Source organism: Lysinibacillus sp. NPDC056232 (genome assembly GCF_042267565.1).
Classification (GTDB): domain Bacteria; phylum Bacillota; class Bacilli; order Bacillales_A; family Planococcaceae; genus Lysinibacillus.
In genome coordinates, this window is the sequence record NZ_JBHJTF010000003.1 from 1 (window position 1) to 55,427 (window position 55,427).

Sequence of the window (55,427 nt, forward strand, 5' to 3'; positions counted from 1 at the left end):
ATATAAAAGCTATTGAAGAAGTGCTTAATATTAAGCTGCCAATCATTTTAGATTCTCCAAGTGGTAGAGAATTAGATCCTATTAACATAGAAGAAACATTTAAGATTTTGTCTGACGATTTTAAGGATAATCAGATTATTATTGCTTCTATATTTAACAAGGATTTAATTGATGAAACAAGAATAATCCAAATCGATAATAATTTGATGGAAGATGCAGATTTAATATTTAATAAAATGACTTCGAATAATAAATAGTTTTCAGTATAAATGGAGGAAGTAAATTGAAGAGAGTTTGTGAAAGTTTACATATTGACCATCAAGTACTAGAATATAATACTTAATGCTTTATAAGCACTTTTAATAAAAAGTTGCCACGCGCTTTTTTCATAAAATAAAGGCGTCGCAAGCTTTGATATGGTGGGCTTTCTTAAAATACCTTCCTATGTCCCTTCATATCCTTATAATTTGTTATCAACCAAAGTCAAAACCCTTGTTTATCAGTTTTTTCTTTTGAACTGGAACAAATACTTGATTGAGGAAGTGAGTATAGCTCTAGACATAATAATTTAGCAGTTACAAAGCAATATTTAGATTCGGCTGTTGGGGAAGTAAGTATTGCAAAGTCCAATTATATCCAGTTGTAAGAGGTACAATACTGCATTTGATTTTCGTAGGCATCTATCCATTTATATAAGGAAATAGTCGTATATAAAGAATGTAATTGAACTTAGAACTGATGAAGAATTGCTATCCACCGATAGTTATTAAAGTAGAAAATCGGCTAAAACTATTATGATTTTATTCGGTTATAAGTAGCAGAAGTAAATGATTAATTTGTGCTTTATTAAAGTGTGAGGAATAAATAGGGATTTTACTTGGAACATTGTTGTAGTAAATTGTAATTTATAAGAGCTTGTGATTCAATTAGGCAGCATGTATAAAAGTAGTATAAGTATTCATGTATATTTGCTCTACACATTTTCTACACAACATAATTAAAAAACCAGTGGTGCCAATGCTTCGGAAGGATATCAAATTCCCTCCTGGGACGTCAAAAAACAGGGTTTGAGGCCAAGGGGTATATGCCGATGTCTATATTGGGAGGGGAATATGAGAAAAATATAGAGGTTATCATTAGTTAGATAACCTCTTCAATGCTTCTCCATTTTTCTTTACAGCTTTATCAAAGCTTGCTTTAATTTTAGTGGATTTATCAGTGTTTGTTTTTGGTTGAAGGTCTTGATTTAGTTTTTTGTCTTTTGTCATAACTGTATCACCTCGTTTTTATTTTGTAATTACTGTAATAAAATAACATTGGAAAAGCAAGCAGAATCATCTACTTGCCCATGTAAATCATTTTTCTTTTAAAGCTTTAATTGCAACAGATAACGTCACTTCTTTTTGTTCAGACGTGAGCTGTAGGCCGTTATAATGAAGCACCTGAATTAAGAAAAAGTGCCTAAACTTTTCTTGCAAATCTTCATCTAAAAATAGTATTGGATAGAGCGTTCCTGTGAGTGAGGTTTAATCATTCTTTAGATTAAGATAAGAGAGTCATTAGGGAGCTTTTGTAGAATAGTATTAGAAGGTGTAGGTAGGGAGTGGTTCCCGAAATTGAGGAAGGCTATCTTCCTAATTAATATGTGACCTCTAACAGCTACACGAATTGGAGTAGCTAACGATACGACCTGTTCATTATTGGTAATAATAGCGTTGCATAACAGGAGGCAGCTGTTATATTAAGAGGAAAAAATTAAAGCTTAGAATCTTATAGTGAAGATTCTAAGCTTTTTCACTGTGTAATAAGCAACGGCAAAAAGATTATAATTGGTTATTTAATTAAGACATTTACAAATTTTGCTCTATCATCTTCATTTTCAGTATATGGGATAGCAACAAAAACAATATTATTTGCCTGTTTTAAAATTGTTTCATATTCACGGTATGGACTAACTATATTATTAGATGATTGACCAAACATCATACTTGAAATCATTGCAATTTGTCCACCAGTATCAATATTATGTTTACTTAAAGATAAGTATTTTTCAACATTAATTATTTCTGGAGCTTTTGGTTGGTTTGGTTCAGACTGTTGGTAAAAGTATAAAAGATAATCAATTTTAGTTAACTCATTATCTTCTTCTTCTATGTAACCTGGATAGCCAAAAAGTTCATTGTCCTTAATTGTAAGTCTAACCATGTCATCTACAATATAATTACCAGTAATAATAGAATTTTTAGCAATCAACCCTTTTCCATGACCTGTGACTAATACTCCTTTTTCATTAATTTTATCCAAATCAGCGTAAAAAACATTTTTAGACATAATTTCCTCCTTTATTTTTTAATAATATAAAGTTAAACTCTTTATTCTTTATTGTCAAATTATTCCTATGTTGATAATAAAGAATTAGAAATAGTTTATATATTAGTTTTTACTCAATTTTTCAAGTGCAAAAAGCTTGCCTCCGTAAAGTTTTTTAGAACCTTGGTCAAAACCTTGGTCAAAGATTTTCGTAGTGGCTTATAACCATTAAAAACACTACTATTAAAGTACTTTTAGAAGATGACGGTTCGACTCCCGCCGTCTCCATACAGTGATTTTCTAGAGTTATCTAGAGTGGTCAAAACCCTTGTATATCAAGGGTTTTTTCTTTTTTAGTTGTACTGAGTTTTCTGGGATTTTTATAGGAAACTGGCTAAAAATCTGGCTACTTTTAGGTCAAATTTATGAGTTTAAGTAAGCCACAAATTTATTAATTGTTTCGTTTTTTGCACTCTTTGATAGGTGCGTATAAATATTGAGTGTTGTTTGCACATCTGTGTGACCTAATCGTTCTTGTACTTCTTTGACACTTGCGTCCGCTTCGAAAAGCAAAGAGCAGTGGACATGTCGAAAAGAGTGGACATGTGTGTAAGGTAAGTTGTATTTATCGATAATTTTCATAAGCCATCTTCTAGGGATTGTTTGCTGCAATAAACCATTTTGTTCGTTTGTAAACATTAATTGGCTTTTGTCATTCACATTTGGAAATTTGTCTTGCTGAATCGTTTTCCATTCGGATAAAATGCGGCATGTTTCATCATCGATTAAAAGCTGGCGTGAAGTATCGGTTTTATAGAGCTTGTTATTTTTACCTCTTGAAAGAGCTTTTGTAATGAGCAGTTCCTTCGTTTCGAAATTTAAATCTGCCCAAGTTAGTGCAAGTGCCTCACCTTTACGGATACCTGAAAAAGCAAGCAGGTAGAAAAATGCGGTAATTTGAGCATTACCAAATTGCTTTAAACATTGTAGGAAGTAAATTAGCTGCTCCTTTGAATAGTAGTTAACCTCAGTATCTAATACAGTAGACGCTTTGATTTTTGGGAGATCCACTAGCTTAAAAGGATTTGAACTGATGTAATCACGCTTAATAGCAAAATCAATTACCTTAGATGCATACGTTTTAACGGTACGGAATTTTTTAAATTTTAATGAGCATTCATCAACAAAGTTTTGGCAAATCGGTACGTTTAATTTTTCGATTCGATAATGCCCAATTGCGGGTAGAATATGATTTCTGAAAATGCCAAGGGTTTTGACAAAGGTGCTTTCTTCGACAGTTCTTTCGTAGTGCTGAATCCAGACATTATATATATCCTCGTATGTTTCAGTTTTAGGCTTCTTATATTCCCCTTTACTAACTTCGACTCTTAATTGAGCTAAGGCAAGATTAGCCTCTTTTTTTGTTAGAAAGCCCCGTCTAGTAACGTGAATTTGTTTGCCTATTTCGCTATCCATTCCTAAATAAAGCTTAAACATATAGTAGGTCTTTCCATCTTTTTTTGTATATGATTTAATATTGTCTTTCATTGAAATGCCTCCTAGAACCATACAGGGAAACTAGGGATACAGTTAATTTTTCTAGTAACTGTATTGTTAGTATAGCTTATAAAAAACATTTTCCCAATAAATAAACTTCCTTTATTTTGGTAGCATTTTATATTGAAATAATGGTGATAGTAAAAAAGTTTATTCGTAATTAGTAGTTGAATATTGCAAGTTATTTTATTACACTACACAATTGAAACAAACGGTGCATTAAGGATGTGATTAATTTGAGAACACAAAAAATAAATCTCTATGTGGATGATTTAAGAGATTGTCCTATTGGTTTTGTCGTGGCAAGAACGTTTCAAGAAGCAATTCGCTTACTTGAAAATCACGAAGTAGACACACTTTCTCTTGACCATGATTTAGGAGAAGATCTACAAGGTAATCTATTGCCAACAGGTTATGACTTAGTAAAATATATTTGTGAAAAAGGGTTACGGGCAAACAAAATATATATTCATACGGACAACCCTGTTGGTAGAAAGAATATGTATCAAACACTGCATGGAGCAAAGCGAAGAGGTTTCATTGATTCAGATATTGAAATTTATCACAATCCTATTACTGAAAATAAATATACGAAATGAAGTAATACTAAACAATTCATCAAAAATATTGCGTGCTCAATAGCAATCAAAAAAGGTATTCCACTACTTATTGCGAATACCTAAAAAAAAATAAACCGCCCTCGCCCCCAAAGCTGAGTAGTGGTTTACTTTTTGCTCTCTAATCGCCTTTGAAACGATTCTGCTTGTTGCTAAGATTGTTTGGTGTACCATCACTAAACAGTCTTATTTATATTCTCTTTAAGTCGAATTATAGCATGATTTTTGAATATTCTCAATCCACTTTGTTTTGAATTAAATTATTAATTATTTTATTCTCAATAATGTGTGATTTAGCCCTAGTAAAATGTATGTTAAGAAACAATGATTTGCACAGGAAGGGTGAATTAGAATTCTAGTCACTGTAGTAATTTGATGGCTAACATAGCGAAATATTTATCTAATCATGAATGATGGATACGATGATTGGGAAGGGAATTATTTAGATGTTGGATGGGCATTTATAGAAAGTGTTAATTACTTCACAATACGTCAAAATTATTGAGTGCTCAATAGCAATCAAAAAAGGTATTCTACTAGTTATTGCGAATACCTGTTAAAAAAGAGAAAGAAAAAGTGCCAAAATACGGATGTACTTTGGCACGGGTTGAGACTCAACTAACGACATTTATGCTGTATGAGTAAATCGCTCATCTAATAGATTGTATAATTCAGGAATGCAATGAATATACGTATCTATCGTTGTTGCTATTTTTGTGTGACCTAAGAAACTTTGAATGAATTTTATATCTTTCGTTTGATAATAGATACGAGAAGCACAACTGTGGCGTAAGCCGTGAACTGAAACAAGCTTTAAACCATGTTGGGTTTGGAATTTTTTTAACCAGGCGTTTAACTTGCAGTTATTATAAAAAGTATTTTTATTGTTTGGGAAGATAAACTGCTTTTCGCCTTGATGCTCAAGATTAGAGAAATCTACACAAGTTCATTACTTATTATTAGAAGAAGGAAGAGGAATTAATGAATATCTTGACAAAATAATAGAAAGTAAAATTGATAATTTGTTTCGAGTTCAATAATCTTTAAATTAAAAATCTAGTTTCCTACCAAAACCCCACCAATAAGAAATTTTGGTAGGGAATTTTGTCATCTACTTTTTAGCTTGATTAAGCTAAATATGATTAAATAAGAACCATATTGTAGACGAGTAGAAGATGTCTGAATTTATAGATATCTTTTTTCTTATCCCGCTCTATGAGTACTTAGTATATATCTATAAAATATTTTTTTTATTGCAAAACAAGACTTTTTAAGAACGTATGTAATATAAAATCTTGAATCATTATATACTTAGTATATAATGATATAAAAGATATTAGGGGGATTTGATAAAGTGATTCAGGTTGAAAATCTTAAAAAGGAATTTTTACAAGGACAAGAGAGAATTAAAGTATTAAAAAATGTTAGTTTACAAATTCAAAAAGGTGAATTTGTAGCTATTATGGGTCCAAGTGGCTCTGGAAAAAGTACTTTACTTCAATTATTAGGTGGTCTTGATATACCTACAGAAGGGGACATTATAATTAATCAACATTATTTAAATAGGATGACAGAAAAGAAAAGGACAATATTTCGCAGACAGAATATTGGCTTTGTTTTCCAAAATTATCAATTACTTAGTAATCTAAATGTCGAAGAAAATATAGCTTTCCCACTTCATGCAGATGGAACTTTAACAAAAGATAAAAAGCAACCAGTTTTACAATTACTTAATTCCGTCGGTTTAAAGGGACTTGGGCAGAAGAAGGCTAATTTGCTTAGTGGTGGGCAACAGCAACGTGTAGCTATAGCTAGAGCACTAGTTAGCAACCCCGCCGTATTATTGGCAGATGAGCCAACAGGTAATTTAGATAGAAATACAGCCGAGGACATTCTTGGGTTAATGACTAGATTTAATCGAGATTACAATCAAACAATAATCATGGTTACACATGATATTTTCGCAGCTGGATTTGCAGATCGAATTATTCTTTTTAAAGATGGAATTGTCGATCAGGTGATTTCTAGAAAGGATGAAGATTATGCTAAATATGTGGCGAATTTCATGGCGTAATATAATAGAAAGCAAAAAAAGATTTTTCTTTTCATTACTTGGGATCATTATTGGCATTTCCTTTATAACTTCCATGTTAATTGCTGATAAAACAACAAATGATGTTTTTAATTATTATGAACAAATGTATGTAGCAAATGCTGATTATTGGTTTTTAAGTGATGAACATACCTTTTCAGAAGAGGCTGTTTCCTCTCATTTAGACAATCCAATCATTACTGACTCGTTGCTTGCACTTGATAAACATGTATTCTTTGATCTTGATGATAAATCGGAAAATCAACGTTCTGTACGAATTACGGGTGTGAATGATCAGAATAGTTCTTTACTAAAACTACCAGTTATAAAAGGAGAGTTAGATAATGAAGGGCTAATTATAACCGAGCCTGTTGCAAATTTATTAAATAAAAGTGTTGGAGATACTATTCGGTTTAGCAATTTAGGAGAGGCTAAGGTTTCGGCAATAGTCGGGTATACACAGTTGCTTGCGAGTCCTAGTGATTGGGAAAGTGCTGAATCAACTAGTTTTAGAATTATGGCTCCCCTTGATTTGTTAAGAGAATGGACAGGTATGGATAATGAGCTTTCATATGTACGATTTCAAACAAATGAAGATGGTGAAAAACTTTTTCAAGATTTACAGAATGAATTTACTAATTCAAATATATATATCCAACCAGTTGTCGCAGATGATCTACAAAGTAACGATATTGGGGGTCTCTACACATTTTTTTACTTAATTGCTGTTTTATCTATGCTTATTAGTGGATTCATTGTCTTTAATATGATTTATACAAGTGTTATGGAAAGAAAAAAGGAATTTGCAATAATGAAAAGTTTTGGTTATTTGCAAAGCTCTATTTCTAAACTTGTATTCATTGAAGTAATCATTTTATCATTAATTGGTACGGCTATTGGGGTTCCAATTGGGATTTGGCTTGGCGATATGTTTATGCAAACTTTGCTTAGTGTATTTGAATTTGATACGGTGTACACTTTGAATTGGAAAATGCCTACAATAACAGCCATTGTAATAGGAATTGTATTTCCTATTATCTTCTCCTTATTTCCTATTTACAATGCTGGGAAAACTTCGGTGCTCTTGACATTAAAAGAGGCGACTCAAACATTATCGTCGAAAAGACAATATCTATTTAGAGGTATTGTAGGAGTTGGCTTACTTTCCTTTATATTTATTGATCATTTTATTTCCTATTTAGCTATTTTAGCAAGTATTATTTTGCTGTTTCCATTCTTGTTAATAGGAATAAGTAAGATCTTTAAACCAATTTTCAAAATGTTTTTAGGCTATTCAGGAATTTTAGCTACGCATAGCCTTACACAGCAATTAAATAGAAATGCCAATACTTCTGCTATACTTGCCATTGGAATAGCAGTCATCTTATTGTTAAGCTCTGTTATAGAAACTGCTCCTGAAGGGTATGAACGTGATATTAGAAATACATTTGGGGGTGATCTAAGGGTTACATCGGAAGCCCCTTGGTCTAGTGAAGATATAGAAACTCTATTTTCTTATGATTCTGTAGCAAATGTTACTCCACTAACAGAAGCTACACCTATTACATGGGAAACAATGAATGATGAGAGTAGACAATTTTCTATTTTTGCCGTAAGTAAAAAGGGACCTATATTATTTGAGGATATTGAAAAAGAATCGTTATATGAGGAATTACAAAAGAAACCATCTATCCTGCTCGGTAAGCGAGCTTTTGATGAATGGGGTGGTAAAGTAGGGGAATACATTCACATAAATACACCTTCTGGTAATCAAAAATTTGAAGTCATTGATGTTGTAGATACTTCACATTATTCAGGATATGTTGGTTTTATGGATGAAGATCATTTAAATAATGAATTTGGTTGGGCTAATAGTTTTGATATGCTACTAGCATTAAATGATAAATATAGCGGAGAGGAATTACAAGATCAGTTATGGACAGATTTCAATGAACACCTTTCAAAAGTTAAAACTATTGAAGATGAAATTAAATCAACTACTTCTGCGTTATCTGGTATGAACGAAATAATATTAATTATGCTATTCCTAATTATTGGCTTAGCTAGTATTGGCACAGCTAATACTCTTTTAATGAATACATTTGAACGAACATCTGAGATTGGAACAATGCGAGCACTTGGATTTACTAGACAACAAGTAAGAAAGATGGTAGTTGGTGAGGGGTTACTCATAGGTTTAGTAGGAGTCATCGGGGGTGTAGTATTAGGTGTGATTTTACTTTACGTTACTAGTCAATCCAAGCTTTTAGGAGATTTCATACCTTTCCATATACCTCTTGCTAATATTGGAGTAGCATTGATTGCTGGTCTATTACTAAGTTTTCTTGCCTCTTGGATATCCAGTATGACTGCTAGTAAAATAAATATTTTATCTTCAATTAAAGAAGGTTGATCAATTATGTCAGTAAAGTATGGACTATTAACATTGTTATACCAACAGGATAATCATGGATACGAATTAAAAGTAGAATTGGAGTCTCTTCTAAGTATCAAAGGAAAAATTAATCCTGGTCAAATTTATACTACTCTTGACCGTCTCATTCGTGATCAACTCGTGTCATCTGCAGAGATAGATGACCAAGAAAGAAAGCTATATAAGCTAGAAAAGTCAGGAGAAAATGAATTAAAAAAATGGTTATTAGAACCTGTACCTTATCATTCTACTAAGGACGACTTTCATTTTAAATGGAGCTGTGCTCGAAAAATCCATTTTGAGCAAGAAAAAATTATGCTAGAACAACAAAAAGCAATGATAATGAAAGATGTTATAGAATTGACTAAATTAAAAACGGAATTTCTTATTCAAAATGAAGAACATAAATATTTATTAATCAATGGCACACTTTTACATTTAGAGGCAGATTTAAACTGGATAAGTCAGATTGAAAATAGAATTCGTTCATAAATCTATATAAAGGTTTCCTTTTCATATTGCTGTAATTATCTTATACTGTTTTTTCTCAACAAAGGAGGTGTTTGATTGGGAGTTATTCTTGAATATAGTTGGGAATTGTTTATACTTATTGAGTTATTATCTATAGGGGTACTACTCCTATTTGGTATATTTCGTTATTTCTTTAATAAACCTACACTTAGCATTATGTTCATTTTTCTATTTTTATTTATGTTAATACTTGAAGGGTTACTCGGATTGTATGTGTATCAGCAAACAGGAGAGATTTCAACATTTCAAATTGTTATTACTATATTTATTATTTATGCATTTACATTTGGTATATTTGATTTTATAAAGCTAGATCGTTGGATGCGTAGAAAAATTGGGACGTTTCGTGGTGTTGAATTATTATCTGATAAAGACTATAAAATTATTAAAAGAAATAATAACCCTAAATATATTGCAAAGAAGTATCGTAAGTCATCTTATATACATTTGGTTATTTTTGTTACAGTGCAAGCGTTTTTTTGGATTATGGGAACGGAAAACCTTACAGAGATGAAAATGTATTTAACTGATTTGTCATGGATAGAAAAAGGGATAGCAAAGGAATCACCCTATGCTAATGAGATTACTTTTGGAATTGGAGCAATTTGGAGCATTGTTTTTATCATTGATTTTATCTACTCATGGTCTTATACATTGTTTCCTAAAAAATAAAAACTTTTATTTGAGAAAGTAAACCATTTGGCTTTAAGTTGCGATAGCTTTAATCATTTCAATTATGTATTTCATACAACAAAAAATACTACCAGATAGCAATAAAAAAACCGTTATCTGGTAGTAGCATTTTTCATGCACTAAATTTATATCCCATTTCTCAGACGACGGTTTAAATAGCCGTCGTTTCTCTTTTATAAAGAAATTTACGGATAAGATATTAAGCTCGACTTTTTAGGAAATGGCGGCTCTCAGGAGGTAGCCGTCATGCAATATGTTGTTAGACAACAATATTTCATTTTTGAAAGGTAGGGCAACAGATGAAGATGTGAATTTACTACTATCTGTTCTAGACTATACAAAGTTCATAGATTTAAGAAATTCAGCTGCGGTTTTATTGATGTATCGTTGTGGTTTAAGAATAGGAACGATAGCACGAATGAAGGAACGGCATGTTGATTTTGTTAATAAAAGATTACATCTTGACGGGGAAGTTATGAAGAATCATAAAGGTTTAATTTTACCTTTAGATGAACAAATGACTTACACTTGTTGGGCGACCTTCTTTAAATTCAGGATTCTGTTTTCAATGGCTTTTCCTTCCTGTGTCCTTTCAACAATCATATCCCTTTCAAATTCTGCAAATGAACTCATGATGGTAAATATCAGCCGACAAGTGGGTGAATCTCCAACAATGCCCATGTTCAGCACATGCACCTTTACACCTCTGTAAAACTATTCCCTAACAGTTTCAATAGCCCCAGAAGCAGAACGTGTATACCTATCAAGTTTAGTGACAACAAGGGTATCTCCTTTATCTAGATACTTCAATAGTTGCTGAAATTGAGGGCTATCTGTTTTCGTACCAGTGTATTTTTCAGAATAGATTTCTTCGCATCCTTTAGCTCTTAATGCCTTGTAATTGTACTTCTAAATCTTGTGTAGCAGTTGATACCCTTGCGTAACCGTATTTCATTATGTAAAAACCTCTTTTTGGTATTTTATTTATGAATCTACATTATGACACCTTGATAATACTAGAGGTGTCAATTCTTTTAAGTTATGGGTATAATTATATAGAGGAGGAGAATATATAATGAAACAAAAATACTGTTTTGTAGCAACTGCATATGCTCTAAAGCCTAGTAAAGTAACTAATAAGGAAACTAGACTAGGCTTTTAAAAGATTTGAGACTATCAAAGGAGAGTTACATGAAGAAAAAGTTATTATTACTAATGGTTGTTTTAACTATTGCGATTAATAATATTTACTTTGCATCGAATGTTTATGCAACTGAAATAATTTTTAAAGATGTGGATCAAAAGCATTGGGCAGCAAAGGAAATCCAATACTTATCTGAACAAAACGTTATTCAAGGAAATCCAGATGGGAATTTTGCACCTAATGACAAATTAACTCGTTTACAAATTGCGTTAATGGTTACGAGAGCGAAGGGATACAGTGTGATCGATCGACCGGACCCACAGTTGGTTGACGTAAAAAATGAAGATGTTTATTTTGATATCATATCTGCAGCCATGGCTGAAGGGGTTTTTGATGATGTTGTAAAGGGGCATGAATTTAAACCGAACGCATTTGTGACAAGGGCGGAAATGTCATCGATTCTGTCAAGAGCTTTTGAATTAAGTGATATTTCTTCAGTTGAATTTAAGGATGTCACAACGAACAGTTGGGCATATTCGTCTATTCAGGCATTAGTGAAAAATGAAATTGTTTTTGGTTTTGCGGATGGGACGTTTAAACCAGAACGCTTTTTATCGAGAGCAGAATTTGCAGTGATGATGGCGAGGTTATTAGATGAAACGTATCGTGTAGCACCAGAGCCAAAAGCACAAGTCCCTGTAGAAGAACCAGAAAAGAAGCCTCAGCTAAATAAAATGTACATAACGGTTCCAATTGTTAAGCAAAAACCAGAATTGCCAAATGGCTGTGAAATAACCTCTTTAACAGCTGTCTTAAACTATTATGGATTTTCAACAAGCAAAATGGAAATGGCAAATAATTATTTACCGAAGGAATCATTTACCTATCAGAATAATAAAAGATACGGTCCGAATCCTTATAAAGCATATGCAGGAGACCCTCGTTTAGGGACAGGCTTCTTTTCTTATGCACCTCCAATTGTCGCGGCTGCTGAAAACCTTTTCGTCGGAAGAACGACAAAATACACAGCAACTGATGTAAGTGGAAAGGGAAAAGAGTTTTTCTATGAGAAAATTAATAATAACGTTCCAGTAGTCATTTGGGTAACCTTGGATTTAAGTACTCCGAAAGTATCGTATTCTTGGTACTTCAGTGATACAAAGGAATATTTTAAAGCACCGATTAATTTACATGCTGTTGTGCTAGTTGGCTATAATGAGTTCAATAATACCGTTCATTTGATGGACCCGCTAAAAGGAAGAGTCTCACAAAATGCCGATAAGTTTTTTCAGAGCTATAAAGAACTTGGAAGTCACGCGATGATTGTTGAGAGAAATAAATAGAGCGGAACAAGGGTTACCATTAAGCTTGCGAAAGTAACGGATGGTAAGGTTGCCAAAGCTGAAATCGCAGGAGCGTTATTTACAGAAGCTGCGAAGAAAAACAAAAATACAATCAAATACTTGAAAAAGATTGAGTATAACTCTAGGGCATAGTGATTTAGCGGTTACAACGCAATATTTAGATTTGGTTGTTGAGGAAGTGAGTAGATGCATCCGATTTTCGTTAACATCTCTCCATTTATCGACGGAAATAGTCGTACATAAAGAATGTTATTGAACTTAGAACTAATGAAGGATGGCTTTTTATTAATAAGTTATTAAAGTAGAAAATTGGCTAAGACTACTAGGATTTTATTCAGTAGTTAGTAGCAGAATGATTCGTTAGATCTTTATTTAAGTGTGGTGTATTAAAGAATTATTCTTAACATTGATTTTGAATAATTGAAATTATAAGAGTTGCTGATCAGTAAGGTAGCGGTAGCATGTATAAGAATAAATATACATTCATTTTTACTCTACACATTTTCTACACAATCAAAATAAAAACCCAGCAATACCAAGGTTCATTCCCTCCTGGGACGTACAGTTTTATGACGTTATATTTAGAGAAATAAGCACTTTCGCTTATGATTCAGTTTTACAGTACTTGGTTAGCGAGTTTCTGTACTAACGGATTGTATGATGAGGTGCTTTTTTCTTTGTCCAAAAAGAAGGGAATATTTGAAATAAAGCTTTACTATTCCGTTTTAAAATTGATACAACCCTTTTCAAACTTTGCACGGAAACATTATTCCAGGGCTTCTTGTTCCATGTATTGATCTGGCCATATCTTATTAAGTAACGCAAAGTGACCTAATCCTCCATGTACGTACACTGAGCACCTTGTCCTTTTGTGTATATTCATTACACTAGAACTTCCTTGATGATGGTACATCGATAGAATAGTAGAGGAATGTAGTTTATGAAATAGAGGAACTCAGTCTAAGAACGCCACGTCCTGTGGCAACGACTGAGTGACCAACATCATGTTGTTGCTGTCGCTTCGCTTTCGCACAGACAAAACAAGTGCTGCCGCTACGCTTTCGCGCAAAAAACATCTGTTGGCCAAAAGCCTCCGGCGGATGTCAAGGAATCGGAAAGGAGTTCATAAAGGATGTTTTAGCCTAAATTCATCGCATCCTGACCTGCATGGGAAAAAACGACACGTCCTGTGGCATTACCGAAATGACCGACATCGTGTCGGCCTTCATGCAGGCCTAAGCACAAAGCCGATTCCGGACGCAATTATGCTGAGGCATAATTGATTTCACGCTCATTGTAACATTGGTTATAAAATAGAAAATGAGGATTGGTTTTTTAAGTGGATGGTTAAATACAATTGATATAATATTAATATATAATCTTTTACCATGAATAACATTGCTAAAAGAAGAAGGCAAGATTTTTAGCAAGTTTGAAGGAAATAATGAGGAGAGTATATATGGATTGGAAACCTGATAGAAAAGCGAAAAAAGCTATCTATAAACAACTCGCAGAATATATTGAAAAGGGAATTGCAGATGGTACATTTCCACCTGATAAACCTTTGCCGTCAGAGAGATATTTAGCGAGTGCTCTAAATTTAAACAGAAGTACTGTTGTTCATGCATATGACGAATTAGAATCGATTGGGCTTATTGAAAGAAATAGAGGAAGTGGTACTACCATTAGTAAAGATATATGGGGTATAACAAAAAAGCGGATTCCTAGCTGGAATAGGTATATTGAGGCGGGTTCTTTTTTGCCTAGTCAACCTGTAACGCAAAAAATAAGAAAAGAAGCTGTTGAACATAAATTAATAAATTTAGCTTCCGGTGAATTGTCAGAAGAACTTTTCCCAAAAAGATTTTTAAGCGAGATAACGTCAACACGTTCTTTTATTGGAAGCCTAGGATACGATCATCCACAAGGGAATGAAATCCTTAGAAATACGATTTCAAAACACGTAAAAAAAAGTAGGGGAATCGAAACTAATCCTTCTTCAATACTGATAACATCAGGAGCGCAACAAGCATTGCATTTAATTGTACAATGTTTGTTAAAGCCTGGAGATGCAATAGCAATAGAAGATCCTTCTTATAATTATAATCTTCCAATTTTCAGATCGGTAGGTATTCAAATACATTATCTACCTGTCGATAAGGATGGAATAAACCCAGAAGATTTGGAGTCATTATATAAAAAACACCGAATAAAAATGATTTTTTTAAATCCATATTTTCAAAATCCAACGGGCTCTTTATTGAATAAAAAGAAAAAGGAAGCGATTTTAGACATATCCTCAAAGCTTGGAATTCCAGTAGTAGAAGATGATCCTTATAGTTTAACAGCTTTTTCAGGTGATAAAATCTCTACCCTTAAATCAATGGATAGGAATGGCAACGTATTGTACATTAGTTCTTTATCTAAAATTGTTGCCTCAGGATTAAGAATAGGGTGGATTATTGGCCCAACATCGGTGATTGAAAGGTTATCCGATGCGAAACAACAAATCGACTTCGGTCATTCTAGTTATACACAATGGGTAGCGAATGATTTTTTAGAATCAGAAAATTTCCATATTCATATAAAAAGTTTAATGAAGGAATTAGAAAAAAGGAGAGATAAAATTATAAAAAGCCTTGATACTTATTTAAAAGATCTAGTGGAATATTCTATTCCTCAAGGTGGTATTCATATATGGTGTAAAATACTTAAAAATTATAATGAAACTCAATTGCTTGAAGAATCCATTAAAAGAGGCGTCATTTATGTTCCTGGTTCTACACTGGGATCCAAAGATGGTTTTGTTCGTTTTACTTTCGCAAAGGAAGATGAAGATTCAATCGATGAAGGAATCAAAAGGTTTGCAGAAGCCCTTAATAGTATATAGACAATTGGATGGTTAAATGGATGGTCAAAAAAGCATCGAATTGGATGGTTATAAAAAATATAAATCCCTTATCATTGAGAGGTAGATGATAAAACATCGATATAGCCTAATTACTAATTATTTTTTTATTATATAGTAATTGCTATTAAAATGATTAAATTATTGAAAGAGTTGATATGATATGACATCGGGTTTGATTATTACGCTAGTGATTGGATCTATTATTAAATTGTTAATGAGCCCTCCCAGTATAGCTGTGGCATGGGGAGTAAGTAAATTTGAACTTCATAAAAAACTTGATTCAAAAGATGTTACGGTAACATTTAATGGAAAGAATTTAGAAGAGGAAGAAAAAAATAGATTTACAGACTATTTTAATAAAGCTTCCTTTTTGAAAAAACACTATATATTTCCAGGTAATGAAAAATTATTTTTACAGCCAGAGACTAATGTTACTCCATTTGTCATGAACGTAAAAAGAGGCAAAAAAGATGTTAATTTCTTTGTTTTTAGTTACGACAATCATGTTGATGTAGTCAAGAAGTGCGAGGAGAAGGTTGTTTCATATAGTATTAGTTCTGAATATCTACAAAATTTTACCGTTTTAACTACAAATGCAAACCATTGAAAAAAGTTTTCGAAAATTGGGGATTCGGTCACTGACGTAGAATCCCTTTTTATTACGCTAAAAGCATCGAAATTATCTTCCAATTCAATTGAATGGAGGATTTTTTTTATGACCAAAAAGTCGGGATTATATTGCTACTCACCCCAGCAACTCAATACTTGATGAACGACTTCCTTTAACTTCTTTCAGCCGTTTAATGAAACGGCAGTTACAAGTGTTTTATGTAACGAAAGTGAAACGGCAGTTACAAGTGTTTTATGTAACGAAAGTGAAACGGCAGTTACAAATGTCTTTTTGTCTGTTTCTACTATTATTATAAAACCCGAAGCTTTATCGCTTCGGGCTTTATGTTAATCTCTCTCAATGGCTTTTTCAAAAAATAAACATGATTTTATTCCAGTTATAAATTTCTATGTTTTAGAGAAACTCAGAAGTTGTTTTTGCTTGCATGTGTAATTGCAAGTAGTCTGGACCGCCTGCTTTTGAGTCTGTTCCCGACATGTTGAAGCCTCCGAATGGTTGGTAGCCAACAATTGCACCTGTACAGCCACGGTTGAAGTAAAGGTTTCCAACGTGGAATTCTTCACGTGCTTTTTCTAAGTTTAAGCGGTTGTTTGTGATCACCGCACCTGTTAAACCGTATTCTGTATCGTTTGCAATATCAATTGCTTGATCGAAATCTTTAGCCTTTGTGATAGCTACAACTGGCCCAAAGATTTCTTCTTTCATAATACGCGCAGAAGGATCTACGTCTGCAAATACTGTTGGTTGGATGAAGTAACCAACTGAATCATCAGCTGTACCACCTGCAACTAGGCGACCTTCTCCTTTACCAATTTCAATGTAATCTGTCACTTTATTAAATGCTGCTTGGTCAATAACTGTTGCCATGAAGTTTTTGAAGTCTGTTGGATCACCGACTGTTAACGTGTTAGTAAGCTCCATTACACGATTAACAACTGTGTCATAGACATCTTCAACGATAATAGCACGAGAACATGCTGAACATTTTTGACCTGAGAAGCCGAATGCTGATTTTACGATAGATTGTGCTGCAAGCTCTAAATCTGCTTCTTTATCAACAACGATTGTATCTTTACCGCCCATTTCAGCGATAACACGTTTAATCCAAATTTGACCATCATTTAATACAGATGCACGTTGGTTAATACGTAAGCCTACATCACGAGATCCAGTGAAGCTGATGAAGCGTGTTTTTGGATGATCAACTAAGTAGTCACCTACTTCTGAACCAGAACCTGGTACAAAGTTCACAGCACCCGCTGGAAGACCAGCTTGCTCTAATACTTCAATAAATTTATAAGCAACTACAGGTGTTGTTGAAGCTGGTTTTAACAATACAGTGTTACCTGTTACTAAAGCTGCAACCGTTGTCCCGGCCATAATTGCGAATGGGAAGTTCCATGGTGAAATGACAATACCAATACCTAATGGAATATAGTCATAACGGTTGTATTCACCAGGACGGCTTTCTACAGGTTGACCTTCTTTAACACGTAGCATTTGACGACCATAGTATTCTAAGAAATCAATTGCTTCTGCAGTATCTGCATCAGCTTCAGCCCATGGTTTACCCGCTTCTTTTGTTAAAAGTGCAGAGAATTCGTGTTTACGACGACGAATAATTGCCGCTGCTTTGAATAGTACGTCTGCACGAATAGCTGGATCTACTTTTTTCCAAGTTTTAAATGTTTCGTCTGCAGCTTGCATCGCTTTTTCAGCTAGTTCTTTGTTTGCTTTTGATACGCGACCAATTACTTCTGTTTTCTTTGCAGGATTATATGAAACGATTTTATCTTCTGTCGTAATACGTTCGCCACCGATAATAAGTGGGTAGTCTTGACCTAAATAACTCTCTACTTTATTTAACGCTTCTAAATATGCGTTGTAATTTGCCTCTTGAGTAAAATCTGTGAATGGTTCGTGTTTGTATGTAATCATATTAATTTCCTCCTGTGAACAAAAGTGCCAAATGATTATGCACTATTTGGAATATTATTAATTCTATAATGCAATATAGTTTGGCATTAATCAACAATAATTTTCGGAATTTTTTAATTTTCATGTCTGCCCTTCATACATAATGCTAAAATATAGAGAGGGATAGGAGTATACAGGAGGACAAGATGGAAGATCATATTTTATTAACTATTTATAAATACGTTATTGAAAAAGGGGACATGGGCATTTGTGTTGTGGATACAGAGGGCAAATTGCTAATCTATAATAAAAAAATGCGAGAATTAGAAGGTGTAAATGAAGATGAGTTCGAGAAGAGACGAGCACACGAAATTATTGATTTTGAAGCGGAGAAAAGTGATATTTATAAAGTTTTAAGCTCTGAATCGCCAATTCCCAATGTGAAAAAAACGTATTGGAATAAAAAAAATCAAGAAGTCACCTACATTAGTAATATTTATCCATTGCACTATGAGGGAGCTTTAATAGGTGCTGTGGAATTTGCACGAGATATTACACAGCTTGAATATATGATGTACCAGCCATTAAGAAGATATGGTGCTCCGCTGACCTTTGATATTATTACTGCAGTATCAGAAGTGATGCGAGATGTTATTGAAAAAGCAAAAATTGTGGCGTTGAGTCGGATGCCCGCTGTGTTAATAGGGGAATCGGGTACAGGAATTGATATGATTGCCGAGGGAATTCATCATGACTTAAGGGTGCAAAACGATCTGTTTATTACATTGATTTGCCGCAGAGATGAAAACACCATTTTAAAGCAATTTGAAAAAAACATTGCTGGAAAAGAAAATATTACGTTCTTCGCAGAGCGGATTGAGTATTTATCCTTAGCGGCGCAACAAAAAATTGTAGAATTGTTTAACAATCATTCGAATCATCAGCATATGTTGATTGCTAGTGTGGGCAAAGACCCGATTGATTTAATTCAAGAACAAAAGTTATCTAAGGAGTTATATCGATTGTTTTCAGGGATTACGATTTATGTACCCCCATTACGAGAAAGAAAAGAAGATATCATGCCGTTTATTGATGATTACTTCCAGCGCCATCGTGATAGCTTTGGCTCATCCATTCAGGGGTTATCGGAAGAAGTCAAAGAGATCTTTTTGAAATATGATTGGCCTGGAAATTTAAAGGAGTTAGAAGTGTTACTTGATGAAATTTCCTCCCTTTTGACTAATGAAACCGTCATAGATTTACATATACTACCAGCTTATTTTAGATGGAAAATCCAGCAGATTTATGATGATGGAATGGAAGAGAATGCGGATTTATTTATTATTAAAGATCCAAATGATATTCGACCACTTGATGTCTACATGAAAGAGGTGGAAGAGTATTATATTTCCAAAGCATTAGATTTTCACCAAGGGAATATCTCGAAAACTGCGGCTACATTAGGCATACGGCGACAAAGTTTACAGTATCGTGTGAAAAACTATAAACTCAATAAAAAGAGCGAAAACATTGATTCATGATGTTTTCGCTTTTTTATTGAGTTTGTGTGTTGAATTATTTGCCCTTTTTAGATAGACGACCAAGAGCAAAGGCTGTAACACCTAGACCAATGGCTGTATTTGTTTTTTTAGTAAACACTTGTTTTGTGACAAGTGTTAGATTTTGAGGGCGCTCTGCTAGACGACGCATGAAATAACCATACCAATCACTACCGAATGGTAAATATGTACAGAAGTTATAGCCTTCTTTCGCTAATTCATATTGCATATCTTTGCGGAAGCCATACAACATTTGGAATTCAAATTTATCATTCGGAATATTATGACTTTTGACAAATTGCTTCACATGATTAATTACATTGTGGTCATGTGTTGCAATCGATGTGAACTTACCGTTTAGCAAATGTTGCTCGATTAGTTTTAAATAATTGCGGTCAATATCACCTTTTGATTGATAAGCCACTCTATCATCTTCTTTGTAGGCCCCTTTTACGATACGGAGGCGGAAGTTTTTGAATTTCTCAATATTTTCCTCTGACTCAAAGAAGTAAGCTTGAATAACCGTACCCACATTATCGTACTCTTGGTGTAGCTTTTCTAGTAAGTCAAATGAGCTGTGGAGGCGTGCGTAGTTTTCCATATCGAAATTTACAAAAATATCGTATTTATGTGCAAGTGCCAAGATTTCTCTTAAATTTTCATAGCAAAAGTCGATATCAATATCTTGACCTAGCTGTGAAGGCTTAAGTGAAATATGTGCATCCAATTGTTCATCATGAATAGCTTGTATCACGGCTAAAATATTTTGTTTCGCTGCTGTTGCCGCGGATTTCTCAAAGACGAATTCTCCAAGATTATCTACTGTACAAGAAATGTTTGCTTTGTTTAATTCTTTAATCGTTTGAACGACCTCTGGAATTGTTGTGCCTGCTACAACGCTTTGTGCGCCCATTCGTAAACCATATCTTTGAGCTGCACCATTAAGCATTTGGTTCTCTGATAAGTAAATAAAAAAGTCACGTAATGCCATATAAAATCCCCCTAAAATAATGAATTTAAATTTCTTGGCGATTATAACACTAAAAAAAGAAAACTGTAAAATTTCAAAAAATTATTTTACAAAGCGTTTTCGGGTCATGGATTATTGTGTTTATTGCATTTCTACAGACTTAAAAATAAGTAAAAATATTTTTTGACGAAAAAAAACTTTTCAAACGAGTGATTATGCTTTATGTTGTGATGTATAGATTTATTAGAAAATTCTAAAAGGAGGGAATAGTTTTAAAAATAGAATTTTTGTTAAATTCACTATTTTGCATATTTTATTATTATTTTAATAGTATTTTAGATTTTTGGGGAGGGAATTATATGAGTCGTTATAAGTATGAAATCAAAACAATTGATACACATACTGTAGGGGAAGCAACACGTATTGTAGTGGATGGATTTCCAAAAATTTTTGGCGAAACAATGATGGAAAAGAAAAACTTCGTAAAGGAAAATTATGACCATTTACGAATGTTACTAATGAATGAACCTCGTGGGCACAAAGATATGTTTGGATCTATTCTAGTTGAGCCTATTAATCAACAGTGTGATATTGGCGTTATTTTCATGGATAGTGGCGCTTATTTGAACATGTGTGGACATGGAACCATTGGTACAGTCACTATGTGTATTAATACAGGACTTATTGAAAAGAAAGATAAAGTATTAGTGGATACACCATCAGGTATTGTGGAATGCTCTATTTATTATAACGGAGATGAAGTTGAAGCAGTTGAATTTAAAAATGTACCAGCCTTTGTGCTACATAAGGATTTAAAAATTGAATTGAATGAGCTAGGTACAGTTCAGCTTGATATTGCTTTCGGAGGAAGTTTTTTCGCTATAGTAAATGCAAGTGAGTTAAAGATAGTCGTTGATTTGCAAAATAAACAAGAAATATTAAAATACGCCAAAAATATAAGAGATTATATCAATGCGAACATTGATATTCAACATCCGTCAATTGACGCGATCAAGTCCGTGGACTTAGTAGAGATTTCAGAAAAAATTACAAATAGCCACTATAAAAATGTAGTTGTCTTTGGGAATGAACAAATTGACCGCTCTCCTTGTGGAACAGGCACATGCGCAAAAATGGCAACGCTTTCATTGGAAGAAGGAGAGGCCATTATTCAAGAAAGTATTATTGGTTCACAGTTTACAGGCAGAATTTTAGGCAAAACGAATGTGGGAGATTATGAGGCAATCATTCCAGCTATTCGCGGTGCAGCTTGGATTACTGGGGAGCATAAATTCATACTTCAAAATAAAGATATTTATCCAGAAGGCTTTGTTGTTTAAATAATTTAACAGGAAAAGGGGCGGTTATATGGGTAATAAGATATCCTTTGTTCAAATTCTAGTCATTGGATTCATGTTGTTTGCCATGTTTTTAGGTGCAGGAAATGTTATCTTTGCACCGATTGTAGGACAGCAGGCAGGAAACCATACACCAATTGCAATGGCGGGCTTCTTAATTACAGGGGTAGGCTTAGTTCTTTTAGCAATCGTTGCATTAAATAAAGGTGGCGGTACAGTAGAAAGTTTAGCGAATCGCGTTTCGCCAAAGTTTGCAGTCGTTTTTTCTATTTTATTATTCCTTGCATTAGGACCGTTCTATGTGATTCCACGTACAACATCGGTTGTATATGAAATTGCATTAAAACAATTGTTCCCAAGTGATGCGAACCATACATTATTTTTACTCATTTTTTCAGTTGCCTTTATCGCAATGACAATCTATTTATCTTGGGAAACATCTAAGCTTGTTGAACGTTTAGGGAAAATTGCGACACCTATTTTTACAGTGCTTTTAGTTATTATTGTTACAAAATCAATTATTACACCAATGGGTTCTGCACAAGCGCCTGTAGAGTCTGCTGGCTATGAAACAACGATGGCTGCTTTTTTAAAGGGCTTTACACAAGGCTATTACACAATGGATGTACTTGCAGCCTTCGTTTTTGGTGGAATTTTTATTAAATCAATTGAATCGTTGAATTTGAAGTCACAAAAAGACGTTTCCAAAGTATTTTTTCAAGCAGGGATTATTACGGTTGTTGGTTTAGTTGCTTTACAGGTATCTATGGCTTGGATTGGTGTATCGAGTGTGGATTCGGTTGGTTATGTATCAAATGGGGGAGAGCTTATTGCCTTAGCAGCGAAAACTTTATTTGGCCAAATCGGAATTTATTTAATTGGAATCGTGATTTTCTTAACAGGAATTACAACAAACGTCGCTTGTTTAGCTGCAACTGCTGAATATTTTGGCCGCATTATGCCAAATATTACATATAAAAAGTGGTTAATTGTTTTCTCATTACTAGGTGTGGTATTTACAAACTTTGGTTTAACAAAGATCTTATCGATGGCTTCACCAGTATTAATGCTTTTATATCCAATTGCCATTACTTTAATCATCCTTATTTTTACAGAAAAATGGTTTGGAGGTGCACAAAGTGTATATGTGGGCACGATGATCGGTACTGCACTTATAGCAATATTAGATGCATTAAAGGATGCTAATATTATGGTAGAGCAAATTAACTCTACATTTGCCTTTATTCCATTATTCACATCAGGTGCAGGTTGGCTAATTACAGGTCTGTTAGGTGCTATTATTGGCTATCTTTTTAGCAATAAAAATGTTGTGCAGAGTAGCAATAGTGTATCAAATTAAGTAACACGATAGTATGATAACTATTGCATTTAAAATGTTGTTGAATGTGCCTTTTTACTTAAAAAGGCACATTTTTAATCTAAGATTCTTTAGCTTTTGTTTCGAATCATAGGAGATGTTTTTGCGATGAAGTGTATTTCATCGCTGATGGAGATCTAAAGCATTTAACAGAAGAATTGAAATCGGTTTATTTTAAACGGTCGTAATATAGTAGGCTTAATAATAGAACAAACTAATAAAAGTATATTTTTCATTCAAAGGCGTTTTCCAAAATAAAGGAAAGCGTCTTTCATCATGAAAAGGGCTAGATAGAAGTCCAAAGTCGTGAAGGTAAAAGCAACGGGACAAGAGTTTAAGCAGCTGGACTGTAAGAAGTAATGGTTTTGGTTTAAAACGGTAAATTTATTTATAATTGGAACAAACATTGGTCTTGAACTTATTAAAGTAAAGGGAGGCTTTCCAAAATGACATTAATCATTTTTATCATAGTAGCACTTGCAATTGTTACGTATTCTTTAAGCCTAACTACAAAAAATAAGAAAAATAGAATAATGACGGGAATCGTTTTGATGTTATCGGTTCTGACGTATCTGCTTACTTTACCTTTGTTACACGAAACGAAGGTGATTCATGATTTAGAAGGAACAGGTTTTTTAATTGTTTTTCATCTTCTTAAATCGTTAGTTGGAATGATCATAATCATTGCATGTATTTTCACTAAAACGAATCTAATTAAAAGTAATGAGTAATACTTCTATTCAACTACCTAGGGATTTACTTCTATGTCAAGAGCTGAAGATGAATGCGGATTTAAGCTCCTTTTCAGCGGGTGTCTAAACACTCGCTGAAATAGAGGAACTCAGGCTAAGAACATAACATCGTGCTGTTGTTGCTGTCGCTTCGCTTTCGCACAGACAAAACACGTTGCTAACGCTGTGTTAGCACCACGCGTTCGTGCAAAAAACATTATTTGTTGTCCTAAAGCCAAGGGATTGTTAGAAAAAGACCCGGAAATCGAAAGAGTTTATTCTCTCGAAATCAGGGTCAAAATTGGTGATGTTTATAATTGTATTACAATCCAACTCCAGCCAAGCTACACTCGCCACATGTGTTGAGTGTATGTGGCAACACATGAGATGTTGGGAGGATTCAATGTTATATAATTTGTTCAGTGGTTAAATAGCAACTTCTGTACCTAAAAAATTTTGAAACGCGAGTAGGGAAGATTCTAATTGTTTTATGTCTATTCCTCTAACTATAAAGACGATGTGAGAGTACTTTATTTGATCTGGCCATTCATTTAGGTGCTGTGGTGGATGAATAATATGTTGTACCCCATTTAAAATTATTGGACCAGTTTCTCCGACGTCAAGTATGCCTTTCACACGTAAAATAGATTCCCCTTCAGCATATAAAAGCATACTTAACCATATGCCAAAAGCAGTCCAATTTAATGGTTTTGTGAAGGAAAACGAAATAGATTGTATTTCAGCACTGTAATGATTTTGTGGAGTGCTCAATTTGATTTCCTCTATAGCATAATTAGAAAAATTTTCACCAATAAATAATGTCTCATCTATGTCTGAAAATAATGAGATTGTGCTCGCAGGATTTAGTGTTTGGATTTTTTTTATTAGCACATCCACTTTAGGGTTCATTTCGTGTTTTGTAATGACTACTTTATCGGCGACTGCTAATTGTTTATAAATTTCAGGGTTATTTTTAAATTGAAGTTCACCGTTAATAGCATCTATCGTCATAATGACACAGTCGATATTGAATCTATTTTGAAGAATAGGGTTATTAACGAGTGTAAATAACATTGGTGAAGGGTCAGCTAAACCAGTTGTCTCAATCAAAAGTCGGTCGATAAAAAGAGTGTCTCTTTCATAAGCATTTAAAATTTCAATCAACTCTTGTTCTAAATCTTCACGAGAATTACAACAAATACATCCGCCATTTAAAAGTTTCGTTTTTTCTTCTACTAATTTAAGAAGATGGTGATCTAAGCCAACTTCTCCAAACTCATTAACAATAATAGCTACATCCTCATTGAAATTTTTATGATTTAATACCTCTTGTATTAAGGTTGTTTTTCCACTCCCTAAGCACCCTGTAATGATTGAAATTGGAATTTTAGAGCCTTTTCCCACGATACGTCCACTCCTTAAAAGTTAAATTTTTTGATGAAATAATCGTCTAATGGATTGATAGATTTGCCGATTAAAGAATGGACTTCATACCATAGTGTATTTAAATCGTGTATAATTCGAGAATTGCCCTTTGCGTCTTCTAAAATGAATTTAGTATTATTCCAATCTCGTAGTTTTAATTGATAGTGTTGTAAAATTTGATTACATAGATTAGCTCGTACGAGTCGCTCTCTTTGGCGATCTCTTTGTAATTCTCCAACAATTACTTTAGTTTTATCTGAGTTCTTTGTTCTATCGGTCCAGTGTATCGATGAAATGAAATCACCACAAAAAATACACATTACATTCACCACCATTTGTTTTTAATTAATTAACTACAAAAAGCGTGATTTAGAAAGAAATTCTAAACACGCCTTTTAGGATGTTATTAACGAGGGAAACGTTTTGCGTAATCGTCTGCAATTTCATCAAACGTAACCCAACGGATATTTTCATGTTTATTAATATATTCAATCATACGTTCATGCATTTTTAAAACTTGCGGGCGTCCACTTACGTCAGGATGGATTGTCATAGCAAAGACAGCATAGTCCATATTTTCATATACCCAGTCAAACTGATCTTTCCACATTTGCTCGATATCTCTAGGATTAACGAAACCGTGGCTGTTAGGCGATTTTTTAATGAACATCATCGGAGGTAAATCATCTAAGTACCAGTTTGCAGGAATCTCAATTAAATCTGTTTCTTCCCCGCGTACTAAAGGTTTCATCCATTCTTCGGCTGATCTAGCGTAATCAATTTTTGTCCAATTATCGCCAACACGTACACGGTACGGCGAAAAGTCATTGTGCATTAAACTATGATCATATTTCAAACCATGCTTTAATAACAGTTCATTAGTTACATTAGAGAATTCCCACCATGGGGCCACATAACCAGTTGGACGTTTCCCATCTGCTAATTCAGTTAATAATTCAATGGATTTAAGTAACACGTCTTCTTCTTGTTTTTCAGTCATAGCAATTGGGTTTTCATGTGAATAACCATGCGCACCAACCTCATGACCACGAAGAACAACCTCTTTCATTTGCTCTGGAAAAGTTTCAATAGAATGACCAGGAATGAACCAAGTTGTTTTAATATTATATTTATCAAATAAATTTAATAGACGAAGTGAACCAATTTCACCTGCAAATAGGCCGCGTGAAATATCATCAGGAGAATCTTCCCCACCATAAGAACCTAGCCAGCCTGCTACTGCATCAACATCTACTCCGTAAGCAACTAAAATTTCTTTTTTACTCATCGAAACTACCCCTTTATAGAATATTTTTAATGTTAAAAATCCATTATGTATTTATTCATAATATACATAAATTTTTATTAAAAGTATTAAAAAATTTTAATTTATGCATTTTTGCATATAATAATTTTAATTGTGCATATTTTCTATTTTTTTATTTATAATACTTGTATTAGGGAGTGATCATTATGCTAGAAACATTAGAATTAAAGCAACTAGAGTGTTTTTTGAATATGTTACCTATTGCCGCGGTGGTTTACGATGAGGATCACAAAATTATACATACAAATCTTTTAGCTCAGAAAGCGTTTAATAAAAATACAAAATTCTTATTAACAAGACAAATTGATAAGTTATTAACAAATGCTTCTATTCAACAGCAATCAATCCAATCTCAAATTATGATTGATAATCAATACTATCAATTTTATGTTTCCCCATCTATAAAAGAAGAAAAAAGTTATAAAGCAATCGTTTATTTTGACTGGCAAATTAGCATTCAAAAGGATTATGAAAAATATAAAGAGAAGTCAGAAGATTTAGAAGCGTTATTTGAAAGCGCCTACGATGTTATGTATGTTTCAGATAATAAAGGAAATACATTAAGGGTAAGTTCAGCATGCAAGGAATTTTGGGGAGAAAGACGAGAAGATCTCATCGGTAAAAATGTTATTGAACTTGAGAAACAAGGTGTGTTTAAGCCATCTATAACACGTCTTGTACTTGAAGCAGGTGAGAAAGTATCGACTATTCAAACGACAAAAAATAATAAACGTTTATTAGTAGTAGGAACACCTATTAAAGATGACAATGGTGAAATTATTCGAGTTGTGAATGCGTCTAGAGATATAACGGAAACAGAAAGATTACAACAAGAAATTGAAAGTATGAAAGATCAAATAGAAGCCTATCAATTAGAAATTGCACAATTGCAACATTCTATTCAAGATGAGCAAGAGCTTGTCTATAATAGTGAAAAAATGAAAGATGTTGTAGTATTAGCGAAGAAATTTGCTAATGTGAATTCTACACTACTTGTTCAAGGAGAATCCGGCGTTGGTAAAGAGGTATTAGTGAACTATATTCATAAAATAAGTAATCGTAATGATAAACCGATTGTAAAAATAAATTGTTCTGCTATACCTGATAATTTGTTAGAGTACGAATTATTTGGTTATGAAAAGGAAGCATTTCCAGGTGCAAATATAGAAGGAAAAAAGGGGCTATTTGAATTAGCTGATGAAGGTACATTATTTTTAGATGAGATTTCTGATATATCAATGTCACTACAGGCAAAGCTTTTACGGGTTATTCAAGAAGGGGAAATACATTGCTTAGGTAGTGCAGGCCCTACAAAGATTAATGTTAGAATAATCGTATCATCAAATAAAAATCTGTTAGAAATGGTAGAAAAAGGACTGCTTAGAGAGGATTTATATTATAGATTAAATGTACTCCCTATTAAAATTCCATCATTGAGAGAAAGAAAAGAGGATATACAAGTCCTATCGCAGCACTTTTTATCGCAATTTAATCGAGAATTTAATAGAAGAAAAAAATTGACTAGTGAACAGCTTCAGATGCTTGAGAAATATCATTGGCCAGGGAATGTAAGGGAGCTACGCAATATTATAGAGAGAATTGTTGTAATGAGTAATGCACAATTTGTTTTAGAAGATGTTATTGCGTTACCAACAGAGACGGTTGAAGATGCTGTTTTAGTGCAACAAATAATGCCATTAAAAGAATGTATAGAGCTGGCTGAGAAAAAGTTATTATTTTTGGCGCTACAACAATATCATTCTACAACAGATATTGCTAAAGCTTTAAAGGTAAACCAATCTACTATTAGTAGAAAATTAACGAAATTAAGTATGGAAATTAGATGATTTTGCAGAAATGCATAAATCATCTTTTTTTTATGTTTGTTTGCATAAAATATATTTTCGGGATTTTAAAACTTTATATAAATGATATGTAATTTAATAATTATATTGATGATGTATTAGAAGCTTGTAAAGTATATGAACACGCAGCAGACAATACAAAAACGTTTAGGTAGGTGATATTATGAATTTATTGAATAGAGAGATAAAAGTTGCAGCTATTCAAATGGACTGCAATTTAGTTGAGATTAATGAAAATCTTGTAAAGTCAGAAAAACTAATCGAAAAAGCGGTGTCTAAAGGTGCACAACTTATTGTGTTGCCAGAGTTTTTTAATACGGGATATAGAGTAGAAGAAAAAGATGAGACTGTAGGAGAGGAAATTCCAGGGGATTTAACGGAACAGCTTACAGCTATTTCAAAAAAACACAATGTAATAATTGTTGCAGCAATTATTGAAAAAAGTAAGCTTGACGGTGTTCACTATGACACGGCCTTTATAGTTTCTAGCAAAGGCTTAGAAGCTAAATATCGAAAGAATTACTTATGGGATCAAGAAAATATTCGCTTCAGAAAAGGACAAGAATATGTTGTTTCAAAAATAGGAGAAGCAACCATCGGACTTCAAATTTGTTATGAAATTGGTTTTCCAGAAGGGGCTAGAATATTAACACTAAGTGGGGCAAATATTTTAATATATCCTTCCGCATTTGGTAAAGCTCGATTACATGTTTGGGATATTGCCTCGAGGGCCAGAGCAATAGAAAATGGTTGCTTCGTTATTGCAGCAAACCGCATTGGCACTGAAAAAGAAGAAACACATTTTGGAGGTCATAGTAGGATTATTAGCCCTGATGGTGAAATTTTAGCTTCATTACAAGATGAGGAAGGTGTAATTGTAGCAACTATCAATTTAGATGAGGTTACGCAACAGCGTAAAAAAGTACCATATCTAAAGGACTTAAATATTCCGAATACAATAGAGCATTTAAAAAAATTTAATAACTTATGAAAAACATTCATTAATGATAAAGGATATCGTTCCTACATTGCGACAACATTATTCCGAAAGAGATATGAGGGGCTCCAGTAAAAGAGAAGCAGGTGCAAGCGTAATAAAAACCGTTGGATTCCTCATATCCACGGAGCAAACATTTATGGGTGTAATTGGTGTAGTGGGCTTTTTAACATTATTCTAACCGAGAAGAAGCCCCCACTTCAAATAAGTTACTTAGAGATACTAAGTGGGGGTAGTTCACAATAATGTGGATACAAATCTTTATGCTGCCATATCCAGTTTTTCATCTCAAGGATCATGTCTTCATAGCTAGGAACAATAAATGAAAAATCTTTTCGTGTGTTGACTAGTGTTTTATCAATGTTTACGAGGGGATATGGCTGGATCGTACCTTTATTTTCCTTGAAATGCGTATTGAATAATTGCAGTAGCTCAAATTTTGAAATACTGCTATTGTTGACGAGGTGGTAGAGGCCAGTTGTACCTTCAATTGCTGCACGTTCAATTGCTTTTGCTAACGTTAGGGTAGTAACTCCGGTCCATATTGCACCAGTATAGCCCTGAATAGTATCATGTTGCTTCATAAACCAATTAAAGAGACCAATGCCATCCTTCTTCAGATCAGGACCGATGATAGAGTTACGAAATGTTAGGTGTTGAGTGCTTTCAATTTCTCCTAGTCCCTTCGTACGATCGTAAAAGGTTTTCCCGTCGCGAAGGCTTTTTTCATGATAGGGAGCTGCTTTTCCTGAGAATACACAATCTGTACTTAAATGAATAAGCTTAGTGTTACTGTTTTTTAATAAAGATTCAATGGCATGAGGCAAATAACTATTGAGATATATGCTTTTCTCGCGGTCTGTTTCACAGGCGTCATTTAAAACACCGATACAATTGACCACGATATCATAGTCGCAATCTAGTAATAGTGACCTTAAAAAATTTGTCTCTGTAATATCTCCGGTAATATTATTTCCACATGAAAAGGCTGTTCGTGAATAGGTTGTTACATTATGTCCTTGGGCGTACAAGTAGAGTGAAATTGTGTGGCCAGCCATTCCAGTAGCTCCAAGTATTAAAAATTTCAAGATTTTCCTCCCATCCAATTTTGTAATTCCTCTTGAATGAGAGGAAGTTTTAATAATTTTTCTTTTATTTCAGCGACAGACAGTATTTTCGTGTTAGTAGAATTGTATTCATCCGTTAACGTAATTTTAGGAGAGCCCTCATCAAGATATTTTCCGTAATTTAAATCTCGATTATCTGCAGGGATTCTATAAAAATTCCCCATATCAATGGCCTTTGCAGCTTCTTCTTTTGTTAATAACACTTCGTAAATCTTTTCACCATGCCGTGTTCCGATAATTTGTATTTTATTTTGAGCTTGAAAAATTTCTAGTAATGCCTGGGCTAAATCTTCAATATAAGCAGCTGGGGATTTTTGTACCATAATGTCCCCGTTATCAGCGTGTGAGAAGGCGTATAAAACTAGTTCAACTGCCTCGTCAAGACTCATCATAAAGCGTGTCATTTTTGGATCTGTAATCGTTAAAGGCTTACCAGCTTTAATTTGTTCGATAAATAAAGGAATAACAGAGCCCCTTGAAGCCATGACATTTCCGTATCGTGTCCCGCAAATCAATGTTTTATCGGGATGAACCATTCTTGATTTAGCAATAAACGTTTTTTCCATCATGGCCTTTGAAATTCCCATTGCATTTACTGGGTAAGCAGCCTTATCAGTGGAAAGGCAAATAACTTTTTTCACACCTGCTTGAATAGCAGCCGTTAAAACATGATCAGTGCCAAGGATGTTCGTCTTAACTGCTTCCAGTGGGAAAAATTCACAAGAAGGGACTTGCTTAAGAGCGGCAGCATGAAAAACAAAATCGACATCATACATCGCATTATGAATGCTTTGGATGTCGCGTACATCGCCTATAAAAAATTTAATTTTTGGATGTTGATAGAGTTTACGCATATCATCCTGCTTTTTTTCATCTCTTGAAAAGATGCGTATTTCCTTAATGTCGGTATTCAAAAATTTCTTTAATACTGCATTACCAAAAGAGCCAGTGCCGCCTGTAATGAGAAGAACTTTATCTTTAAACATGTATTGTCAATTACACCTCCTGCATGCATGGAAATAATGGCGTTATTTTAATCCTCTACGATGTAAATCATATTCAGAATTTTCCCTTGGGAAGTTATACCAGTATGCCAATTCATTTGTATATTTACTTGTCGGGTTTTTATCCATTAAGGCACAATTAAAATCCCAATCCCCAGCAATATCTTTTCTTATAGTAAAGGTTGCATCACCTATAAAACTTCTTCGAATAATTTTAAATTGTCCCGGTAATGTGTATAGGTTCGATTCATCTTTTAAAAATGCATAGCCAGCCTTTGTTAGCATGTTGTAGTAGTAAATATCAAACTGACCATCTACTTGGGCTAAGACGTTTCGAATAGCGGGTAAGTAGTGATCATCACTATCAATGATTGCTACATAATCACCAGTAGCTTCTGCGATACATCGATTATAGGCTACACTAGCACCCAAATTAGTTGGATGATTAATTATTTTTAAAGCGGGGCAGTTTTTTTGATAGTCCTTTAATAGGGCTACAGTATTGTCGGTTGAGCCATCATCGCAAACGATAATTTCATAGGCGTATTCTTTCGGGATACTATCTAACATTGTCAATATCCATTCTTCACTATTGTAGGCAGGTGATAAAAAGCTAATTTTCATGTAAAACCTCGATTCTTTTATAGTTATTAGAAATAGGCGTAAGTAGGAATTTTATAAAGACTAATGCTGTTAGCTTTGATTGACATAATGGATTCTTTATTACAATATGCGTTGCAAGAGTTGTTCTGTAGGCAATTGCTTACAATCGTTAGTTATTTAAAAGAGAGTACACTTTATAAATAAAGTAATTTTACTAGTGTATTCATGGTATTTATACTATTCTTTTCACGTTATTCAACGAGAAAACATAATTTAATGAAAGTACAGACTTTAAAAAGGGGGATGTTATGTCAAAAAAGATAGCCTTCATATGTAGTGTGGAATCGTATAAGCTCTCCGACTCACATATTTTCAAAGATTTGTGCCTTGTTCCTGTTTTGTTAGGTGAATATTTAGGCTACGATGTTAGTATTTTAACGACGGAAATGAATGAAGCATTATTGAAACAAACCTTTCCTTCTGTCACTTTTCAACATATTCCGTTTGAGGATGACTATGTTGCTAATATGAATAGTTATTTAATAGAGCATGCGAAGGACATCGATATTGCATTTGCGATAGGGCCGTATCCATCGTATTTGTCGATCTTAAAAACCTATAAAAAATATAATCCGAACGGGAAAATTTATATGAAGCTAGATGTTAATCGGTTTTGGTTAAATCGATTGAAAACTTATCCTTATTTTTTGGAGTTACTCCAGCTTTGTGATGTACTTTCATCTGAATGTGAATCCGTTCAAAACTCTATTCATGAATTTTCGAATTTAGATATTAGACGTATTCCTAACGGTTTTTATGAGCAGTTTCACACAGAGCCAGTTTCATTTAACGAGAAAGAAAATAGAATACTAACAGTTGGCCGTTTAGATGCTCCTGAAAAACAAATTCTTTTAGCAGTAAAAGCATTTTTAGCTGCACAGCTTTCAGATTGGGAGTTTCGGTTAGTAGGTCCAATGTCAGAGGCGTTTAGACAGGAGCTGTTGAACGTACTTGATGGAAATCCGTTCGCAGTACAGGTCGTTATTTTAGGACCGATTTATGATAAGGTACGATTGGAGGAGGAGTATAGAAAGGCTAAAATTTTTTGCCTAACCTCTTTAGTAGAGTGCTATGCTCATGTATTTGCTGAGGCCGCAAAGAATGGTTGTTATATCGTTACGACTGATGTCGATGGGGCTGCAGATATTACCCATAATCAGCGCTTCGGGACAATTCATCCGACACATGATTGGCAAAGTGTTGGACGGACATTACAGCAAGTAACGAAACAGGAAGCTTTATTGGCTAATACATGCGAACACCTCCAAGCTTTTGCAAAAACGGAATTAAATTGGAGATATATTGTGCAAAAAGTGGCCGAATATTTAGGGGAAAAGCCGAACGAATAAGAGGAGTATCATTTGCCATTCTATAACTTGATTGGAATGAAGGCAGGGCGAATACTTTTATATCAGTGTCATTAGTAGGGGAATAAAAGTTAAAAGTATCACGCGCCATCATGACTAGTATTGGCCTGAGAGTTTAATAAAAACCATTGAAAAAGTGCTTAGTTGGAACGGAAATAAACGCCGCGTTATAGTGAATAAAACACGAATACTTCAATAAAAAATCCCCTAGATTTTTCATCATCTAGGGGATAATTCTTTTACACCTTCAACCGAAAATTCTATCTTTCTACTACGTTTATTTTTCAGTCCAAGGGGTTGATATTTTATTTTATTTCTAGTGTATATGGTTGAGTACTAGCTTTGCCGTAGTATTCACTTACTTCAATAAAGTAAGTTCCTTTATCCAATGTGACTGTACCTACTTCAGCATCTCCAGCTCCGTAATAATCTAAAGTTTGTACTGTTTTTCCTTTTGCATCAATAATACGGATGACGCCATCTAGTGCTTTTTCTGTTTTAAGAGAGAAGGACACATCACGTTTGCTGTCGTTTTTAAACTCAAAATAGTCTTTATCACCAAACGGAATACCTGCATTTAGATATTGCTGAGCTACCCATTTACCGTCTTTTTTCGTAAGTACAGTTGGTTTTGTCGGCACACCGTTAACTAACTTGGAATCGGCATCTTCATCTGCATTTTTATGATCAAACAAAGTTAAAGTATACGGTTGGATTGATAATTGCCCAACATTGCTTCCGTTAAGGACAATAAAATATCCATGACCCTGTTTGGCTTTAAAAGAAGTATTCACATCTGTTGTCCCACCAAGACCCATTAGTATTTGAAGGAGATCTTCACCTTGTCCAAATTGTATTTCTGTTGCCATTTCTTTTGGATCAATTTTTCTATTGCCATTTGTATCTTCTATAATGGAGCCTGAAAACTTCAAGTCATTTTGAAGTTCTTTTGGTAATTGATCTAGCTGTTCTTTTGTATATGGTACAGAAGAAATAAGAAGGCTCATGACTGCATCTTTGTCATATTGTTTAAAATAGTAGAAATCTGTATCATCTTGATAAATGAGATGATCTTTGTAAGTAGTACCTGGTTGAATCTTCATAGCAGTTTTTGGTGTATTATGATTTGTTTTATCCTCTTGTGGAATAGCTGCCATTTTACTTGTTTTAAGTGTATACGGTTCAGAAGAACGGTCACCAAGATTCATTACTTTTACAACATAGGTTTTATCCTTTTTCAATGCAACTGTCTTAGCTTCGTTTTCATCAATTTTTGAACCAAGAAGTAGACTAAGTAACCCCATATCGTTAGTTAATGAAGAAACTGGTATTAGTTCCTTTGTTTCCTCATCGTATTCGAATATATTACCAGCTGGTGATTGATTTATACCTTTTTGAATGTTGAAACCATAAACGGCATTTTCTTTAGCTGTAAATGTGAAGTAATCTTCATCATCTTCAGTTTGGAAGTATGCTTTTTGATCTTGACCAATATTAAAACGAATCGCTTGCTTCATAATTTGCTCAACGTTTTCCGGTTGTTCCATAGCACCTGGATTCATGAACATATTCATAAAATCATTCATTTGATTACGTTTTTTTGTTTTATATTCATTAAAAGATGAAAGATCCTCTTGTACGTTGTTTTCTAGCATTCCTACTGATGTAAGGCCGTCTTCATCTTCAGGAAGGGTAACGACTTCACCTTTTAATGTGTAAGGAATGATGGATTCACTAACAGTTGCTTCAGTATCAATACCGCCGTTAAAGAACATTTCAAGTGTAGAATTATTACTGTTTTCATTAGAGACGCCGATGACATACTTTTCATTAGGCAGTGCATCGACAACCAAACTTACTCCTTCGCCTTTATCTGTACCGTAAGATGCTCGGATTGGATATGCCTCATCTAATCCTTCATCATTGACTATCTCTGTTGGTAGGTCTTCTTTTAAATAAAGCTCCATGGATGCAGTAACACCTGGAATCCCAGTTAAATCAAATTTCAGTGTCGTTGGTTCATTTACTGAAAATGTGAAATAATCTTTGTCACCTAGATGATCTTCAGAAAGTAGGGTATAGTTTTTCCCTTCTGTACTGAATGGGAATTTTTCAATATTCTCCATATGCTCCATATCTAATGAATCAATTGGTAATTCTTTAGTCGTTTGAGCTGTGAAGATATAGTTAGAATCGCCCTTTGAGCTATAGTTGCCATTATGATCTTTAACTCCAATAAGAAGGGTTCCTTTTTGATCTGCACTATATAGGTATCCTTCTTGCTTGCCTACGCGAACATCATTGACGTTAATTGGTTCTACTTTTTTATTAGAACCTTCAGGGTAGAAGTACAAATCAAATGCATAATCATATTTGTCTGCACCTTTTAATGTCATTTGAGCATATTCATTTGCATCTAGATCAACCTTGTACCATTTCTTTTCGTCCGGTTGGTTGAATACACCTTTTTCAGTATTTAATGTATCCTTTTTAAGGACTTTAGCGTTTTTCAAGCGCTCTTCTTTTGTTTCTGAATACTGTTTTGGTAAATCTTTTATATTAAACTGTAATGCTTTCACAGGATCTACAAGTCCATGTCCATATGTAAGGTCATAGCCTTCATCACCTAAATCCTTTGCGGTCATTTCAAGAATAGCCTCTATTTCATATGGCTTTAAATCTGGATATTTTGATTTTAAAAGGGAAGCCACACCTGCAACAACAGGAGATGCCATCGATGTTCCACTAAATTTTACAAAGGATGATCCTTTTTTCTCATCATGAACGGTACTGTAAATTTCTTCACCTGGCGCTACTAGGTCAACTGATGGACCATAATTTGAATAGCTTGATAGTTTGTTTCGATCATTCGTAGAACCAACACTTATAACGCCTTCGTAAGAAGCAGGGAAGGAGTAATTATCTGTCGATTCATTTCCAGCAGCAGCTACAACGGTAACTCCTTTTTCAATCGCTTTCTGAACGGCTTCCTCCATTAATGGGTTATCACCATAGCCGCCAAGACTCATATTGATAACATCAGCGCCTTGCTCGATAGCGTAAAGGATTCCTTGTGCAATGATGAAATCATTAGCACCATCTTTTCCGTTGAATACATCAATTGGAAGAATCTTGGCATTTGGATTAATCCCATGTCCTCCAATCCCATTATCTTTTGCAGCGCCAATAATTCCTGCAACATGTGTTCCATGATCACCAGGATAAGAAGTATTGGCAGGTGCTACAGCATTATATGGAGGTAGCACTTGAGATTTTAAATCTGGATGTTTAAAGTCCACACCAGAATCGATAACTGCCACTTTTACATCATTGTTACCTGCTAATTGTAGAGCTTTATCAATTTCAAGTAGGTTTAAATGATACATATCCTGTTTCTTTGGATCTGTTTTCGTGCCAAAGGAATGATACAAATAGCTTGGGGATACATTTTTAACCCCTTTTTGTTTAGCATAAAAGGAAACTGCTTTTTCTAAATCTGTTCCTTTGTTCAGTTGGATAACATCGTAACCTAATGAAGGAATAGAGCGGATCACTTTTGCGCCAATTTTGTTATGTACATTCTTATCAAGACCTGAATGTTTGACGATAATCGTATCCTTACTAATCCATTCTTTTTGATTTTTGACTGTTTGGTCCTTATTGCTAGCAACTTTCACTAAATCTTGGTTCTTTGCTGTTTTTTGTGGAGCTTCCGCAAATGCAGAAGTTGTAGGAACCATTAGTGCTGCAGATGCTACTAAAGCGATTGATTTCTTCTTCCAGTTCTTCAACTGTTTTCCCTCCTCGGGTAGGTTATTATTTGTGACATCTATACTATTACGAATGAGTGATAGAAAAGTTTCATAAATGAGGATATATTTTTCAAAGATACCATTCTATATTTTACCATCATAGTTTACCCATCGTAAAGATTTGTAGAAAGGAGAAGTAAAATCCACATCTTTCTAAATAATGGCTGCCATTCACAATTAAAAATTCCAACTACGGATAAATTGTCTTATAGCTGCTCAATAAGTCTGTGTAAATCTTCCTTAGAACGAGGCATTTTGATGTTTTTCTCAAATAGCTTTTTGTTTTGTAAAGCAATGGCCGTTTCGAAGACCCATGGGCGTTCAAGATGGGCTCTTTCAAGCAAATCCTCTTGAAAGAACAGTTCAACGGGATCGCCATTATAAATAATTCTTCCGGCTTCCATTACGATTATTTGATCTGCCCATTCATAGGCTAACGGGATATCATGCGTCGCTAATAAAATGGTTCGTTCACCGTTTTCTAACGTAGCTAAATACTGTAAAATTTGTGCACTATAATAATTATCTAGTCCAGCTGTCGGTTCATCTAGTAATAAAACGGAAGGTTCCATTGCAAGTACTCCTGCCATTGCGACACGTTTTTTCTGTCCAACACTTAAGAAATGTATCGGTTTATTAAGCAATGCTTCAACTTCGGTTTGAGCGATCGCCCACGCAATTTTTTCTTCAATTTTTTCAGTTGTCCAGCCAAGGTTCAAAGGTCCAAATGCAATATCTTGCTTAACAGTGCCAGAAAAAAGCTGGTTGTCTGCATCCTGAAATACAATTCCAACCTGTTGACGTAATTCCTTTAATGCTTTTCTACTATAGTTAAGTGCTTTGCCTTGAAAGGTTATACTTCCTGCTGTAGGCTTCAAAATACCATTTAAATGCTGAAATAATGTTGATTTTCCAGCCCCATTATGACCAAGTAAAGCGATTTTTTTCCCTTTTGGAATCTCAAGTGTAATGTCTGTTAAGGCATGAGTTCCATCTGCATAAGCGTAAGATAAATGTGTTAATTCAAAGTATAAGTCTGTCATTAGAAAAAACCTCCATAAATGATGAGGAGTATAAAAATTGCAGCAATGCCTAGCCAATTTTTTGTGTTATAAGTAACATTCTCCTGCCAATAGACCGTTTCGCCACCACGTGCTTCTATCGCATTGTTTAGCTCACGGCTTCGTTGGAACATCTCGACAAATAAAGCAACAATCAGCAGTGAAACCGAGCGAAGCCACTGCATAGGGGAGCTGTAACCTAGTCGAGCCTGTTGAGCAAGATGAATTTTTTGCATACTGTCTAAAAAGATAAAAATAAAACGATACGTTAGCTCTACTAGCTCTACAAATAGAGTAGGCAGTCTCCATTGTCGTAGGACGTAACAAATAGATTGGACTGATGTTGTGAGAATTAAAAAATACAAACAGCTTATACTGCCAAGGACGATGAAAAAAAGCTGTTGCGCTGTAAATAAGCTCGTACTGCCGATAAAAATTGTCCAATGATGAAGAGAAAATGACCAAATGTTTGTAGGCAGCGTGCTTGTTGCCGGCACTATAGAAATTAAAATGGATACTAGACTTGATAGTAAAAAAAACCCGGGTAGCAATAGTAATTTTGCATAATATGTAGCAGGGATTTTTGCACCTAAAATGATAAAAGCACTCATCACAATAAATGTAATGAGTGAAATTCGTTCATCTCTCATGATAAGTGACAATAGAAGCAGTCCAAGGGAAAACGTCATTTTTTCTAGCGGATGAACAGACGCTAGTTTATTCATATAAGCATACTTATCAATGAGTAACATCGCTTAACCCTCTTTATGTTTGCCGCGCATTAAGCCGATGAAATAGCCGATAAATGCAGCGCCAATAGCAGCTTGTAGTGCGAATAATAAGCTTTCTATTTCACCACTTGGTGGCTCCCAAAAACTTTCAAACCATGGCTCGTAGTTAGCATCTATTTCACCAATTGCTGCCTCCGCTTCGCCATCAGCACCCTCGAATTCGGCGCCTTTTTGAATAAAAAGTGGGAAGATTGCTAGCAACACAACAATTGCTAAGAGCAGTAAATTTTTTTTCATGTTAGTGAGCCTCCTTTGCTGAGAAAACACGTAAAGCTTTTAATTCACTCACATTGTATTTCTTCAAGAAGTTCATAACGATCACTGTTAAAATGCCTTCACTAACAGCAAGAGGAATTTGCGTTAACGCGAAAATACCAGCAAACTTTGTGAAAGAAGCCATAAAGCCTCCGATTTCAGAAGGGAAGGCAAGAGCTAATTGTACAGAAGTGACAACATATGTACCTAAGTCACCAAGCATTGCTGCTAAAAAGACGGCTACTGAAAATGATAACCCCATTTTTTGTGAGCCCTTAAAAACATAATAAGCAATAATAGGCCCAGCAATTGCCATAGAAAAGGCATTAGCACCTAAAGTTGTAAGTCCGCCATGGGCTAAAAGTAAAGATTGGAATAATAATACGATTGTTCCGATAACACTCATCGCTAATGGTCCAAAAAGAACTGTCCCAAGCCCAACTCCTGTAGGATGCGAGCAACTTCCCGTTACAGAAGGGATTTTTAAAGCTGATAGCACAAAGGCGAAAGCACCCGATAGCCCTAATATCATTTTTGTTTCAGGATTTTCATCAATAGTTTTACGAATAGAACGTAATCCTAAAATAATAAATGGAATCGATAAGACCCACCAAAAAATCGCCCATTCGATTGGCAAAAAGCCCTCCATAATATGCATCGCAAATGCACGATTTGGCACGAATAAAAATGCCAATAAGAAATAACTAAGCTTCCAACCTGAGAATTTCAAATATCTCTCCTCCTCACATTAAAATTTTTCGAATTAGTATGCGAACTAAACAATTTCGCCTTGGCGTAATTGCGTCAGGATTTTGAATTGTGCCAGCACATTTCATTCCTTTGAAAATCCGTGACATCCGCCGGAGGCTTTATTTTCATTCAGTAGATGTTTTGACCAAGCCGGAACCATATCTGTACTCATCTGCCACCTTGAGATGGGGTCTCTTTTGAATGAAAATAAAAAACACTTCTCCGTTTGTGGAAAAGTGCATAGCTAAAAATGCAAATAAAATTCTAATCTGCTCAGCCGCACACCTATCCTCGTAGGTTGAAACGATCACATATTTTTCGGCAGGTCTCCTGGCTTTAGTTCAACGTTTTATAGGCCTTCCCATCCTTTGGACAGTGACGTTCTCTATAAAACTCCCTAGTACAGTGGCGGGACCGCGCCGGACTTGAACCGGCTTCCCTTTTAAGCGAAATGATGAACAATTCGCACCGAAAAAAGATGAAGTTGTGAGATTTCACGACAAAGTGTAACATGATTTTCCATATATATGCTATACTTTTTATGAAAAAATTTTAAATTGAGATTCTATGTCGAAAATTCTGATAAATAGATAAAGATTTCACATATTGCTATGAAATATTAAAAAAATTGTCACAAATTAAAAAAGAAATATTGAATTTTTTAAATAATAAGATATGATAGAAACAGTTTTCTATTACATTAAACTTCTTTCAGCAGAAGTCTCCCACCTCTATAGGTAGTGAGATGAATGCAGATTTAAGTTACTTTTCAGCGGGTTCCAAACACCTGCTGAAAGAAGTTAAAGCCTCCGGCGGATGTCACGGAATCGGAAATAAGTTCTTTGTGCAAGCACAAAGCCGATTCCGGACGCAATTATGCCGAGGCATAATTGATATAATATAAATTCATATAAAACATCCATAAGTGCTTGAATATTTTCAAGATAATAGGGAAATCGGTGAGAATCCGATACAGCCCCCGCTACTGTAATAGCTGATGAAATCGCGGATGCCACTAGTGAAAACTAGGAAGGCGCGAAAGTAAAAGGAAGCTTAAGTCAGGAAACCTGCTTATGTGATAATGCATGCAAACTTTTCGGAGGGAGAAGTTGAAGCGAGAGCGAGTACCCGTATATTCGTTTTTATTTGGCTTCTACTAAACCTTTACTCTTCGACTAGAGTAAAGGTTTTTCTTTTTCCTAAAAGCAAATGAGGGGAGAACAACTATGACAACTTGGAATTTAGAGGGGATGAAAACACATCTTTTTATATGCAATGGTAGTAGTTGTATGAAAAAAGATGCTGAAGATATTACACAGGCAATTCGTGATGAAATACGGTTGCTAGCGCTTGATCAGGAAATACATACAACAAGGACCCGCTGTAATGGTAGGTGTAAGGATGCTTGTGTTGTCATCGCTTATCCTCAGGGGAATTGGTACCGTGTGTCGACAACGGAGCATGCGAAGGCACTCGTACAAGATTTAAATCATGAATCGTTACATAATGAGCATGTTTTTACATTGCGTGAAGGTTTGTTGCAGCGTACAGCGCAAACAACAGCCATTAAAGGTATTGAAAAGGAGAAAGAGGGGTAACAAAATGGCTCAAAAAGGTAAGATTTTCGTAGTTGGCTTTGGCCCTGGAGACTTTAAACATATTACGACTCGTGCTGTGGAAGCACTACAACAAAGTCATATGATTATAGGCTATAAAACTTATGTTGAACTGATTCAGGATTTAGTTAGTGCAAAGTCGATTATTAGTACTGGTATGACAGAGGAAGTTTCACGTGCTCAAGAAGCGGTGCGTCAAGCAGAGGCTGGAAGTATCGTATCGGTCATTTCCAGTGGGGATGCCGGGGTTTATGGAATGGCAGGATTAGTGTATGAGGTATTAATCGAGCTAGGCTGGACAGAAGCAACTGGTATCGAGGTAGAAATTGTTCCAGGTATTTCAGCTATTAATTCATGTGCCAGTTTACTAGGTGCTCCCATTATGCATGACGCCTGTACCATTAGTTTAAGTGACCACTTAACACCTTGGAATTTAATTGCAAAACGAGTAGAAGCGGCAGCAATGGCGGATTTTGTTATTGCTCTTTATAACCCGAAAAGTGGACGTCGTACGAGACAAATCGTAGAAGCACAACGAATTTTATTAGAATATCGTTCGCCAGATACACCGGTTGGACTTGTGAAAAGCGCATATCGAGAACGACAAGAAATTACGATGACAACTTTAGCAGAAATGCTTGAACATGATATCGGCATGTTAACAACTGTTATTATCGGGAATTCAACAACATTCTTCTACGACAATAAAATGATTACGCCACGGGGTTATCAGCGCAAATATACACTTGGTGAAGAAAAACAGCCGTTACGACCACATCAACGACTGAAGGAAGAAAATGAACCGTGGGCCATGAATCAAGAAACAGGCTCTGCGCGTAATGATTTTGCGACAGATCCCAATGCCAATCGTATAAAACCCAGTTTAGCTATAACACCTGAACCAAAGCCTAAAAAATCATCACTTGAATTGGCGACAGCAGCTCTGGCAATGGTGAAGGGAACGAGCGCTGTGAAAAGTTCACCTAAGTTTGTTCAACAAAAAATCGAATCCATTTTTGAATTAGCTGTAAGTCCAGGGGTAGCCAATAAATTCTTTACTCCTCAACAAATGATGACGTTAGCTGAGGTCGTTGGTGAGGAAGGGACGATGGAGTATACACCAGACCATCAAATTCATTTGAAAATTCCAACGTCTGAGCCTGAAGAAATTACAGCAAAGCTTCGTAAAGTGGGCTTTTTACTAACACCAATTGGTGAGGTACTTTCGTTAAAGGCTTGTGATTTCTGTTACGGAGAAAAAACCGATTCGATTCCATATGCAGAAGAGATTCAAGAAAAGCTTGGTGGTATGGCGTTACCGAAAACTTTAAATATTGGCTTTAATGGCTGTGGTATGGCGTGTTATCGAGCCGTATTTGATGATATTGGCATTGTTTATCGTAAAAGTAAATTTGATGTTTTTATTGGTGCCAAGCCGGTTGGTCGGACAGCACATGCGGCCCAGCCTGTTGTTGAGGGATTAGAACCTGAACAGCTAATACCGCTGATCACCGACATTATCGAAGAATATAAAGCAAATGCATATCCAAATGAACGTTTGTTTAAATACTTCAAGCGTGTGAAAAAGATCCTACATTTTACGTATCAGGATATGTCTTCAAAAATAAAAGTTGAGCCAGCTCCATGCGGCGACTAGTGAGGGGTAATGAGATGAAAGCAATTTTATTTGTCGGCCACGGGAGCCGTTTAGCAGCAGGGAATGACGAGGTACGCACGTTTATCGAGCAAATGACACCTCGTATTGATGATAGCTTTTTAGTAGAAACATGTTTTTTAGAATTCGCTTCGCCAAACATTGAAGAAGGTATTACGAACTGTGTGAAAAAGGGTGCTACAGAGGTGCATGTTATTCCGATTATCCTTCTTCATGCTGGACATTCAAAAATGCATATTCCAGCAGAAATCGAACATGCGCGTGAGCATTATCCGAATATAACGTTCACATATGGTCAAACAATCGGTATCCATGAAGAAATATTTGCGATTTTAGAAGATCGTTTAGCAGAAATCGGCTTTAATGCGGAAGAAGAACATAAGGATACTGCCATTTTATTAATTGCACGAGGCGGTAGTGACCCATATGCAAATGGTGATTTTTATAAAATTACACGTTTGTTATGGGAAAAACTCCCGGTTCAGTATGTAGAAAGCGCGTTTATGGGCGTAACAGATCCTCGTGTTGAAGAAGGAATAGAGCGCTGTGTGAAGCTGGGTGCTAAAAAAGTCATTATGCTACCATACTTTTTATTCACGGGTATCCTAATGGAACGAATGAATGGTATGTGTAAGCAATTTAACGAAAAATATCCTGATTGTGCTATTCAAATTGCCAACTATTTTGGCTATCATGAGCGTTTACAAAATGTGCTATTGGAGCGTATTGAGCAAGCTGTGAATGGCACATCAACAGGTATGCAAGATTTAGAAAATTATCGTGCTTATGCGGCAGTGCATGGACCTGCGCATCATCATCACCATCATGACCACGATCATGGACATGACCACCATGATCACGATCATCACCATGAAGAGGAGCCAGTGAAATGATTTTCATGTTAGCGGGGACGAGCGATGCCAGAAATCTAGCACTTGAACTACAGTCAGCAGGTTATGCTGTGACTGCAACGGTCGTCACTGATTCAGCCGCTTCAAGCCTTGCAGAAGTAGGTCTTCCTCATTTAGTCGGTCGATTAACGGCGGAGGAAATGGCGACGATTATCACGGAGCGAGGATACCATTTAGTTGTAGATGCCTCTCATCCATTTGCTGAAGAAGCTTCAAAAAATGCGATGGCGGCAGCTGAGCAAGCAAATGTTCCGTATATTCGCTATGAACGTGCACATGAGCATTATGCCCATCCACTAATTACGGTTGTGAAAGATTATGAGGAGGCTGCCCATGTAGCAGCGGAAAAACGTGGAGTCATTATGCTAACGACGGGCAGTAAAACGCTGGCTACCTTTACAAAGGTGTTACATGGCTTAGAAAATACGCGGGTGATTGCACGTATGCTTCCTCGACTCGATAATATGGAAAAGTGTGAAGCACTTGGTGTGGCACAAAGAGATATTATTGCCATACAGGGCCCTTTTTCTAAGGAATTAAACGAAGCACTGTTTCGTCAATATGATGTGACATTGATGATTACAAAAGAAAGCGGCAAGGTTGGCTCGGTGGATGAAAAGCTAGACGCTGCCCTTGCATGTGGCATTGAAACGATTTTAATTGCAAGACCAAATATCAAATACGGACAGCAATATTCTACATTTGAAGATGTATTACGAGCTGTACAGAACACACTTTAGGAGGCCATTCAGATGGATTTTAAAACAGATTTCAAACCTTTAACAGTAGACCCAGATAAAATTTACGATTACAGTTTTTCAATTATTGCAGAGGAAATGGGCGAGCATAACTTCTCAGAGGATGAGTGGAAAGTTGTACGTCGCATTATTCACGCTTCTGCTGACTTTGAATTAGGACGTAGCGTTATTATTACACCAGGAGCACTTGAGGCCGGTATTAAATCAATCCTTGCTGGCCGCCATGTCATTGCAGATGTGCAAATGATCGAAAGTGGTTCAGGGAAAAAACGCTTCCAAAAGCATGGTGGCGATTTACACTGCTATATTGCAGATGAAGACGTTTCGATTGAAGCGAAAAAACAAAATACTACGCGTGCGATTATCTCTATGCAAAAGGCATCTAAATTACATGAAGGTGGCATTTATGCAATTGGGAATGCACCGACAGCATTACTAGAATTAATTCGTTTAATTAAAGAAGGCTTAGCGAAACCAGATTTAATTATCGGTATGCCAGTTGGCTTCGTATCAGCTGCTGAGTCGAAAGAAGAGCTACTAAAACTAGAAGGTATTCCGTATATAACAAATGTTGGTCGTAAAGGCGGTAGTACAGTGACGGTTGCCGCATTGAATGCTGTCTCACTTTTAGCGGATGAACAGGCGAAAAAATAGTGGAGCGGAAGCCTAAAAAGGATCCCAAAGACATGCGTCACGGTTATACAACGGGATCCTGTGCAACTGCAGTAACGAAGGCCGCATTACTTGCTTTAATTACAAATGAAGAGCAAGAAACAAGTACTATTCATTTACCGATTGGGCGAGATGCGACCTTTACGATAGAAAAATGTACATTTCAAAATAATGCTGTTAGCTGTGAAACGATTAAAGATGCTGGTGATGACCCGGACGCAACACATAAAGCACTCATTATCGGCACGGTGAGTTGGTCAGATATACCAGGCATTCATCTGGACGGTGGAATTGGTGTCGGGCGTGTAACAAAGCCCGGCTTACCAGTACCTGTCGGAGAAGCAGCCATCAATCCTGTACCACGGAAGATGATTCATAGTACTGTACAAGGCGTACTTGATGAATTTCAAATTAAACGAGGCGTTAACGTAGTTATTTCCGTCCCTAAAGGTGAGGAAATAGCTAAAAAAACCTTAAATGGGCGTCTTGGTATTATTGGGGGCATCTCCATTTTAGGCACAAGGGGAACCGTCGTGCCTTTTTCAAGTTCCGCCTATATGGCCAGCATTGTCCAAGCAATTAGTGTTGCAAAAGAGGCTGGTTGTGAGCATTTAGTTGTCACTACAGGTGGCCGCAGTGAAAAGTATGCGATGGCACAGTACCCTCATTTGCCAGAGGAAGCGTTCATAGAGATGGGCGATTTTGTTGGCTTTACATTAAAGCATTGTAAGCGACTTGGTATGAAGCAAGTATCGCTTGTTGGTATGATGGGGAAATTTTCAAAGGTGGCACAAGGTGTCATGATGGTGCATTCCAAAAGTGCCCCCATCGATTTTAACTTTTTAGCGCAATTAGCAGTGGATATAGGTGCAGGTGAAGAAACCGTTACAAACGTACGAGAGGCAAACACTGCTTCACAGGTCGGAGAAATTATGGCAGAAAAGGGCTATGATGCATTCTTCCACCACTTATGTGAGGCATGCTGTTATTCTTCATTACATCACATTAAGGGCGGTTTAACGCTTTCCACATCGATCTATTCGATGCAGGGACAATTATTAGGAAGGGCTGATGACATTGCATCGATCGATGAAATTGATTGGGATCGGGGATAACGGACAAGAAAGCTTACTACCGCAATATGTACAGTGGATTGAAGACTGTGAGGTGCTTGTTGGTGGAGAGCGTGTTCTAGAATTTTTCCCGAATTTCACTGGAGAAAAAATGTTGATTAAAGGTGGTCTTTCAGCGCTTGTCGAAAGATTATCTGCAGAAACAAGAAATACAGTTATTTTAGCGTCAGGTGATCCATTATTTTACGGAATCGGTGGTTATTTAGCGAAAAAGCTAGACATTGACGTTTATCCATATATGAGCTCTGTGCAGCTTGCTTTTTCAAAGATGGGGGACAGCTGGCAGGATGCTTATGTTACAAGTATTCATGGGCGCTCCATGAAAGGCTTAGCACAACGAATTGATGGTAAAAAGAAAGTGGCATTGCTAACAGATGCAGAGAATAATCCGAATGAGTTGGCACGTTATTTAAAGCATTTTGGCATGACAGAATACCGTGCATTTGTCGCAGAAAATTTACAGGGCACAAATGAAAAATTCGGCTGGTACTCACTTGATGAATTAGAAAAGGTTGATTTTTCTCCTTTAAATGTAGTCATTTTACAGCAAACTTCTGTACCGATACGCTATGCACTCGGTATCGATGATGAAGAATTCTCACAGCGGAAGCCAGACAAAGGTCTGATTACAAAAAAAGAAATTCGTGTCTTAAGTTTACAAGCGATGCAGCTACAAAAGGATAGCATCATTTGGGACGTTGGGACATGTACAGGTTCGATGGCTATTGAGGCTGGTAAGCTTGCGCCAGAAGGTCAAATTTTTGCAGTGGAGAAAAACGCACCTGATTTGGACAATTGCTTGCAAAATCAGCAAAAGTTCCGTGTAGATATTACTGCTATTCATAGTAAAGCACCAGCGGGACTTGAAAACTTCCCTGATCCGGACGCGATTTTTATCGGCGGTACAGGTGGAGAAATGGTGGAGCTTTTACAATTATGCTGTTCACGCTTAAAGCCAAACGGTCGTATTGTATTGAATGCTGCAACCATTGAAAATTTATATAAGGCAGTCGAAGCGTTTAAGTCTTGTGGCTTTGCTGTTGACATATTGCAGGCACAGCTTGCGCGCAGTAAACCAATATTAGATATGACACGTTTTGTCCCATTAAATCCGATTTACATTATTTCTGCATATCGAAAGGAAGAAAATCATGAGTAATCTTGGTATTTTATATGGCTTGGGCGTAGGCCCTGGCGATCCAGAGTTAATTACAGTTAAGGCATTTCGTGTCATTCAGGAATCGCCTGTTATTGCGTATCCGAAAAAACTAAAAGGCAGTAAAAGCTACGCACATCGTATCGTAGATGTCTATATTAACCCAGAAGAAAAGGATATGCTTGGCCTAGTATTTCCAATGACAAAGGATGAGGCTGTATTAGAACGCGAATGGACGAAATCAGTGGAACTTGTCTATGGAAAATTACAAGAAGGTAAGGATGTCGCATTTGTTACAGAAGGTGACCCATTATTATATAGTACGTTCATCCATATGATGAAGCTTATGCAGGACATGCACCCGGACGTTGAAATTCAAACAGTTCCTGGTATTTCTTCGTTCAACGGTTCAGCATCACGACTTGGCATTGCGTTGGCAGATGGCGATGATCGTGTTGCCATTGTCCCTGCCCATGATGACTATGAGGCGATGCGTGAAGCGATTGAAAGTCACGATGCAGTGGTGTTCATAAAAGTAGCGAAGGTTATTGATTTAATGCTTGAGGTGCTACGTGATTTAGATTTACTTGATAAGGCATCAGTCGTAACAAAGGTAACGTCTGACGAGGAAATTATTTGGGATGTACAGGAGCTAGACGGTGTCGATTTAGAATATTTAACGTTAATGGTGGTGCGTAAATAATGAAGAAAATATATATTGTCGGAGCTGGTCCTGGTGATCCAGATTTAATTACAGTGAAAGGTTTACATATGCTACAAACAGCAGACGTTGTGATGTATACAGATTCTTTAGTGAGTGAGGACCTTATTGCAAAGGCGAGACCAGATGCAGAGGTTATTCGTACGGCAGGTATGCATTTAGAGGAAATGGTAGCGACCATGGTAGATCGTGTCAATGCGGGGAAAGTGGTAGCTCGTATGCATACAGGAGACCCTGCTATGTATGGAGCCATCATGGAGCAGGTGGCACTATTAAAAAAAGAAGGCATCGGCTATGAGGTCATTCCTGGTGTTAGCTCTGTCTTCGCTTCTGCAGCGGCAATCGGAGCAGAATTAACAATTCCTGACTTAACACAAACACTTATTTTAACGCGTGCCGAAGGACGTACACCTGTACCAGAATTTGAAAAGCTACGCGATTTAGCGAGTCACCACTGTACAATCGCCTTATTCCTGAGCGCAACGTTAACAAAGAAAATAGTAAAAGAACTACAGAATGCTGGCTGGGCTGATGATACACCAGTAGCTGTTATTCAACGAGCTTCTTGGCCAGATCAAAAAATCGTACGTACAACATTAATTGAACTGGATGAAGCTATGCGTGTAAACGGTATTCGTAAGCATGCGATGATTTTAGCTGGATGGGCATTAGATCCGGATATTCATGATAAAGATCAATATCGTTCGAAATTATATGATGCTACTTTTACACATGGCTTTAGAAAAGGCGTGAAGACAAGTGATTGAGCTACAAGAGGGCGTATTGCCCGAGGTTGACCAACGAAATCCTTATGCAGTTGTAGCCATCACAAAGCACGGTGTTCAAATTGGGCGTCGCTTGCAGCAAACCTTTGCTGCGAGCGACTTATATTACATGAGTAAATTCGAGCAGGGTGATGAAGCAGAAAAGCATATTCAGATGTTTACAGGTACTGTGCGTTTACTGTTGCCTACTCTTTTTAAGCAATATAAAGGCTTAATTTTAATCATTTCACTCGGTGCAGTTGTACGCATGATAGCACCGATTTTAAAGGATAAAAAGACAGATCCAGGTGTTGTTGTCATTGACGACCGTGGTGAAAACGTTATTAGCGTCTTATCAGGACATTTAGGTGGTGCCAATGAGCTGACACATGAAGTAGCTGCAGCGCTTGGAGCAAATCCAATTATTACGACGGCTTCAGATGTGCAAAAGACCATTCCGGTTGATTTATTTGGAGCACGTTTTGGCTGGGTATGGGATAGTGCCGATAAACTGACACCTGTCAGTGCCTCTGTTGTTAACGAGGAGCACGTCGCAATCGTTCAGGAAACGGGGGAACGTGACTGGTGGATGCGTGACACACCGATGCCAGAACAAATTAAAATTTATCCGACAACATATGCAGCGATTGAAGCGAAACCACATGCGACATTGCTCATTACTGACCGCATCATTGACGCAGAAGAAGAAGTGCTACTTGAAAATGGGGTCATTTATCGACCAAAATCGGTCGTGCTTGGCATGGGCTGTAATCGTGGGACATCTGTGGAAGAAATTGAGCAAATCATTGATGAAACCATGGCGGAGCTGAAGCTTTCGAAAAAAAGTGTGAAAGCGCTATGCACGATTGATTTAAAGAAGGACGAGCAATGCTTCCTAGAAATAACAAAGAAATATGATTGGGGATTTGTTACATATTCACCGGCAGAATTAAATGAAATTGATTTCCCATCACCTTCGGAAACCGTTTTTAAATATACAGGGGCATATGGGGTGAGTGAGCCTGCTGCGATGCGTTATGCGCAGGTGGAGTCGCTTGTGCTAGAAAAGAAAAAATCGGGCAATGCTACAATCTCTGTTGCTAGATTAACATTTTAAGGAGGAAGCCTATGCAAACGAATCGCTTTGTACTTGCAGGTACTGGCAGTGGGGTTGGTAAAACAACCTTTACCATTGGACTTATGAAAGCGTTACAAGAAAAGGGCAAAATTGTGCAGGGCTTTAAATGTGGTCCCGATTATATTGACCCTACCTATCATACTGCCGTTACAGGACGGAAATCGCGCAATATCGATAGCTGGATGTTTTCACATGAAGCAGTGTGTGATATTGTTGCGCGCGCAAGCAAGGATGCGGATGTTTCCATTATTGAAGGAGTGATGGGCTTTTATGATGGTAAAAGTCCGTTATCGGATGCTGGCTCTGCTGCAGACATTAGTGTTGTAACAAAGAGTCCTGTTATTTTAATTGTCAATTGTGCGAGTATGGCACGAAGTGTAGCAGCAGTTGTGAAAGGCTTTCAATTGTTGTCGGATCAACCGAATATCGTTGGTGTCATTGCCAACCAAGTCGGTAGTGTTGGCCATTATGAAATTGCGAAAGCTGCTATTGAGCAGGAGTGCGGTATTCCTGTAATCGGCTATTTGAAGCGTGAGGAAGGAATTGATATTCCTAGTCGCCATTTAGGATTAGTGCCAGCGATTGAACGAGGAGAACTCGATACATTTTTTGATAAGCTAGGGTCTTTAATGGCAGAGACGATTGACTTAGATCAATTGCTTGCATTAACAAAGGCTCCTGTTTTACAAGAATCCGGGCAACTATTTGTGGAACAACCATCACAAAATATTTGCATTGCCGTAGCAAAGGATGCCGCGTTTAACTTCTATTATGAAGAAAATTTGGCGCTGCTACGTGCAAAAGGAGCAGAGCTACAATTTTTCTCACCACTTGCGAATGAGCCTGTTCCCGCAGAAGCTGATGGTATGTATATAGGTGGGGGCTTTCCAGAGGAGTTTTCAGATATATTAGCGGAAAACTCCGATGTGAAAAAATCTATTCGTGAAGCAATCGCCAAAGGTCTACCGACATTAGCTGAGTGTGGAGGCTTTATGTATTTGACGGAGGCTATTACGAATAGTAATGGTGACCGTTATGACATGGTTGGTGTTATTCCAGGAGAAGTAGCGATGCAAACAAAACTGGCGGCTCTCGGCTACCGAGAAATTTTTGGCACACAACATAATTTTTTAATTGGTACGGATGAAGAAGCAAAGGGACATGAATTCCACTATTCAAAATATAGCGGCACACATAATACGCCAGCCTATGAAACGAAGGGACGTTTTGGAAACAAACAAGAGGGCTACCAAGCAGGAAATTTAGTAGCTGGCTATACGCATTTTCATTTCGTATCGAACCCAAAGCTTGTTGACAATTGGTTAACAGCTTGTAAGAAGGTGAAAAATCATGACTAATTATTTTCCTATTCACATCAATATTGAATATAAAACCGTAGTAATTGTTGGTGGGGGGCACGTAGCAACGCAGAAGGTAGCGTCATTGCTACCAGCTAAAGCCAATATTGTCGTTGTAAGCCCAACTCTAGATGACTCATTGATGCCACTCGCGGAATCCGGGCAAATTACGTGGCATGAAAAAGAATTTGAACCGCGTGACTTAGATGATGCATCACTCATTATTGCGGCAACAAATGATACGTCAGTAAATGAGGCTGTTCAAGAAGCAGCCCAGCATTGGCAGCTCATCAATCGCGCTGATGCGCAGGCTGAAAGCGACTTTATAACGCCTGCAACAGTGCGCCGTGGTCCTTTAGTATTAACTGTTTCAACATCAGGTGCCAGTCCAGCACTAGCACGTAAAATCAAAGCGGATCTCGAAGTGCAATTTGATGAGGTTTATGATGATTATGTATGCTTCCTACAGCAAGCACGTTTAATGATTGCTGCGAAGTTTGAAAAAGGTCCAGAAAGACGTACCGCTTTACAAGCATTACTGGAACCAAGCTTATTAGAATGGACACGCAATGGAGACATTGATAGACGTGAAGCATTTTTACAACAAATATTGATGGGAGTAGCGCGATGAAAGACGGAAAAGTGTATTTAGTTGGAGCCGGACCAGGTGATCCAAAGCTCATAACAGTGTATGGGCTCGAATGTATTCAAAAGGCGGATGTCATTGCTTATGACCGTCTTGTGAACCCGAAATTGCTAGAATTTGCGAAAAAAGATGCCGAGCTTGTGTACTGTGGTAAATTACCTGGTAAGCATCACTTGATTCAAGATGAGATTCATACATTACTTGTCGAAAAAGCGCAGGAAGGGAAGATTGTCACACGTTTAAAGGGTGGCGATCCATTCGTTTTTGGTCGTGGCGCAGAGGAAGCGGAAATCTTAAAAAATCATGGTATTGCTTATGAAATCGTACCTGGTATTACAGCAGGAATTGCTGCTCCGGCGTATGCTGGTATTCCTGTAACACACCGTGATTTTGCAACAAGCTTTGCCCTTGTAACAGGGCACGGTCGTGAGGAAAAAGGACAGGACTTTTTAAATTGGCCAGCACTTGCAACAGGTATCGATACAGTCGCCTTTTATATGAGTGTTGGTAATATAGCTTATATTTCTAAAAAGCTCATCGAAAATGGTCGTAAGGCTACTACTCCAGTCGCCGTTATTGAGTGGGGAACAACAGAGCAACAGCGTACCATTACAGGTCAGCTTGATGAAATAGCTACCGTTATTGAACGAGAAGGCTACCATAACCCTTCCATGATTGTCGTTGGCGAGGTCGTCAATGTACGCGAGAAAATTCAATGGTTTGAAGAGCAAGGACTAGCCTTTACATAAAGGAATAAAACCTATTTGCGCATAAGGAGGAAATACATCATGACAGTAATCGAGGCTTTAAAAAATCGTCGAGCGATTCGCAATTACACGACACAGCCTGTTGAAAAAGAGAAAATCGAGCAAATTTTACAAGCAGCCACTTATGCTCCAAATGATCGTATGCGTGAGCCTTGGCATTTTTATGTTATTCAAGACGATGCGATGAAACGCTATGAGGAGATGGCAAGTGTTTATTTACAGGAGCGATTCCCTACAAAGCCCAATTTAGTAGAAAGCTCGCTAAAGGTTGTTCAAACAACGCCAGTTGCCATTGTTGTTACAGCAGATATTGTAGAAGATGATACTGATGCAACAGCAGATAATGTCTTTGCCGTATGTAGTGCCATCATGTCCATGTGGCTTGCCGCAGAGGAGCTAGGACTTGGCTTTGTATGGCGTACACGCGGGGTAGGGCTTGTTCATGATCCACGTATGCATACATTCATAGGCGCACATGAATCACAAAAAGTAGTAGGAACAATCTTTATTGGCTATCCAGAAGAGCAGGAGCTTAAAGACAAGAAACGTACCCCAATTGAAGAAAAAACAACATGGCTTTAAGGGAGGCTTGAAGAATGGCTAGAAAAGGCTTGTTTTTAGTTTATACAGGTGAAGGGAAGGGCAAAACAACAGCTTCTCTTGGTGTCACATTACGCGCAGTTGGTCGTGGCCTAAATGTACGATACATGCAATTTATTAAATCACCCGAGCGTACATACGGAGAGCAAATTGCTCTTCGTAAACTTGGCGTAGAAATGGAGCAAATGGGAATCGGCTTTACTTGGACAAAAACACCCGAGGAGCATCGTGCCGCTTTAGCAAAGGCATGGAAAAAAACAAAGGCCGCCCTGCAAGACGACAGCATTGATTTACTCGTATTAGACGAGCTCAACAACGCGCTTGCTATTACAAAATTCCCAATCGATGATGTGCTTCCATTAGCCGAAGTCATTGAAGCTATTCAGCAGCGCCCAACTACCATGCATTTAGTTGTAACAGGACGTAGCGCCAATCCAGCGCTTATTGCAATGGCCGATTTAGTATCAACCATTGATGCGACAAAGCATTATTATGACGAAGGAATACCAGCTGTTAAAGGACTAGAATTCTAATAGATTCCCGCGCGACGGAGGAATACCCGCGCTTTGAGGGGAAATACCAGCGGAACGGGGTGGAATACCCGCGCTTTGAGGGGAAATACCAGCGGAACGGGGTGGAATACCCGCGCTTTGAGGGGAAATACCAGCGGAACGAGGCAGAATACCCGCGCTTTGGAGTGAAATACCCGCGGAACGAGGCAGAATACCCGCGCTTTGGAGTGAAATACCCGCGAAACGGGGTGGAATACCCACGCTTTGAGGGGAAATACCAGCGGAACGGGGCAGAATATCCGCGCTTTAGAGTGAAATACCCGCGGAACGAGTAGAACACCCGCGAAGCAAGCAGCCCC

The 55,427-nt window shown here is 36.4% G+C and carries 48 protein-coding genes, 4 pseudogenes and 2 riboswitches; of the genes and pseudogenes, 33 read left to right on the forward strand and 19 right to left on the reverse strand.

Going from position 1 to position 55,427, the window contains the following annotated elements; all coding sequences use genetic code 11:
- Positions 1-257: pseudogene (locus ACFCYJ_RS03265) on the forward strand (hypothetical protein); the annotation flags it as partial.
- An 879-nt stretch (positions 258-1,136) separates the two neighbouring features.
- Here the strand turns inward: ACFCYJ_RS03265 and ACFCYJ_RS03270 are convergent.
- The 3 genes from ACFCYJ_RS03270 to ACFCYJ_RS03280 all read right to left on the reverse strand — a co-directional run bounded on the left by ACFCYJ_RS03270 (position 1,137) and on the right by ACFCYJ_RS03280 (position 3,858).
- The gene (locus ACFCYJ_RS03270; RefSeq protein ID WP_376070640.1) at positions 1,137-1,268 is read right to left on the reverse strand and encodes a hypothetical protein; all 132 of its coding nucleotides are present in this window, start codon (positions 1,266-1,268) and stop codon (positions 1,137-1,139) included.
- Positions 1,269-1,833: 565 nt separating this feature from the next.
- Positions 1,834-2,331 carry a hypothetical protein gene (locus ACFCYJ_RS03275; RefSeq protein WP_376070643.1) on the reverse strand — a complete coding sequence of 166 codons (498 nt, stop codon included), beginning with the start codon at positions 2,329-2,331 and terminating at the stop codon, positions 1,834-1,836.
- A gap of 402 nt (positions 2,332-2,733) precedes the next feature.
- Positions 2,734-3,858, reverse strand: coding sequence for a site-specific integrase (locus ACFCYJ_RS03280; protein ID WP_376070646.1), 1,125 nt, complete (start codon positions 3,856-3,858; stop codon positions 2,734-2,736).
- A gap of 245 nt (positions 3,859-4,103) precedes the next feature.
- On the opposite strand from ACFCYJ_RS03280, the gene ACFCYJ_RS03285 reads away from it, so the two are divergent.
- Positions 4,104-4,466 carry a cyclic-phosphate processing receiver domain-containing protein gene (locus ACFCYJ_RS03285; protein WP_376070648.1) on the forward strand — a complete coding sequence of 121 codons (363 nt, stop codon included), beginning with the start codon at positions 4,104-4,106 and terminating at the stop codon, positions 4,464-4,466.
- A gap of 646 nt (positions 4,467-5,112) precedes the next feature.
- On the opposite strand, the pseudogene ACFCYJ_RS03290 reads toward ACFCYJ_RS03285, so the two are convergent.
- Positions 5,113-5,394, reverse strand: a pseudogene (locus ACFCYJ_RS03290) (tyrosine-type recombinase/integrase); the annotation flags it as partial.
- 444 nt (positions 5,395-5,838) lie between these two features.
- Between ACFCYJ_RS03290 and ACFCYJ_RS03295 the strand changes: the two are divergent.
- The 5 genes and pseudogenes from ACFCYJ_RS03295 to ACFCYJ_RS03315 all read left to right on the forward strand — a co-directional run.
- Positions 5,839-6,558 carry an ABC transporter ATP-binding protein gene (locus ACFCYJ_RS03295; RefSeq protein ID WP_376070651.1) on the forward strand — a complete coding sequence of 240 codons (720 nt, stop codon included), beginning with the start codon at positions 5,839-5,841 and terminating at the stop codon, positions 6,556-6,558.
- Positions 6,527-8,989: an ABC transporter permease gene (locus ACFCYJ_RS03300; RefSeq protein ID WP_376070654.1), complete on the forward strand. Its 2,463-nt coding sequence runs from the start codon at positions 6,527-6,529 to the stop codon at positions 8,987-8,989. The genes ACFCYJ_RS03295 and ACFCYJ_RS03300 overlap by 32 nt, the downstream gene beginning before the upstream one ends.
- Before the next feature lie 6 nt (positions 8,990-8,995).
- Positions 8,996-9,502 (forward strand): PadR family transcriptional regulator, encoded by a 507-nt coding sequence (locus tag ACFCYJ_RS03305; RefSeq protein WP_376070656.1) that lies wholly within the window; start codon positions 8,996-8,998, stop codon positions 9,500-9,502.
- Between the two features lie 75 nt (positions 9,503-9,577).
- The gene (locus ACFCYJ_RS03310) at positions 9,578-10,213 is read left to right on the forward strand and encodes a hypothetical protein (RefSeq protein ID WP_283869432.1); all 636 of its coding nucleotides are present in this window, start codon (positions 9,578-9,580) and stop codon (positions 10,211-10,213) included.
- A 274-nt stretch (positions 10,214-10,487) separates the two neighbouring features.
- Positions 10,488-10,697 (forward strand): annotated as a pseudogene (locus ACFCYJ_RS03315) (tyrosine-type recombinase/integrase); the annotation flags it as partial.
- Positions 10,698-10,754: 57 nt separating this feature from the next.
- Here ACFCYJ_RS03315 and ACFCYJ_RS03320 read toward each other — a convergent pair.
- A pseudogene (locus ACFCYJ_RS03320) lies at positions 10,755-11,189 on the reverse strand (recombinase family protein); the annotation flags it as partial.
- Positions 11,190-11,425: 236 nt separating this feature from the next.
- Here ACFCYJ_RS03320 and ACFCYJ_RS03325 point away from each other — a divergent pair.
- Positions 11,426-12,721 carry an S-layer homology domain-containing protein gene (locus ACFCYJ_RS03325; RefSeq protein ID WP_376070659.1) on the forward strand — a complete coding sequence of 432 codons (1,296 nt, stop codon included), beginning with the start codon at positions 11,426-11,428 and terminating at the stop codon, positions 12,719-12,721.
- Between the two features lie 959 nt (positions 12,722-13,680).
- On the opposite strand, the gene ACFCYJ_RS03330 is transcribed toward ACFCYJ_RS03325, so the two are convergent.
- A complete protein-coding gene (locus tag ACFCYJ_RS03330) occupies positions 13,681-13,818 on the reverse strand; it encodes a hypothetical protein (RefSeq protein WP_376070662.1) in 138 nt (45 codons plus the stop codon).
- Positions 13,819-14,201: 383 nt separating this feature from the next.
- Here ACFCYJ_RS03330 and pdxR point away from each other — a divergent pair, with 383 nt between their 5' ends.
- Together pdxR and ACFCYJ_RS03340 are read left to right on the forward strand one after the other, a co-directional pair.
- Complete coding sequence (gene pdxR, locus ACFCYJ_RS03335; RefSeq protein WP_376070665.1) at positions 14,202-15,632, forward strand: MocR-like pyridoxine biosynthesis transcription factor PdxR; 1,431 nt, start codon at positions 14,202-14,204, stop codon at positions 15,630-15,632.
- A gap of 181 nt (positions 15,633-15,813) precedes the next feature.
- Entirely contained in the window at positions 15,814-16,260 is a 447-nt protein-coding gene (locus ACFCYJ_RS03340; protein ID WP_376070667.1) for a YfmQ family protein, read from the forward strand.
- A gap of 417 nt (positions 16,261-16,677) precedes the next feature.
- Here the strand turns inward: ACFCYJ_RS03340 and pruA are convergent, their stop codons facing one another.
- Complete coding sequence (gene pruA / locus ACFCYJ_RS03345) at positions 16,678-18,222, reverse strand: L-glutamate gamma-semialdehyde dehydrogenase (RefSeq protein WP_376070670.1); 1,545 nt, start codon at positions 18,220-18,222, stop codon at positions 16,678-16,680.
- A gap of 185 nt (positions 18,223-18,407) precedes the next feature.
- Here pruA and ACFCYJ_RS03350 point away from each other — a divergent pair, with 185 nt between their 5' ends.
- A complete protein-coding gene (locus ACFCYJ_RS03350; protein ID WP_376070672.1) occupies positions 18,408-19,742 on the forward strand; it encodes an AAA-type ATPase lid domain-containing protein in 1,335 nt (444 codons plus the stop codon).
- Between the two features lie 34 nt (positions 19,743-19,776).
- On the opposite strand, the gene ACFCYJ_RS03355 is transcribed toward ACFCYJ_RS03350, so the two are convergent.
- Positions 19,777-20,751, reverse strand: a complete 975-nt coding sequence (locus ACFCYJ_RS03355) for a proline dehydrogenase family protein (RefSeq protein ID WP_376070674.1) — start codon at positions 20,749-20,751, stop codon at positions 19,777-19,779.
- Between the two features lie 338 nt (positions 20,752-21,089).
- On the opposite strand from ACFCYJ_RS03355, the gene ACFCYJ_RS03360 reads away from it, so the two are divergent.
- The 3 genes from ACFCYJ_RS03360 to ACFCYJ_RS03370 all read left to right on the forward strand — a co-directional run bounded on the left by ACFCYJ_RS03360 (position 21,090) and on the right by ACFCYJ_RS03370 (position 24,197).
- The gene (locus ACFCYJ_RS03360) at positions 21,090-22,070 is read left to right on the forward strand and encodes a proline racemase family protein (RefSeq protein WP_376070677.1); all 981 of its coding nucleotides are present in this window, start codon (positions 21,090-21,092) and stop codon (positions 22,068-22,070) included.
- 28 nt (positions 22,071-22,098) lie between these two features.
- Positions 22,099-23,448, forward strand: coding sequence for a branched-chain amino acid transport system II carrier protein (gene brnQ, locus ACFCYJ_RS03365; protein ID WP_376070678.1), 1,350 nt, complete (start codon positions 22,099-22,101; stop codon positions 23,446-23,448).
- A 464-nt stretch (positions 23,449-23,912) separates the two neighbouring features.
- The gene (locus tag ACFCYJ_RS03370; protein ID WP_376070680.1) at positions 23,913-24,197 is read left to right on the forward strand and encodes a hypothetical protein; all 285 of its coding nucleotides are present in this window, start codon (positions 23,913-23,915) and stop codon (positions 24,195-24,197) included.
- A 426-nt stretch (positions 24,198-24,623) separates the two neighbouring features.
- On the opposite strand, the gene ACFCYJ_RS03375 is transcribed toward ACFCYJ_RS03370, so the two are convergent.
- From ACFCYJ_RS03375 to ACFCYJ_RS03385, 3 genes are all read right to left on the reverse strand, one after another.
- On the reverse strand, positions 24,624-25,601 hold the full coding sequence (locus ACFCYJ_RS03375; protein WP_376070683.1) for a CobW family GTP-binding protein: 978 nt from the start codon (positions 25,599-25,601) through the stop codon (positions 24,624-24,626).
- Between the two features lie 14 nt (positions 25,602-25,615).
- On the reverse strand, positions 25,616-25,942 hold the full coding sequence (locus tag ACFCYJ_RS03380; protein ID WP_376070685.1) for a hypothetical protein: 327 nt from the start codon (positions 25,940-25,942) through the stop codon (positions 25,616-25,618).
- 86 nt (positions 25,943-26,028) lie between these two features.
- On the reverse strand, positions 26,029-26,910 hold the full coding sequence (locus ACFCYJ_RS03385; protein WP_376070688.1) for a polysaccharide deacetylase family protein: 882 nt from the start codon (positions 26,908-26,910) through the stop codon (positions 26,029-26,031).
- Positions 26,911-27,095: 185 nt separating this feature from the next.
- Between ACFCYJ_RS03385 and ACFCYJ_RS03390 the strand changes: the two genes are divergently transcribed.
- Together ACFCYJ_RS03390 and ACFCYJ_RS03395 are read left to right on the forward strand one after the other, a co-directional pair.
- Complete coding sequence (locus ACFCYJ_RS03390; RefSeq protein ID WP_376070691.1) at positions 27,096-28,796, forward strand: sigma-54 interaction domain-containing protein; 1,701 nt, start codon at positions 27,096-27,098, stop codon at positions 28,794-28,796.
- Positions 28,797-28,977: 181 nt separating this feature from the next.
- The gene (locus tag ACFCYJ_RS03395) at positions 28,978-29,805 is read left to right on the forward strand and encodes a carbon-nitrogen hydrolase family protein (RefSeq protein WP_376070693.1); all 828 of its coding nucleotides are present in this window, start codon (positions 28,978-28,980) and stop codon (positions 29,803-29,805) included.
- Between the two features lie 215 nt (positions 29,806-30,020).
- On the opposite strand, the gene ACFCYJ_RS03400 is transcribed toward ACFCYJ_RS03395, so the two are convergent.
- Genes ACFCYJ_RS03400 through ACFCYJ_RS03410 form a run of 3 tightly spaced genes read right to left on the reverse strand, consistent with a single transcriptional unit; the run spans position 30,021 to position 32,566 of the window.
- Complete coding sequence (locus ACFCYJ_RS03400) at positions 30,021-30,899, reverse strand: SDR family oxidoreductase (RefSeq protein WP_376070695.1); 879 nt, start codon at positions 30,897-30,899, stop codon at positions 30,021-30,023.
- Positions 30,896-31,924, reverse strand: a complete 1,029-nt coding sequence (locus tag ACFCYJ_RS03405) for a polysaccharide biosynthesis protein (protein ID WP_376070697.1) — start codon at positions 31,922-31,924, stop codon at positions 30,896-30,898. Before ACFCYJ_RS03405 ends, ACFCYJ_RS03400 begins: the two co-directional genes overlap by 4 nt.
- A gap of 42 nt (positions 31,925-31,966) precedes the next feature.
- A complete protein-coding gene (locus ACFCYJ_RS03410; protein WP_376070700.1) occupies positions 31,967-32,566 on the reverse strand; it encodes a glycosyltransferase family 2 protein in 600 nt (199 codons plus the stop codon).
- Positions 32,567-32,853: 287 nt separating this feature from the next.
- On the opposite strand from ACFCYJ_RS03410, the gene ACFCYJ_RS03415 reads away from it, so the two are divergent.
- Entirely contained in the window at positions 32,854-33,954 is a 1,101-nt protein-coding gene (locus tag ACFCYJ_RS03415; protein ID WP_376070703.1) for a glycosyltransferase family 4 protein, read from the forward strand.
- 323 nt (positions 33,955-34,277) lie between these two features.
- On the opposite strand, the gene ACFCYJ_RS03420 is transcribed toward ACFCYJ_RS03415, so the two are convergent.
- From ACFCYJ_RS03420 to ACFCYJ_RS03440, 5 genes are all read right to left on the reverse strand, one after another.
- Positions 34,278-37,763, reverse strand: coding sequence for a S8 family peptidase (locus tag ACFCYJ_RS03420; protein WP_376070706.1), 3,486 nt, complete (start codon positions 37,761-37,763; stop codon positions 34,278-34,280).
- A 227-nt stretch (positions 37,764-37,990) separates the two neighbouring features.
- On the reverse strand, positions 37,991-38,827 hold the full coding sequence (locus tag ACFCYJ_RS03425; protein ID WP_376070709.1) for an energy-coupling factor ABC transporter ATP-binding protein: 837 nt from the start codon (positions 38,825-38,827) through the stop codon (positions 37,991-37,993).
- The gene (gene cbiQ / locus ACFCYJ_RS03430) at positions 38,827-39,597 is read right to left on the reverse strand and encodes a cobalt ECF transporter T component CbiQ (protein WP_376070712.1); all 771 of its coding nucleotides are present in this window, start codon (positions 39,595-39,597) and stop codon (positions 38,827-38,829) included. Before cbiQ ends, ACFCYJ_RS03425 begins: the two co-directional genes overlap by 1 nt.
- Before the next feature lie 3 nt (positions 39,598-39,600).
- A complete protein-coding gene (locus ACFCYJ_RS03435; RefSeq protein WP_376070715.1) occupies positions 39,601-39,873 on the reverse strand; it encodes an energy-coupling factor ABC transporter substrate-binding protein in 273 nt (90 codons plus the stop codon).
- 1 nt (position 39,874) lies between these two features.
- A complete protein-coding gene (locus ACFCYJ_RS03440) occupies positions 39,875-40,621 on the reverse strand; it encodes an energy-coupling factor ABC transporter permease (protein ID WP_376070718.1) in 747 nt (248 codons plus the stop codon).
- Positions 40,622-40,944: 323 nt separating this feature from the next.
- Positions 40,945-41,129: riboswitch (cobalamin riboswitch) on the reverse strand.
- 418 nt (positions 41,130-41,547) lie between these two features.
- Positions 41,548-41,730, forward strand: a riboswitch (cobalamin riboswitch).
- A gap of 137 nt (positions 41,731-41,867) precedes the next feature.
- Here ACFCYJ_RS03440 and ACFCYJ_RS03445 point away from each other — a divergent pair.
- The 16 genes from ACFCYJ_RS03445 to ACFCYJ_RS03520 are packed head-to-tail and all read left to right on the forward strand — an operon-like array spanning position 41,868 to position 55,403.
- A complete protein-coding gene (locus ACFCYJ_RS03445; protein WP_376070720.1) occupies positions 41,868-42,239 on the forward strand; it encodes a (2Fe-2S) ferredoxin domain-containing protein in 372 nt (123 codons plus the stop codon).
- Between the two features lie 4 nt (positions 42,240-42,243).
- Positions 42,244-43,914, forward strand: coding sequence for a precorrin-3B C(17)-methyltransferase (gene cobJ / locus ACFCYJ_RS03450; RefSeq protein ID WP_376070722.1), 1,671 nt, complete (start codon positions 42,244-42,246; stop codon positions 43,912-43,914).
- 14 nt (positions 43,915-43,928) lie between these two features.
- A complete protein-coding gene (locus ACFCYJ_RS03455) occupies positions 43,929-44,825 on the forward strand; it encodes a sirohydrochlorin chelatase (RefSeq protein WP_376070724.1) in 897 nt (298 codons plus the stop codon).
- Positions 44,822-45,583, forward strand: coding sequence for a precorrin-6A reductase (gene cobK / locus ACFCYJ_RS03460; RefSeq protein WP_376070727.1), 762 nt, complete (start codon positions 44,822-44,824; stop codon positions 45,581-45,583). The genes ACFCYJ_RS03455 and cobK overlap by 4 nt, the downstream gene beginning before the upstream one ends.
- 12 nt (positions 45,584-45,595) lie before the next feature.
- Positions 45,596-46,255 carry a precorrin-8X methylmutase gene (locus ACFCYJ_RS03465; protein WP_376070730.1) on the forward strand — a complete coding sequence of 220 codons (660 nt, stop codon included), beginning with the start codon at positions 45,596-45,598 and terminating at the stop codon, positions 46,253-46,255.
- Entirely contained in the window at positions 46,255-47,388 is a 1,134-nt protein-coding gene (locus tag ACFCYJ_RS03470) for a cobalt-precorrin-5B (C(1))-methyltransferase (protein ID WP_376070733.1), read from the forward strand. Before ACFCYJ_RS03465 ends, ACFCYJ_RS03470 begins: the two co-directional genes overlap by 1 nt.
- Positions 47,363-48,565: a precorrin-6y C5,15-methyltransferase (decarboxylating) subunit CbiE gene (cbiE, locus tag ACFCYJ_RS03475; RefSeq protein ID WP_376070736.1), complete on the forward strand. Its 1,203-nt coding sequence runs from the start codon at positions 47,363-47,365 to the stop codon at positions 48,563-48,565. The genes ACFCYJ_RS03470 and cbiE overlap by 26 nt, the downstream gene beginning before the upstream one ends.
- Positions 48,558-49,265, forward strand: coding sequence for a precorrin-2 C(20)-methyltransferase (cobI, locus tag ACFCYJ_RS03480; RefSeq protein WP_376070738.1), 708 nt, complete (start codon positions 48,558-48,560; stop codon positions 49,263-49,265). The genes cbiE and cobI overlap by 8 nt, the downstream gene beginning before the upstream one ends.
- Positions 49,265-50,050 carry a precorrin-4 C(11)-methyltransferase gene (gene cobM, locus ACFCYJ_RS03485; protein ID WP_370081255.1) on the forward strand — a complete coding sequence of 262 codons (786 nt, stop codon included), beginning with the start codon at positions 49,265-49,267 and terminating at the stop codon, positions 50,048-50,050. Before cobI ends, cobM begins: the two co-directional genes overlap by 1 nt.
- Positions 50,043-51,164 carry a cobalt-precorrin 5A hydrolase gene (locus tag ACFCYJ_RS03490; protein ID WP_376070741.1) on the forward strand — a complete coding sequence of 374 codons (1,122 nt, stop codon included), beginning with the start codon at positions 50,043-50,045 and terminating at the stop codon, positions 51,162-51,164. The genes cobM and ACFCYJ_RS03490 overlap by 8 nt, the downstream gene beginning before the upstream one ends.
- Before the next feature lie 11 nt (positions 51,165-51,175).
- Positions 51,176-52,543 carry a cobyrinic acid a,c-diamide synthase CobB gene (locus ACFCYJ_RS03495; RefSeq protein ID WP_376070743.1) on the forward strand — a complete coding sequence of 456 codons (1,368 nt, stop codon included), beginning with the start codon at positions 51,176-51,178 and terminating at the stop codon, positions 52,541-52,543.
- Complete coding sequence (locus ACFCYJ_RS03500; protein ID WP_376070745.1) at positions 52,536-53,174, forward strand: precorrin-2 dehydrogenase/sirohydrochlorin ferrochelatase family protein; 639 nt, start codon at positions 52,536-52,538, stop codon at positions 53,172-53,174. Before ACFCYJ_RS03495 ends, ACFCYJ_RS03500 begins: the two co-directional genes overlap by 8 nt.
- A complete protein-coding gene (gene cobA, locus ACFCYJ_RS03505; protein ID WP_376070747.1) occupies positions 53,171-53,938 on the forward strand; it encodes a uroporphyrinogen-III C-methyltransferase in 768 nt (255 codons plus the stop codon). Before ACFCYJ_RS03500 ends, cobA begins: the two co-directional genes overlap by 4 nt.
- A 39-nt stretch (positions 53,939-53,977) precedes the next feature.
- Positions 53,978-54,538 (forward strand): nitroreductase family protein, encoded by a 561-nt coding sequence (locus ACFCYJ_RS03510; RefSeq protein ID WP_376070750.1) that lies wholly within the window; start codon positions 53,978-53,980, stop codon positions 54,536-54,538.
- 14 nt (positions 54,539-54,552) lie between these two features.
- Positions 54,553-55,089 carry a cob(I)yrinic acid a,c-diamide adenosyltransferase gene (locus tag ACFCYJ_RS03515; RefSeq protein ID WP_376070753.1) on the forward strand — a complete coding sequence of 179 codons (537 nt, stop codon included), beginning with the start codon at positions 54,553-54,555 and terminating at the stop codon, positions 55,087-55,089.
- 59 nt (positions 55,090-55,148) lie between these two features.
- On the forward strand, positions 55,149-55,403 hold the full coding sequence (locus ACFCYJ_RS03520; protein WP_376070756.1) for a hypothetical protein: 255 nt from the start codon (positions 55,149-55,151) through the stop codon (positions 55,401-55,403).
- The last annotated feature ends 24 nt before the right edge of the window (positions 55,404-55,427 follow it).

Coding starts and splice junctions, on each gene's coding strand:
- ACFCYJ_RS03270 (WP_376070640.1), bottom strand. CDS start 1,268: ATGACAAAAGACAAAAAACTAAATCAAGACCTTCAACCAAAAACAAAC.
- ACFCYJ_RS03275 (WP_376070643.1), bottom strand. CDS start 2,331: ATGTCTAAAAATGTTTTTTACGCTGATTTGGATAAAATTAATGAAAAA.
- ACFCYJ_RS03280 (WP_376070646.1), bottom strand. CDS start 3,858: ATGAAAGACAATATTAAATCATATACAAAAAAAGATGGAAAGACCTAC.
- ACFCYJ_RS03300 (WP_376070654.1), top strand. CDS start 6,527: ATGCTAAATATGTGGCGAATTTCATGGCGTAATATAATAGAAAGCAAA.
- ACFCYJ_RS03305 (WP_376070656.1), top strand. CDS start 8,996: ATGTCAGTAAAGTATGGACTATTAACATTGTTATACCAACAGGATAAT.
- ACFCYJ_RS03325 (WP_376070659.1), top strand. CDS start 11,426: ATGAAGAAAAAGTTATTATTACTAATGGTTGTTTTAACTATTGCGATT.
- ACFCYJ_RS03330 (WP_376070662.1), bottom strand. CDS start 13,818: ATGTTTTTTGCGCGAAAGCGTAGCGGCAGCACTTGTTTTGTCTGTGCG.
- pdxR (WP_376070665.1), top strand. CDS start 14,202: ATGGATTGGAAACCTGATAGAAAAGCGAAAAAAGCTATCTATAAACAA.
- ACFCYJ_RS03340 (WP_376070667.1), top strand. CDS start 15,814: ATGACATCGGGTTTGATTATTACGCTAGTGATTGGATCTATTATTAAA.
- pruA (WP_376070670.1), bottom strand. CDS start 18,222: ATGATTACATACAAACACGAACCATTCACAGATTTTACTCAAGAGGCA.
- ACFCYJ_RS03350 (WP_376070672.1), top strand. CDS start 18,408: ATGGAAGATCATATTTTATTAACTATTTATAAATACGTTATTGAAAAA.
- ACFCYJ_RS03355 (WP_376070674.1), bottom strand. CDS start 20,751: ATGGCATTACGTGACTTTTTTATTTACTTATCAGAGAACCAAATGCTT.
- ACFCYJ_RS03360 (WP_376070677.1), top strand. CDS start 21,090: ATGAGTCGTTATAAGTATGAAATCAAAACAATTGATACACATACTGTA.
- brnQ (WP_376070678.1), top strand. CDS start 22,099: ATGGGTAATAAGATATCCTTTGTTCAAATTCTAGTCATTGGATTCATG.
- ACFCYJ_RS03370 (WP_376070680.1), top strand. CDS start 23,913: ATGACATTAATCATTTTTATCATAGTAGCACTTGCAATTGTTACGTAT.
- ACFCYJ_RS03380 (WP_376070685.1), bottom strand. CDS start 25,942: ATGTGTATTTTTTGTGGTGATTTCATTTCATCGATACACTGGACCGAT.
- ACFCYJ_RS03385 (WP_376070688.1), bottom strand. CDS start 26,910: ATGAGTAAAAAAGAAATTTTAGTTGCTTACGGAGTAGATGTTGATGCA.
- ACFCYJ_RS03390 (WP_376070691.1), top strand. CDS start 27,096: ATGCTAGAAACATTAGAATTAAAGCAACTAGAGTGTTTTTTGAATATG.
- ACFCYJ_RS03395 (WP_376070693.1), top strand. CDS start 28,978: ATGAATTTATTGAATAGAGAGATAAAAGTTGCAGCTATTCAAATGGAC.
- ACFCYJ_RS03405 (WP_376070697.1), bottom strand. CDS start 31,924: ATGTTTAAAGATAAAGTTCTTCTCATTACAGGCGGCACTGGCTCTTTT.
- ACFCYJ_RS03410 (WP_376070700.1), bottom strand. CDS start 32,566: ATGAAAATTAGCTTTTTATCACCTGCCTACAATAGTGAAGAATGGATA.
- ACFCYJ_RS03415 (WP_376070703.1), top strand. CDS start 32,854: ATGTCAAAAAAGATAGCCTTCATATGTAGTGTGGAATCGTATAAGCTC.
- ACFCYJ_RS03425 (WP_376070709.1), bottom strand. CDS start 38,827: ATGACAGACTTATACTTTGAATTAACACATTTATCTTACGCTTATGCA.
- cbiQ (WP_376070712.1), bottom strand. CDS start 39,597: ATGTTACTCATTGATAAGTATGCTTATATGAATAAACTAGCGTCTGTT.
- ACFCYJ_RS03435 (WP_376070715.1), bottom strand. CDS start 39,873: ATGAAAAAAAATTTACTGCTCTTAGCAATTGTTGTGTTGCTAGCAATC.
- ACFCYJ_RS03445 (WP_376070720.1), top strand. CDS start 41,868: ATGACAACTTGGAATTTAGAGGGGATGAAAACACATCTTTTTATATGC.
- cobJ (WP_376070722.1), top strand. CDS start 42,244: ATGGCTCAAAAAGGTAAGATTTTCGTAGTTGGCTTTGGCCCTGGAGAC.
- ACFCYJ_RS03455 (WP_376070724.1), top strand. CDS start 43,929: ATGAAAGCAATTTTATTTGTCGGCCACGGGAGCCGTTTAGCAGCAGGG.
- cobK (WP_376070727.1), top strand. CDS start 44,822: ATGATTTTCATGTTAGCGGGGACGAGCGATGCCAGAAATCTAGCACTT.
- ACFCYJ_RS03465 (WP_376070730.1), top strand. CDS start 45,596: ATGGATTTTAAAACAGATTTCAAACCTTTAACAGTAGACCCAGATAAA.
- cbiE (WP_376070736.1), top strand. CDS start 47,363: ATGAAATTGATTGGGATCGGGGATAACGGACAAGAAAGCTTACTACCG.
- cobI (WP_376070738.1), top strand. CDS start 48,558: ATGAGTAATCTTGGTATTTTATATGGCTTGGGCGTAGGCCCTGGCGAT.
- cobM (WP_370081255.1), top strand. CDS start 49,265: ATGAAGAAAATATATATTGTCGGAGCTGGTCCTGGTGATCCAGATTTA.
- ACFCYJ_RS03495 (WP_376070743.1), top strand. CDS start 51,176: ATGCAAACGAATCGCTTTGTACTTGCAGGTACTGGCAGTGGGGTTGGT.
- ACFCYJ_RS03500 (WP_376070745.1), top strand. CDS start 52,536: ATGACTAATTATTTTCCTATTCACATCAATATTGAATATAAAACCGTA.
- cobA (WP_376070747.1), top strand. CDS start 53,171: ATGAAAGACGGAAAAGTGTATTTAGTTGGAGCCGGACCAGGTGATCCA.
- ACFCYJ_RS03510 (WP_376070750.1), top strand. CDS start 53,978: ATGACAGTAATCGAGGCTTTAAAAAATCGTCGAGCGATTCGCAATTAC.
- ACFCYJ_RS03515 (WP_376070753.1), top strand. CDS start 54,553: ATGGCTAGAAAAGGCTTGTTTTTAGTTTATACAGGTGAAGGGAAGGGC.